This is a genomic window from Granulicatella sp. 572.rep1_STHE (genome assembly GCF_001073445.1).
GTDB lineage: Bacteria > Bacillota > Bacilli > Lactobacillales > Aerococcaceae > Granulicatella > Granulicatella adiacens.
In genome coordinates this window covers 1-57,671 of record NZ_JVBO01000013.1, presented here as the reverse complement: position 1 = coordinate 57,671, position 57,671 = coordinate 1, and the positions used below count along the sequence as shown (strand labels likewise).

The following is a 57,671-nucleotide window of genomic DNA, read 5'->3' as shown; positions in this document are numbered from 1 at the left end:
CTAGTTGTGTTAATGTACCATAAGCGACTTTTTCACCGTGAGTAAGAGAATGAATCTCTCCATGAATTGCAGTGAATCCGTTATGGATGGCATGAGCAGCTGCCAGACCAGCAGATTCAAAACCGATACCGCTGAGTAGTGTGTTGGCTTCGACAACGGCTTCTAAAGCTGGAGTAACTACTTTTGCATTTGCCGCAGCTACAGCTTGTAGACCATTTTCAAATAAAGTACTTTCGCAAACACGAGCGATGGCTTCTGCTGCAAGAGTTGGCACTTGACCGACCATGGTGCCTCCTTGGGCTTCAATAACCGCACGAGCCTCCACCCAAGTTGCAAGCGCGTCAGCAATACCTGAGATTAATAATCGAACAGGAGAGTTAGCAATGACTTTTGTATCCACTAAAACTAATTCAGGATTTTTCTTATAGAAACGATAGCGTTCGAACACGCCTTCAGCTGAATAAATAACAGACAGAGCAGAAGTTGGAGCGTCAGTCGAAGCAATCGTTGGTGAAATTGCTACCGGACAATTCGAATCATCCGCAATCGCTTTAGCTGTATCGATAGATTTACCACCACCTAAGCCGATGACAACATTCAAGTGATGTTCCTTCACGACTTCAGCAACGCGGTGAACTTCTTCGTTGGTTGCTTCACCATGGAAGATTTCACGATGAACAAATGCACCTTCTTTAAGGAGGTTTTCTTCCAGTTCTTTACCGACTAAATCATAAACAATAGGGTCGCAAAGAAGAAGATGTCGATCACCAAGGGCCAAAACGTGAGAAAGCCCAGTTTTAAAAACATCTTTCCCTTGAACATAACGAGACGGACTAGCAAATACTTTTTCCATAATTATAACTCCTTTATAGTTTGTTTATAGTTTCACTATACAATTAAAACGGTTTCTTTTGATGAAATTTTTATGTTGTTTTGTTAAAGTATTTGAGATTCAATGTATTTAACGGGGGTGAAAAAGGAAAATAAGACTAGAGATTTTATAAAACTAAGGAAAAACTATTTAGGTAATGGAAACAAAAAGGGTAAAGAAAAGTTCGCAAAAATAAAGACTTTCCTTACCAATTCTTAATGAAAGAGAGCTTGAAAACGGTTGTAAAAACAAGGGCCATGCTTTATAATAAGACTATAGAAATCAAACGAAGCAATTCCTAAGAGTGGTCCTTAGGGTATTTCTTCAAATCTGGTTTTCCAGATGAAAGGGGAGAGTATTATGTTTAAATATAATATCCGTGGAGAAAATATTGAGGTCACAGAAGCGATTCGTCAATACGCAGAAAAGAAAATTAGCAAACTTGAAAAGTATTTTACTGACGTAGCTAATGCGACTGCTTACGTTAACTTAAAAGTCTATACTGAAAAGACTGCAAAAGTTGAGGTAACAATTCCACTTCCTTATTTAGTTCTACGTGCTGAGGAAACTTCAATTGATTTATATGGAAGCATTGACTTAGTAGTAGACAAACTGGAAAGACAAGTTCGTAAACATAAAACAAAAATCAATCGTAAATCTCGTGAAAAAGGTTTCGATATTGTGTTACCAACACTTCCTGAAGCTCCTGAAGAAGAGGAAACAGGATTAGAAATCGTTCGTACAAAACGAATTAATTTAAAACCAATGGATAGCGAAGAAGCTGTTCTTCAAATGAACATGTTAGGACATAACTTCTTTATCTATCAAGATGCTGAAACGAACGAAACAAACATTGTTTACCGTCGTAAAGATGGAAAATATGGTTTGATTGAAACAAATTAATAAAAAAATCGGGTGACTTTGAAAAAAGTCACCTTTTTTTGCTTTCTTAATTAGCTAAACAATGGTAAAATGAATAAGATGCAATAGGTGTAACCACCTATTTGTAGTACTTTTATTAGATTTAAAATGTTCACCGATTTAAAAACAGTGGTGAAAATAAAAAAGGAGTTAATTAAATGGCAAATTTTTTGAGACAGTTAGTTGAAAATGATAAGCGCGAATTACGCCGTTTAGGGAAATTAGCGGATAAAGTAATTGCGTTAGAATCTCAAATGGCTGCATTAGAAGATGCTGATTTTCCAGTAAAAACTGAAGAATTTAAAGAGAGATATGCGAAAGGGGAAAGTTTAGATGCTCTTCTTCCTGAAGCTTTCGCGTTAGTACGTGAAGGAGCCAAACGTGTATTAGGTTTATTCCCATATAAAGTTCAAATCATGGGAGGAATTACACTTCATGATGGGAACATTGCGGAAATGCGTACTGGTGAAGGGAAAACTTTAACAGCGACAATGCCTGTATACTTAAATGCATTATCAGGAGACGGAGTACACGTAGTTACAGTTAACGAATACTTAGCAAGTCGTGACGCACGCGAAATGGGTGAGTTATACAACTTCCTAGGACTATCTGTAGGATTGAACTTAACAGGAATGTCTTCAGAAGAAAAACGTGCAGCTTATGCTAGTGATATCACTTATAGCACAAACAGTGAATTAGGATTTGACTACTTACGTGACAACATGGTGGTTTACAAATCACAAATGGTACAACGTCCATTGAACTACGCAGTTGTCGATGAAACAGACTCAATCTTAATCGACGAAGCGCGTACGCCATTGATCATTTCAGGACAAGCTGAAAAATCAACAGTATTATACCAACGTGCAGATATGTTTGTTAAAGGCTTAAAAGAGGAAGAAGATTACACAATCGACTTAACTTCTAAAACAATCTCATTAACAGACGAAGGGATTAACAAAGCGGAACAAACATTCCGCCTACCAAACCTTTACGATGTTGATAATGCAGCACTTGTGCACCATATCGACCAAGCTTTACGTGCAAACTACATTATGTTACGCGACATCGACTATGTAGTGGATGAAGGTAAAGTTAAAATCGTTGATGGATTTACTGGACGTATCATGGAAGGTCGTCGTTACTCAGATGGTCTTCACCAAGCGATTGAAGCTAAAGAAGGCGTTGAAGTTGAAAACGAGTCTAAGACGATGGCGACAATCACTTACCAAAACTACTTCCGTATGTATCGTAAATTGTCAGGAATGACAGGAACTGCAAAGACTGAAGAAGAAGAATTCAGAGAAATTTACAACATGAACGTTGTAGCTATTCCGACAAACCGACCAATTCAACGTGTTGACGGACAAGACTTAATCTATCCATCTCTACGTAGTAAATTTAGAGCGGTTGTTAACGATATTAAACAACGTCATGAAGTTGGACAACCGATTCTTGTGGGGACTGTTGCAGTTGAAACAAGTGAATTGATTTCGAACTTATTACGCGCAGAAGGAATTCCTCACGAAGTACTAAACGCGAAAAACCACTTTAAAGAAGCAGAAATTATCATGTCAGCAGGTCAACGTGGCGCTGTAACAATCGCGACAAACATGGCCGGACGTGGTACTGACATTAAGCTTGGTAAAGGCGTGAAAGAACTAGGTGGACTTTGCGTAATCGGAACAGAACGTCACGAAAGCCGTCGTATCGATAACCAATTACGTGGACGTAGTGGACGTCAAGGGGATCCAGGTGCAACACAATTCTACCTTTCATTAGAAGATGATTTAATGAAACGTTTCGGTGGAGAAAAGATGCAAGCTATCTGGGAACGTCTAAACTTAACAGATGAAGAAGATGATAACTTCATCCAAAGTAAGATGTTAACCAAACAAGTGGAGTCGTCACAAAAACGTGTTGAAGGAAACAACTACGATACACGTAAAAGTGTCCTAGAGTACGATGAAGTAATGCGTGAACAACGTGAAATCATCTACTCTCAACGTTTACAAATTATCAATGAAGAGAAATCTCTTGAAAATGTAACTAAAGGTATGATTCGTCGTACTATCCACCGTGTAGTGGAAAGCCATACTTTAGCGGATCAAAAAGAATGGAACTTAGAGGGAATTGTGGACTTTGCCCACAACTCAATCTGTGCTCCAGATGAACTTTCACTTAGCGATTTAGAAGGCAAAACAGCTGCTGAAATCGAAGAACTCTTATATGAAAAAGCAATGGAAATCTACAAAGAAAAACAAGAGCAATTGAATGGCGACAATCAAATGCTTGAGTTCGAAAAAGTAGTTATCTTGCGTGTGGTTGACCGTAAGTGGACAGATCACATCGATGATATGGACCAATTACGTCAAAGTGTTGGGTTACGTGGATACGCACAAATCGATCCATTAACGGAGTACCAAACTGAAGGGTACGAACGATTCCAACAAATGATTGCTGAAATCGACTATGATGTAACACGTATCTTGATGAAATCTCAAATTCGTCAAAACCTACAACGTGAACAAGTTCAAGGAGTTCGTAGTGTAGTGGCTACAGGTCACGACAGAACTTCTGATGACGATTCAGAAAAAGCTTAATAAATAAGGGAGACGGCGAAGCATTTCGCCGTTTTCTTTTAGAAAGAGGTCAATATGGAAATTAGTGAAATTAGAAATGCACTTGAAGCCATGAATGAGCAAATTATCAGCTATAGGAGGTCTCTTTGACTTAGATCGCCTAGAAGAAGATATCGCTGCTTACGAACAAGAGATGTCAGAACCATCTTTTTGGGACGATAGCGAAAAAGCGAATCAAGTCATTCAAAAGAATAATGAATTAAAGTCGATTTATGATACTTTCCATAAAATGGAATTAGCTCATGAAGAAACAAGTTTATTATTTGAAATGTATAAAGAAGAGTCAGATGAAGAAGTGCATGCGGAAATCGTTGAGGCGATTCGCTCTCTTGAGAAGGACTTGCAACAGTATGAATTGAGTATGTTACTGAACGGTCCACATGATAAAAATAGTGCGATTTTAGAAATTCATCCAGGAGCGGGTGGTACGGAATCGCAAGACTGGGGAAGTATGCTACTTCGCATGTATATGCGCTGGGCTGAAAAGCATGGCTACCGTGTGGAAACGATCGATTATCAAGACGGAGATGAAGCAGGGATTAAATCTGTAACCTTGTCGATTGAGGGGTTAAATGCATACGGGTACTTACGATCTGAAAAAGGAGTACATCGACTTGTTCGTATTTCACCGTTTGATGCGGCTGGAAAACGTCATACATCCTTCTGTTCGGTAGACGTCGTTCCGCAGATGGATGGAGATATTGATATTGAAATTAATCCAGATGACTTAAAAGTAGATGTGTACCGTGCAAGTGGTGCCGGTGGACAACATATTAATAAGACGTCTTCTGCGGTACGTATTACGCATATTCCAACTGGAATCGTGACGCAGAGTCAGGCTCAACGGTCTCAATTTAAAAACAGAGACCAAGCGATGGCGATGTTGAAGGCGAAATTATTCCAATTAGAAGAAGAGAAGAAGGCAGCAGAATTGGCAGCTATCCGTGGTGAGCAAAAAGATATTGCCTGGGGTTCTCAAATTCGAAATTATGTCTTCCATCCCTATTCAATGGTAAAAGACTTACGTTCTGGATATGAGACAGGAAATATTGGTGCGGTGATGGATGGAGACTTAGATCCGTTTATGGATGCGTACTTAAAATGGACGCTTGAGGGAACGAAAGCAACTGAAGAATAATAGTAGAAAACACCCAGTGAGAGCTGGGTGTTTTACTGTTGGAAGGCAAATTGTTTTAAGTTCGTTTTAAGTAACAGTATTATTATTGGGTGAAACTTCCGTTATAACCAAGGAGAAAAGCTTATTAATATAGACACAGTGGTTTATTGACTTTCTTTTCATCACTCGTGATTCAAGAAAGTCTAATAAACTGTGTGGAAATCGTTCTATTAGGAACGATTTGGAGTTAGATAGAGAAGAATAACCTCACACTGTGAGGTTATTCCTGGCTTCTGTCTCTCTCCCTCGTATCCTGAAGTTGAACTCGAGCTCACAGAGCCGACGTCCATTTCAACAAACATCCGCACGACTTGTTCCAAGTCCCTTGCGGTGTTTGTTTCCAATGATTCGGCTCTGAGCGTTCGCCCTCGTATCCTTAATTTAATATTTCTGTAATCTTATGTGAAGGTGTTGTAATATTAGGGTGCTATAATAGTGAAGATTAAAAAAATCGTAGGATTAGAAAGCTGGTGAGTTTATGATTGAAATGATGAATGTAACTAAGAAATATAATAAAGGCATTACTGCTATTAATAATCTATCCATTCAAATTAAAGATGGAGAATTCGTTTATGTAGTAGGACCTTCTGGTGCAGGAAAATCAACTTTCATTAAAATGATGTATCGTGAAGAAAAAGCGACAAAGGGTAGAATTCGTGTGGGAAAATATGATTTGATGAAGATTAAAGATCGTCAAATTCCATTCTTACGTCGTTATGTTGGTGTCGTATTCCAAGATTTTAAACTTTTACAACATAAAACAGTTTATGAAAACGTGGCATATGCGATGGAAGTAATTGAAAAATCTCCTCGCGAAATTAAACGCCGTGTAGACGAAGTGTTAGAATTAGTAAATTTAAAACACCGTATGAATAACTTCCCAAATGAATTATCTGGTGGGGAACAACAACGTGTAGCGATTGCTCGAGCAATTGTGAATACTCCGGGAATTTTAATTGCCGATGAGCCTACAGGAAACCTAGATCCGGATACATCTATGGAAATTATGGATATTTTAGAAAGAATTAATGAACAAGGAACTACAATTGTGATGGCGACTCATAATAGTCAAATCGTAAATGAGAAAAAACATCGTGTTTTAGCCATTGAAAGTGGACAAATTGTTCGTGACCAAGAACAGGGGGAATACGGATATGAAGATTAGAACGATGGGTCGTCATATACGTGACGCCTTCAAGAGTCTTTTCAGAAACGGATTAATGACGTTTGGTTCGGTTTCTGCGGTATCAATGATTCTTTTAATCGTTGGTGTGTTTGTTTCACTACTATTTAATGTGAACAAAATTGGATCAGATATTGAAAATGACGTTAATGTTCGTGTATATATTGATTTGGCAGCAGATCAGGAAAAGACAGATCAATTAGAAGCGAAAATTAAAGAATTAGCGGATGTAGAATCTGTAACATTCCGTTCAAAAGATGAAGAATTAGAAGATGTAACAAAGAGCTTTGCTGAAGAATTTTCATTGTTTAAAAATGATGGAAATCCACTTCGTAATGCTTTTGACGTAAAAGCAAAAGAACCTCAAAAAACAAGCGCAGTTGCTAAAGCGATTGAAGGTATGGATTACGTAGCACGTGTTCGTTATGGTGAAGCTCGTGCAGATAATTTATTCCGAATTATTGCTACAGCTCGAAACATCGGTGCTATCATTATTGTGGGGCTATTAGCGTTAGCAATGTTCTTAATCTCTAATACGATTCGCTCAACAATCTACTCAAGAAGAACTGAAATTGAGATTATGCGCTTAGTAGGAGCTACAAAGGCGTATATTCGCTGGCCTTTCTTCTTAGAAGGTGGGATGATTGGATTACTTGGTTCTATTATTCCAATCGGATTAGTATGGTCAATCTATCTATGGATTTATAAAGGTGGATCAGACTTCTTCTCTGGTTCAAGTTTTAGCTTACTTGATCCTAATCCATTCTTAATTTATGTCTCATTGGCCATGGCTGCTATCGGTATCACTATCGGAGCTTTTGGTTCTATTCTTTCAATGAGAAGATTCTTAAAGAAATAAATCTTAAACTAAAGGTGAGCAGAGATGCTCATCTTTTTTATTTTTAATATGCATAATAGTTATAACGAGTTCAAAGAAACTGATATATATAAATAACGCTTTTTGCATTGACTCCAAGATAGCTCATCGTTTATAGTAATTTCATCAGATAAAACAATGCAATGAACAGATAAGTAAATAGAGAAGAATGTGAAAGAGAATCCGGATGGTGAGAAAGGATACAGGGCACTTTATTGAAAATGGTCTGGGAGCAACAAAGGTGATCAAGCTTTTGCGTCTTGTACTCGATAAAGTACAAAAGTATCTTGCAAATGCAATGTACTTTTTAAGCAATGAACTGTGAGGTTCATTGGAACTAGAGTGGTAACGCGAAACTTCGCCTCTAAAATAGAGGAGAAGCTTTTTTTATGGCCCAAAACCAAATCAATCATGCATCCATCTGGTGGAAATCCCGACGCGCGCATGTGGGTTTCCAAAATGAATTATGGAATAATAAGGAGAGAAAAATATGAAATTATCAAAAATCTTTAAAACAGCGACTTTAGGACTTGTAGCTACAGCACTAGTAGCGTGCGGAAACAATAATTCTCAATCAGGAGAGTCAAAAACAACAACAGCAGAAAAATCAGAAGATAAAAAAATTACGGTAGTTGCTTCACCAGCACCTCATGCTGAAATTTTAGAAGCTGCAAAACCGATTTTAGCAAAAGAAGGTTATGAATTAGAAATTAATATCGTCAACGACTATGTGACTCCAAATAATATTGTTTATGGTGGAGATGCTGATGCAAACTACTTCCAACATACCCCATATCTTGAAAAATTCAATAAAGAGCACGGTCAAGACTTAGTATCAGTTGGGAATGTACACATTGAACCAATGGCAATTTATTCTAAGAAATACAAATCAATCCAAGAATTACCAGAAAATGCTGTAGTTTATGCTTCAACGAATCCTGCTGAAGTAGGACGTTTCTTAAGCTTCTTTACAAAAGCTGGTTTAATTAAATTAAAAGAGGGCGTTAACCCAGTTACTGCAGGACTAAGCGATATTGCGGAGAATCCAAAAAACATCCAAATTAAAACTGAAATTGCTCCTGAATTACTAGTTTCTACTTATGAAGCAAATGAAGGGGATGCAGTAATTATTAACTCAAACTTTGCAATTGATGCAAAACTTTCACCAGTTAAAGACTCAATTGCTTTAGAAGATCAAAGTTCTCCATATGCGAACTTAATTGCAGTAAAACCATCAGAAAAAGATAGTGCAAAAATTAAAGCATTAATTAAAGTGTTACAAAGTGACGAAATCCGTAAATTTATTAGCGAGAAATATACAGATGGTTCTGTAGTTCCTGCGAAATAATGTGATATACTATTAAACAGAAACAAGAGGAGTGGAAAGCCGTTAAGGGATGTGCCTTGGACTTTCCACTCTTTTTAACAGTTGAAGGAGTGAAGAGATGATTAAAGTGGAACACGTGTCGAAAACTTATAAAGCAAAACAAGGCACGGTTGAGGCAGTGAAAGATGTCTCTTTAGAAATTAGCCGAGGGGAAATTTTTGGGATTATTGGTTTTTCAGGTGCTGGTAAAAGTACACTCATCCGTTTGTTGAATGGGTTAGAATCAGTTACTAGTGGACAAATTTCTATCAATGGAAAAGACATTACCAAATTAAAACGAAAAGCTTTATTAAAAGAACGCCAAAAAATTGCGATGATTTTCCAACATTTTAACCTACTTTGGTCTAGAACCGTGGAAGAAAATATTGCTTTTTCTCTAGAAATTGCAGGCGTTGCTAAAGATGCCCGTAATCGTAAAGTGAAAGAATTGATTGAATTAGTGGGCTTAAGTGATCGTGAAAAAGCTTATCCTTCAGAATTATCCGGGGGACAAAAGCAACGTGTGGGAATCGCTCGTGCTCTTGCAAATGATCCGGAAGTATTACTTTGTGATGAAGCAACGAGTGCTTTGGATCCTAAAACGACCAAAGATATTCTTCAATTGCTAGTAGAAATCAATGAGAGATTAGGTTTGACGATTGTGTTGATTACACACGAAATGCATGTTGTTCGTCAAATTTGTCATCGTGTAGCCGTGATGGAAGAAGGTCGAGTGGTTGAGAGTGGGGAGGTTATTGAAGTATTCAAGAATCCTAAACAACCTATTACAAAACAATTCGTTGGGGAAGAACGAGTGGAAGACGAAATGGAAGAAGTATTTAGTCACTTAGCGACCTCTCTTCGTCCTGGTGTAGTCGTGCGTATTCAATATTTAGGAGATCGAACAGGAGATGCTGTTCTATCCGAAGCAATTCGAAAACTAGATGCGACTGTATCAATTTTACAAGCAAAAGTGAATATAACCCAAAAAGGTGTGCTGGGTAGTATGATTATTCTGATTGAAGAAAACGAAGAAAAAGCAGAAGCAGTTATTCAATACCTTCAAAAAGCAGAAATTATTGTGGAGGTGTTAGAGAATGTTTAATGTATTTTTAGCTCAAACGAGTATAGAAGAATTGTTTCAACAAATGTTTTCTTTTGAAAACGTGAATTGGAATGAAGTGATCAAGGCGACTAATGAAACATTATATATGACCTTTATTCCAACTTTTTATGTTTTTGTCATTGGTTTGCTACTAGGTATTTTGCTATTTTTAACGGGGAAAGGACGTAGTCTCCAAAATAAGTTTGTTCATTTTATTTTAGGAGGCATTATCAATGTGTTCCGCTCTATTCCGTTTATTATCTTGTTAACCTTGCTGATGCCATTTACAAAGGCGATTATGACCACTATTATTGGTCCAAAAGGGGCAATTCCAACCTTAGTGATTAGTGCAGCTCCATTCTATGCTCGACTAGTCGATATTGCTTTAAATGAAATTCCTTCTGGAGTGATTGAAGCAGCTGAGTCGATGGGGGCGAATACTCGCCAAATTATCACAAAGGTTTTAATTCCAGAATCTTTACCAGCTCTTGTCTCAGGAATTACGGTAACCGCCATTGCACTTGTAGGTTCTACTGCTGTAGCCGGTGCAATAGGAGCAGGAGGCTTAGGAAACCTTGCTTATATGATTGGATTTACTAGAAACAAACAAGATATCATTTTTGTGGCAACAGTAGCTATCCTTGTTTTAGTATTCATCATTCAAATTATTGGAGATTTAACCGTAAAAGCCATCGATAAACGATAGGATGTGAGTCTTCGCGGGTAGAAATCGACCACTGGACCAAACCAACGCAAGCATCGTTAAAAACGATGTGCGTATGAGTTGGGAAGTGGACGCCGTTTCTGCTTTTCCGAGATCAACTACATAGGATACGAGGGCGAACGCTCAGGACTGGAACACTGGACCAAACCAACGCAAGCATCGTTAAAAACGATGTGCGTATGAGTTGGGAAGTGGACGCCGTTTCTGCTTTTCCGAGATCAACTACATAGGATACGAGGGCGAACGCTCAGGACTGGAACACTGGACCAAACCAACGCAAGCATCGTTAAAAACGATGTGCGTATGAGTTGGGAAGTGGACGCCGTTTCTGCTTTTCCGAGATCAACTACATAGGATACGAGGGCGAACGCTCAGGACTGGAACACTGGACCAAACCAACGCAAGCATCGTTAAAAACGATGTGCGTATGAGTTGGGAAGTGGACGCCGTTTCTGCTTTTCCGAGTTCAACTACATAGGATACGAGACATCGCGCCCAGAAATGGAACGTTGGACCGGAATACCGAAAGCGGCTGGGACAGCCGTGCGGATATTTCGGGAAACGCACGCCATTTCTGCGATGGCGAGTTCAACTACACAGGATATGAGCCATCGCGCCCAGAAATGGCTCATAAATCTCTGCAGTATCTGTCTTTATTTGCCTAAATAAATTATGTAAAATAGCAATAGACTCTATGTCTATTGCTATTTTTTGGAGCGTGAGAAGATGTCAAAACTAACAATTAAAAAGTATCAAGAATACTTAGAAAATGTATATAAGAATAGAAACAATGATCAAGGACTTTTTATTAAATCAGTGGAAGAAATTGGTGAAGTTGCAGAACAAATTAGCATTCGAGACGGAAGAAAAGATGGGGATACAAAAACAGTGCTAGAAGAATTAGGAAAGGAACTTGCGGACGTAATTCATTATACGATTGCTATTGCAGGGGTAAACGGAATTGATTTAGAGAAAGTCATCTTAGAAAAAGACTTAAGAGCGGCAATCAAATATCAACATTCAACGAACTTAATGGAGTATATTGAGCAAACAGCAAAAAACGACTAGTTTACAGCAAGAAAACACTTGCTTTACGAGTGTGTTTAGAGTAGGATAGGATTTGGAAAAGTAAGTGAAATGATGGGTACAGAAAGTTCTGATTGCTGAGAAAGAACCCCCGCTCTTTAACTGAACCTACCAAACGAGGTGATTATGAAAATAATCCGGTGAAATCATCGTTATCAATGTTAAAGAGACATTTACAAAGTAAGTGTAATTAAGGTGGTACCGCGAGTCATTCGTCCTTTTTAGGGGAGTGGCTTTTTTTATTTCACAAAAAATGAAAAGGAGCTAAGCAGATGGCAGAAAAAACAAACTTACAAAGAGAAGATTTCTCTAAATGGTATATTCAAACCATTCAAAAAGCAGATTTAATGGATTATTCACCAGTGCGTGGATGTATGATTTTCAAACCAGACGGATATGAAATCTGGGAACATATTCAAGAGGAATTTAACCGTCGTTTTAAAGAAGAAGGCATTCGTAATGCATACTTCCCAATGTTAATTCCAGAAAGCTTCTTTACAAAAGAAGCAGACCACATCGAAGGATTCGCTCCTGAATTACCATGGGTGACAGAAGCAGCTGGCGAAAAATTAGAAGAACGTTTAGCACTACGTCCAACAAGTGAAACAATGATTGGGACAGCTTTTTCAAACTGGATTAATTCATACCGTGATCTTCCATATGAAATTAACCAATGGGCAAATGTATTCCGTTGGGAAAAGAAAACTTTACCATTCTTACGTACTTCCGAATTCTTATGGCAAGAAGGACATACAGCGCATGCAGATGAAGAAGATGCACGTCGCAGAACAATGAAGATGTTAGAAGTCTATAAAGAAGTCGTAGAAGGCGTATTAGCAGTGCCAGTTTACGAAGGTCAAAAAACTCCTTCCGAGCGTTTCGCAGGTGCAGTGGATACTTACTCAATCGAAGCGATGATGAAAGACGGGAAAGCCGTTCAAGCGGGAACTTCTCACTACATGGGGACAAAATTCGCTGAAGCCTTCGACATTAAATATTTAACAAAAGAAAACGAGCACGTATACGCACATACAACTTCATGGGGAGTATCTACTCGTTTAATCGGTTCATTAATTATGACTCATGGGGACGAACAAGGGTTAGTATTACCTCCAAAAGTGGCTCCAACACAAGTAGTCTTAATCCCTGTTGGACCATGGAAGAAAAATCCAGCTATCTTAGAAAAATTAGAAGAGCTTCAAAAAGAATTGAAAGCTGCTGGATTACGTGTGAAAATCGATGACACTGACAACTCACCAGGATTCAAATTCAATGAGTGGGAATTACGTGGTGTCCCAATGCGTATCGAATGCGGACCGCGCGACTTAGAAAACAATCAAGTGATGACAAAAATGCGTGACTTAGATGAAAAAGTAGCAGTTGGATTCGATGGTTTAGTAGATACAATTTTATCTGAATTAGATAAAATGCAAGTTCGTATGTTAGAAACAGCTCGTGCGATGCGTGCATCTAATGAATATACAAACATTGATACTTTGGATGAGTTAAAAGCTCATATCGAAGCAAAACGTGAAGCTGGAGAAGTACCAGGTTGGGTATTAGTTGGTTGGGATGGAACAGAAGAAAGTGAAGCGAAAATCAAAGAAGAAACAGGTTTCACAACTCGTAATATTCCATTTAACGCTCCAGTGAAAAAAGAAAATTGTATCGTAACAGGCAAACCAGCTGTTCATACAGTTTGGATTGCACGTGCATATTAATAGGAATGAATTTTAATTGGTAGGGGGACCAGATTATGAAAATGAATAAAGCGATTCAGGAGTTTGTAAATAGTGCGATTGAATCAGGGTATGTATCAAAAGAGGATCGTAGCTATTTATTAAATCGCGTGCTTTATTTAGTGGGAGAAGAATCTTTTGAGGCTTGTAAAGAAATCGATCAACCATCTCTATTAGAAGCAATGGCGAATGTGGTTGAGGCATCTGTTGAAGCAGGGAGAATTGCAGATGACGCTGAAGAACGAGACTGGCTTGAACAAGAGTTAATGAACCTTGTGATTCCAAAACCTTCTGAATTGAACCATCTATTCTGGAATAAATACGAAGAAGGACCTAAAGTAGCGACAGACGCGTTTTATAAAATGGCGCTCGATTTGAACTTAATTAAGGTCAATGATATCGCTAAAAACATTTCTTTTAACGGAGAAACAGAGTATGGCGATTTGGAAATCACAATTAATTTATCAAAACCAGAAAAAACGAAAGAAGAAATCATCAAAGCGGCGCAATCGAAGGATTTCAATTATCCTGCCAACCGTTTATGCTTTGAAAACGTAGGCTACCATGGTCGTATCAACTGGCCAGGTCGTGCCAACCACCGTATTGTCGGCATGGAACTTGGTGGGGAGTCTTGGGGCTACCACTATTCTCCATATGCTTACTATTCTGAGCATGCCATCTTCTTGTCTGAAAACTTAGAACCAATGAAAGTGGATGAGGGTGCGTTTAGCCGACTTCTTGAAATCGTGACACAATTCCCACATTATTTTGTAGGATCAAACGCAGGACTTCCAATTGTTGGGGGATCGATTTTAAGCCATAACCACTATCAAGGGGGACGTTACGTATTCCCGATGAACCGTGCTAAAGTCTTGGAAACTGGAATTTCTAAGAAGTTTGATACCGTTGAAATCGAACGTCTATACTGGCCACTTTCTGCGCTTCGTCTTCGCGGAAATAATCGTGAGGAAGTATTTGAAGTGGCAGTTGATATCTTAAAAGCATGGGAAAACTACGAAAATAAAGACCTTGAAATCTTACGTGAATCAAACGGCGAACCGCATAACGCAATTACTCCAATCGTGCGCCGTCAAGGAGATGCGTATGAGTTTGATTTAGTATTTCGTAACAACCGTACGACAGAAGAGTTTCCAGATGGAATTTTTCATCCACATGCGGATGTACAACATATTAAGAAAGAAAATATTGGTTTAATTGAAGTGATGGGGCTTGCGATTTTGCCGCCACGTCTTGAACGCGAGCTTCGCGAAGTGAGAGACTATCTCGTTGGAGAAGCACCTCTTGAAGCAGTCGCAGAAATTCACCAAGAATGGGCGAAAGAATTAAAAGCACAAGCACCGACAAAAGAAACTGTAGACGCATTTTTACAAAAAGCGGTGAGTGCAAAATTCTGCCGTGTGTTAGAATATGCAGGCGTCTTTAAACAAACAAAAGAAGGCCAAGAAGCGTTCAGTGCCTTCATGCATGAATTTACGAAATAGTTAGAAAGGAAGTGCCGTATGACAATCCTCGCACTAGATACATCGAATAAGACATTATCGGTCGCTGTAGAACTGACAGACGGTACCATGATTGAACAAACGATTGAGAACACGTTGCAACATAGTGTTCTACTGATGCCAACCATCGAAGCCGTTTTTGAAGAAGCAGGCATTACAGCAAAAGATTTAACGAAGGTTATTGTTGCTGAAGGACCCGGTTCTTATACAGGACTTCGAATTGGCGTTACTGTTGCTAAAACACTCGCAAAGAGTCTGGGGATTCCACTTGTTGGCATCTCCAGTCTCGATGTCTTTTTACCCGACCTTGCTTCAAAAGTAGAAGTAGGAGAAGTCGTTGTGCCTTTTTTTGATGCTAGACGTGAAAATATTTTCGCGGTAGGCTATCAAAAGACTGACGAAGGATTTAAAAAGGTGATTCCAGAGCAACATATTTCATGGGATGATTTCTTGAAAGTGTTGCCGGAATTTGCAATGGGAGTAACTTTTGTAGGACAATTACAGTCGATTACAAAAGAGGCAATCGTAGAAAAAGGAGCGAGTGAGGCGAAGTGGCTTGAAGGGCCTGACGCTATTCCTCACGCAACATCGCTCATTGAATTAGGAAGAAATAAGGAAGCTGTTGACGCGGACGTCTTTGTCCCAATGTACTTGAAACTGGCAGAAGCAGAAGAGAATTGGCAAGCTGAGCATCCTTTAGAAAAGGGGTCAGTGTATGTGGAACGAGTTTAAAGAACGCTTCATTCAGTGGTTTGAAAAAATCAAAGCACTGTTTCTAGAAAGGGTGCAACAGAAAGAACCGATTCGCAATCAATTTGAAAATTTCGAAAAAAGAGTAATTCTTGGAAATGGGGCGCAAGCCAAAATTCGAATTGGAATTCCAGAAGATGCCGCTCGTATTTTTGAAGTGGAAGAGGCAGCTTATAACGGGGAATCCCCATGGGCAAAAGATATTCTTGAAAAAGATGTTGCTTATAATCCTGATGCCATTTATATCGTACTGGAAGTGGAAAAGGAAATCGTTGGCTTTATCGGTGCAAGAACGACAGAGGGTACGGATTTACATATTACAAATGTAGCTGTGCTACACGATTATCGTTTTTTAAATGTAGCTACATTATTGTTAAAAGCAATTGAAAAAATTGCAAGAGCCCTTGATAAAAAAGAAATTACTTTGGAAGCTCGAGTATCGAATACCAAAGCGATTCGTTTATATAGAAAGAATGGTTATAGCGTTATGGGAACGAAGGAAAATTATTATACTCCTGAAAATGAGGATGCTGTAGAAATGCTCTATACATTACCACCAAAAACGCCATCTTCCTTCCATTCGTCAGAGTACTCTTTTACAAGACTTCAACCTGCTGATTTAGCGATGGCTGAGGCATTAGTTGAGTTAGTGCAAGAAAATTACGAGCATCCCAATCATTGGAGCGCAGAGAGTTTCCTTGCGGATTTGGAAAATCCAGCAAACACGTATTACGGAGTATGGATGCAACGTCAACTAGTTGGTTTCCTTGGAGTCCAAGCGGTACTTGATGAAGCGACGATAACGAATATCGTAATTGCTAAAGACTATCAAGGCAAAGGACTTGCACAACGTTTATGGCAAATGGCTTTATATGACTTGAAACAAAAGGACATTCAAGTTGTCTTTTTAGAGGTACGCCGGAGTAATAAGCGTGCTCAATATTTATATGAAATTCTTGGATTCGAAGCCTTCCATACGAGAAGAGATTATTATAGTGATCCAGTAGAAGATGCGATTGAATATCGCTTAGACATTGAACAAAGATAGGAGGAACAATATGAAAGAAACATTGATTCTAGCAATTGAAAGTAGTTGTGATGAGACAAGTGCGGCCGTGATTCAAAACGGAAATACCATCCTTTCAAATATTGTCGCCTCCCAAATTAAGAGTCATATGCGTTTTGGTGGAGTTGTGCCAGAGATTGCCAGCCGCCATCATGTAGAACAAATTACGCAGATTATCGACGAAGCTTTAGTAAAAGCTAATAAAACATTAGATGACATGGATGCTATCGCAGTGACGTATGGTCCCGGACTTGTGGGAGCCCTTCTCATTGGGATTTCTGCTGCAAAAGCCTTGGCATTAGCCAGCGGGAAACCGCTCATTGCTGTGAACCATATGGCAGGACATATTTACGCGAACCAACTTGTAGAACCTCTTCAATTTCCTTTAATGGCACTGGTGGTCAGCGGAGGGCATACAGAATTGGTGTATATGCCAGAAGACGGCGAGTTCCAGATTATCGGAGAAACTAGAGATGATGCGGCAGGGGAAGCATACGATAAGATTGGTCGTATTTTGAACTTGCCCTATCCTGGTGGAAAGAAAATGGATGAATTGGCTCATTTGGGTCAAGATACTTACGAATTTCCGCGTGCAATGATTCATGAAGACCATTATGATTTTAGTTTTAGCGGATTGAAATCAGCGGTCATCAATCGTGTCCATAACGCCAAACAAAAAGGCGAAGAGATTATCCCTGAAGATTTAGCCGCAAGTTTCCAAGCCAGTGTCGTAGAAGTTCTTGTCGAAAAAACAAGACGTGCGCTTAAAGCCTATCCTGTAAAACAATTCGTGTTAGCAGGAGGGGTAGCGGCGAACAAAGGACTTCGTACAGCGATGACAAAGATGATGGAAGAGCACTACCCAGCAGTCACATTCTCCATTCCTCCATTGGCACTTTGTGGGGATAATGCAGCGATGATTGGTGCTGCAGCCTTTACTAAATACATGCAAAAAGACTTTGCGAAAATGGATTTGAATGCTGTCCCAGGACTAGAATTAGGGGAAGAATAAAACTATTGCAAATTCAATTTGAGCATGGTATTATATTCGTGTTGCATTATGCATGCGAAAATAAATAACTCTGGATTAGCAAATAATTCAGGGCAGGAGGAATAGAAATGAAACAAGGAATTCACCCAGAATATCATCCAGTAGTGTTCATGGATACAACTACAGGATTCAAATTCTTATCAGGTTCAACAAAGACTTCAAGTGAAACTGTTGTATGGGAAGACGGTAACGAATACCCATTACTACGTGTGGAAATCACTTCTGATTCTCACCCATTCTACACAGGACGTCAAAAATTCACTCAAGCAGACGGACGTGTGGATCGTTTCAACAAAAAATACGGTCTCAAATAAGAACTTTACAAACTCTCTCACTTCGAGAGAGTTTTTTTGTGCGCTTAATTTCATTAGTAACCGCCAAGGGCGGCGATTATGGTATAAACAGGAGAAGTTTGAGAAATAGAATTCTTATTATCAGCCATTGTTTATTGAAACAAAATAGCGGGCACCCGGAGAAAGCCTTAAAGACTTTCTCCTTCGAAGCTTCAAACAAGCCGTAATGGATAAAATCCATAACGGCTTTTAATTCGCATTCGCTATGATTCCCCGCTATGGTTTCAATAAATGTCTGATAAGCGAATGCTCTTTTTAATGTTTTGTGCAGTACCATAATCGCCTTCTTGGCATAAACTCTACTCGAGGAGAGAGTTTATAAAGTTCTATTCTCTGCAAGGGGCAAGAGAGGATGTTTGTGCGGTTCATGAGGACAGAGAATTCTTATTATCAGTCATTGTTTATTGAAACAAAATAGCGGGATAGCGGAGAAAGCCTCGAAGTCTTTCTCCTTCGAAGCCTCAAATAAGCCGTAATGGATAAATCCATAACGGCTTTTAATTCGAAATCGATAGGCTTCCCCGCTATGGTTTCCATAAATGTCTGGTAAGCGAATTCTCTTTTTAGTTTTCTGGTGCAATACCATAATCGCCTATTGGGTTGAAAATTCTACTCAAGTAGAGAGGTTGTAAGTTCTATTCGTGACAAAGTGCAAGATGATTAATAAGAAAGCAAAATGTAACATATAAGTTACGTAACTTATATGTTACATTTTGCTTTTTGCAGTAGAAGAGGAAATTAACAGAACGGTTAATTTGAGGCATAAAAAAACAGCCTTGCGAGAAGCAAAGCTGTTTGAAATGTTATTTATAAGTGTCTTCAAGTTTCGCCATAAATGCACCTAACCATGTTCCGAATCCTAACATAACAACGCAGGCAAGGTATTGAACGATGTCAAATCCAGCGTAGTTGGTTGGGATGATCATTACAGTTGATGCAAGCACGATTCCGAAAATGAAGTGGAATAATTGAGGGTAAGCTTTCTTAAAGATGTAGTGTACAAGTTTTGAGAAGAGAGCTAATGTTACAAGTCCACCTAATGCGATTGGAAGAATCACACTCATATCTAATGTTTTGAAACCATCTGACATTTGTTTGTACATCCCCATATATACGATGAAGTTTGATGGGCTAAGTCCAGGAACGATAATTCCAAGAGCGATTAATCCACCGGCAATCATCCAAGTGAAGAAGTTAGCTTCAACGCTACCGCCAATTGCATTTTCACCTAAGTAAAGGAGTAAGCATCCGCCGACAAATGAAGCAATCAGAATGATAATATCGCGTGTTGAGCGACCTTCTTTTCCAGCTTCTTTCCAAAGAGCAGGGATTGTTCCTACGATACATCCGATGAAGAACCACAGGATGATTGTTTCAAAGTTTCCAAGTAAGTAACTTACGCCAAATGATAAGACAACGATACCTGCTAGAGCACCGATTCCGACTGGTAAGAAGAATAATACGTTCTTCTTGAAGTCTTTTGTCACGTTTGCGAGGAAAGCAATCATGCGTTCATATAATCCGAAGATGGCCGCAAGCGCACCTCCACTCACTCCAGGGAGGATAAATCCTGAACCGATGAACATTCCTTTGAAGAATCGTAAAAACCAGTCATTTTTCTTTTGTTTATCTAATTGATGTTGCGTAGATCTTTGTTCCATAATACCTCCAAAAAAATTACTATGTCTTCTATTATACTGCAATTTGATGGATGAGCAAGTATTGTTAAGCTTCTTTTAGAAAACTTACCATTCATTGCGCAGGTATTTATTTTTTGTTATACTTGAATGTAGGAGTTTTGAAGTTTTTTGACTTTAAAGTTCACTTAATTTCAAATGTGAAAGGAGTTGGATAGATGAAAATTGCTGTCGTTACAGATAGTACAGCTTATTTAACGAAAGAAGAATTAGCCGAGCTAAATGTATATGTGATGCCGTTGTCTGTTATTTTTGGACAAGAGACGTATCGTGAAGATATAGATATTTCATCTGAAGAATTTTATGCAAAAGTAAAATCTTCTTCAATCTTTCCAACGAGTACACAACCACCAGTAGGAGAAACTTACGAATTATTCCGCGAACTTGCAAAAGATTATGATGCTATTATTCCTATTACTATTTCTAGCGGAATTAGTGGGACTTATCAAACTTGTGTGGCTGTGGCCGATGACATGAAAGATGAAGTGCCGATTTATCCAATTGATTCAGGGATTAGTTGTGCACCTCAAGCAAGAGCTGTAAAATTAGCAGCGGTAATGGCAAAATCTGGAGAGTATTCTCCTTCAGAAATTTTAGAAACTGTTCAACGATTAGTTGATCGTACGACAGCCTACTTTATCGTTGATGATTTAAGCAATTTACAACGCGGTGGACGTTTATCTGCAGGGGCTGCATTAGTGGGTTCTATGTTGAAAATTAAGCCAATCTTGACATTTGTCGATAAAAAAATTGTTCCATTTGAAAAGATTCGCACGCAACAAAAAGCGATGAAACGTATTGAACAATTATTTGCAGATGAAACAGGAACAACGGACGGAGATGGCTATGAATTAGTCATTATTCATGCAAATGCTCCAGAAGCTGGTGAAGCTTGGAGACAAAAAATGCAAGAACAATATCCTAAATTACGAACATCATTGGCCTATTTTGGTCCAGTTGTTGGAACTCACCTTGGTGAAGGGGCTTTAGGCTTCTCATGGGATATCGTACAAGAAAAGAATTTAGAAAAATAAAGAGTGGGGAAACCCGCTCTTTTCTTCATGAAACAGAGGGATACAAATGACACTTGTTGTGAAAAAGATGTTAGCCAATATGCTAAAAGAACTAATGAATGAACGGCTATTGACGAAAATTACAGTACAAGATTTAACGAAGAAGTGCGGTATTAGTCGTCAAACGTTTTATAATCATTTCCATGATATATATGAATTAGTAGAATGGATCTATTTAAATGAGGCGCATATTACGCTTGGAGAAAATATTTCTTATGAGAATTGGCAAGATGCCCTGGAGGCACTGTTTCAATATATGGATGATAATCGCAACTTTGTTCTTAACACGTATCGCTCTGTTAGTAAAGAAAATGTCGAGCGGCTCTTACAAAGAGAAGTAGAAAGATTTTTAACGGATTTAATTTTTAATGAAATCAAAGTAAGTGGCGCAGAAGCAGAACAAGTGCAATTTTCGATCGAGTTTTATACGTATGCACTTGTTGGGGTTGGGCTTGATTGGATTAGTCGTCAAATGCCAGGCACGGCTAAAGAACTTGTTGAAAAAATCGAACAAGTTATGATTGGAACGATTGTGGCTCGCGTTTCCTAATAAATTACTTTACAATTTTATCTCAATGTCCAAAGTTTGGACATTGGGATTTTTTTGTCTATGGTACTTTTGGTAAAACGGGAGTAGAGTAATGCATGTAAAGAACAAAACCTGATTTTCAGGAACTAGGAGGAATTACTATGTATCATTCAAACGGAAATTACGAAGCATTTGCTCGCCCTAAAAAACCACAAGGCGTTGATCAAAAATCAGCTTACTTAGTTGGTTCAGGACTTGCATCCTTATCAGCAGCTGCTTTCTTAGTCAGAGACGGCCAAATGAAAGGAGAAAACATTCATATTTTAGAAGAACTTCCACTTGCAGGAGGAAGCTTAGACGGAATCTTAAACCCAACACGCGGATTCATTATTCGTGGAGGTCGTGAAATGGAAGACCACTTCGAATGTTTATGGGACTTATTCAGATCAATCCCTTCACTAGAAGTCGAAGATGCCTCTGTACTAGATGAGTTCTACTGGCTTAATAAAGAAGACCCTAACTTCTCAAAATGTCGTGTAATTGAAAACAAAGGACAACGCATTCCAGATGATGGACAATTCACTTTAAGCGATAAATCAAGCGAAGAAATGGTGAAATTATATATGATGTCTGAATCTGAATTACAAGGGTTAAAAATTACCGATGTATTCAGTGAAGAATTCTTCGAATCAAACTTCTGGACTTACTGGGCTAGCATGTTTGCTTTTGAAAAATGGCATTCAGCGATTGAAATGCGCCGTTACATTTTACGTTTCATTCACCATATCGATGGTCTACCTGACTTATCTGCATTGAAATTTACGAAATACAACCAATACGAATCACTCGTTTTACCACTCGTGAACTACTTGAAAAAACATAATGTTCAATTCGAATACGATACAGTTGTTAAAAATGTGATTGTTGAACACGTTGGAAGCGACATGATTGCTAAAGAACTTGTGTTAGAAGTAGGTGGCGTTTTAGAAACACGCAATCTTACAGAAAACGACTTAGTATTCGTGACAAACGGTAGTATTACTGCTGCAACAACATATGGGGATAACAATACTCCAGCATCAATTTCAAAAGAATTAGGTGGAGCATGGAGCCTATGGAAAAACTTAGCCAAACAAGATGAACGCTTCGGACATCCAGAAGTATTCTGTGAAAACTTGCCAGACCAAAGCTGGTTCGTTTCAGCTACAACAACTGTAAAAGACAAACGAATCGCGCAGTATATTCAAAAAATCTCAAAACGTGATCCTTATGCCGGAAAAGTGGTGACAGGAGGAATCGTAACCGTTCGCGACTCAAACTGGATGATGAGCTACACATTAAACCGTCAACCACACTTTAAAGCACAAAGTAAAGATGAATTAGTCGTTTGGATTTATGGTTTATATTCAGGAATCAAAGGAAACTATGTGGAAAAACCAATTGAAGAATGTACAGGGATTGAAATTGCCGAAGAATGGTTATACCACATGGGTGTTCCAGAAGAATTGATTCATGAATTTGCTAGCGAAGGATGCAACACGGTTCCTTGCTACATGCCTTATATCACAAGCTACTTCATGGCTCGTAAAGATGGCGACCGTCCGCTCGTCGTTCCAAATGGCTCTAAGAATATTGCCTTCATTGGTAACTTCGCTGAAACTCCTCGCGATACAGTGTTCACAACAGAATATTCTGTTCGTACAGCGATGGAAGCTGTGTATACATTGCTTGATGTCGATCGTGGGGTGCCAGAAGTGTTCGCTTCAGCTTACGATTTACGCGTTCTTACAAAATCAACAAGCCGCTTGATGGATGGTAAGAAATTAGCCGATGTGAAAGTTCCGTTCTTAGTGAAATTATTTGAAAAACGTGCTGCTAAGAAAATTAAAGGTACGATGATTGAAGAACTTCTCAAAGACGCCAACTTAATCTAATGAGTGAAACCTCTCTAAGTCTCTTAGAGAGGTTTTTTCGTATCTGTTGTTGAGGTGATGGGAATGAATATTGTTCGAACGAAATCAGGGGATTTAGTCCATGCAACCCAAATAAAGGAAGATGAGGTTTGCTTTTGTCCAGAGTGTGGGGAAGAAGTGATGAAGAAGGTTTCTAGAAATGGAGTCGTGTTCTTTGCGCATATTCCAAAGAAACACAGGCAGGAGGAAACTCAGGCACATCAAGAAGGAAAACACCTACTACTAGAGAGTTTGAAGAGTCATGGCTTTCATGCTGAGTTAGAGCCGTATGTGTCGTCTATTGAACAGATTCCAGATATCGTCGTCACAGAAGGCAAGAATGCTTGGTGCATTGAGTATCAATGTAGCGTAATTTCTCCTGAGGATATCGTAGAGCGGACGAAACATTTAAATGAAATTGGAATGTCAGTTCAGTGGATTTTAGGGGAGAATTATGAGAGTCAGCATAAATTGACAGATACCTTTAGCTTTCTAATGAAATATCACCCGCAATTAGGGAATTATTTAATTTTCTTTGTGAAGGGGGAGATGATTTTTCATACGCGAATTAAGATAAAACCTCGATCTCAGCAAATGACTTATCAAATAGTACGGGTACCGCTCTTATCGTTCTCATGGAAAAAGTGGAAGAAGCTTGTCGAAGATTCTGTTCCTGTAAAAGCACACTTAAAACCGAATAGAGAGATGAAATGGACGTCAAGGGACACAATGCTTTTTAAGAAATTAGCGTCTCCACTCACGAGGGCATTTCTCGTAAAGTTATACCGATGCCGTCAAACCATAGAAGACCTTCCCGATTCTTTCTTAACGTTCCCGATTTATACGGAGACGTTTAAGGTGCCTAATCTTGTGTGGAAGGGATATGCGTGGATATTGTTGAAACAAATGTCTTTTGGTGGAGATGTCGAAATGATGGGTTTTATTGAAAGAGTGAAAGAAATCTTGAGACCATTCTTGCGCCCGGTCTCAAATCCAGAAAGTCAGATGGAGGCTTGCATTTGGGAGTTCATAGACGAGCTATTAGCTGATAAAAAAATAAAAATTTCGTATCCAAAATCAAAAATGAACCGTTTGCAAAAAGATGGTAATTTTGGTAAAATATTCATGAGTGTAGAGGGATGAAGAGGCAAATAGAGATAATTATGGTAACTGTATATCCAATTATTTAATCCTTTCAACTATACTTGCAAAAGGCATCTATAGGCATAATTATTTGATGAAGATTTGTCATCATCCTCCTATCTGGGGCTATGGAAAAACCATGGCCCCTTCCTAGTTTGCTAGGGGAATATTGAGGCACGCATGGTGCAGGGAAGGAAGGTATTCATGAAATATTCAGAAGAGGGATTACAATATCATATCCATACACGTAAAGGGGATGTAGGTCGCTATGTGATTTTGCCAGGGGATCCAAAACGCTGTGCTAAAATTGCGGAACACTTTGAGAATGCGCAGTTAGTAGCGGACAACCGCGAATATGTTACGTATACAGGATACTTAGATGGAGAAAAAGTAAGTGTGACATCAACAGGGATTGGTGGACCGTCAGCTGCAATAGCACTTGAAGAATTAGTACGAAGTGGTGCCGATACTTTTGTCCGTGTTGGAACATGTGGCGGAATTGATATCGACGTTAAAGGTGGCGATATCGTGATTGCGACAGGTGCAATTCGTACAGAAGGGACAACACGTGAGTACGCGCCAATTGAATTCCCAGCCATTGCGAACTACGATGTCGTAACAGCGCTAATTAATGCTGGTAAAGGCTTAGGATACACAACACATGCAGGGGTTGTGCAATGTAAGGATTCATTCTACGGACAACATGAACCTCAAGTGATGCCAGTTAGCTATGACTTACAAAACAAATGGGAAGCTTGGAAACGCCTTGGCGTGAAGGCTTCTGAAATGGAATCAGCAGCGTTATTCGTTGTGGCGAGCCACTTAGGCGTTCGCGTTGGATCTACTTTCTTAGTAGTGGGGAACCAAGAACGGGAAGCATCAGGGTTATCAAATCCAATCGTACATGATACAGAAGCAGCCATTAAAGTAGCGGTTGAAGCACTTCGTAATTTAATTAAAGAAGACCGTGCAAAATAAGAAAGAGGGATTATATGGAAATCAAAGAAATCTTGAAAACAGTTGACCATACATTATTATTGCCTGCATCTACTTGGAGTGAAATCAAAGAGATTTTAGATGATGCGATGAAATACGAAACTGCTTCAGCATGTATTCCAGCTTCTTTTGTCAAACGTGCGAGCGAATATGTGAATGGGAAATTAGCTATCTGTACTGTTATCGGATTCCCGAACGGCTATAGCACAACAGCAACCAAAGTCTTCGAAACCAAAGATGCTATCCAAAATGGAGCAAGCGAAATCGATATGGTCATCAATATCGGAGACGTGAAAGATGGACGTTTTGATGTTGTAGAAGATGAAATTCGTCAAATTCATGAAGCATGTGGTGGTCATATCTTAAAAGTGATTATCGAAACGGCGCTTCTTACAGAAGACGAAATCATCAAGATGTGCGAAGTCGTAACAAAAGCGGGTGCGGAATTTATTAAAACTTCAACAGGATTCTCAACGGCGGGTGCGACATTTGAGCACGTAGCATTAATGAAGAAACACGTTGGTGAAGGCGTTCTAGTGAAGGCTGCTGGCGGAATTTCTAGCATTGAAGATGCCGAAAAATTCATCGAATTAGGAGCAAGTCGTCTTGGTACAAGTCGGATTGTGAAAATCGTGAAGAATCAATCGGTCGAAGAGGGTACTTATTAGTCCGAAAAAACCAGATAAAATCTAACTTTCCCAAGTGTCGTCAACCTTGACGGTGCTTGGGATTTTGTGTATAATAATATAACGCAATAAGTGTGGATTTTAATCGGTGTGAGGGTTGAAATATTGTCCAATTCCTTACAAATAAAGGCTTAAAACAAAAGAATTTGCATTTTTCACAAATGACCGCAAACAATTCTTTTGGTTTTTTTTTGTTTAAAAATCGACCGAAATCTTCATTTGTTACGAACTTTTAATAAATGTCATCATATTGTAACATTTATCAATACTAATTATTAGGGGTGGAAGAGTTGGCACATCATGATGTGAAATACGGTAGACACCGTGTGCGTAGAAGTTATGCACGAATCAGTGAAGTATTAGAATTACCTAATCTGATTGAAATCCAAACAGATTCTTACCAATGGTTCTTGGATGAAGGAATCCGTGAAATGTTCAAGGATATTTCGCCTATTGAAGACCATACAGGTAATTTATCATTGGAGTTCTTAGATTATGAATTACATGCTCCAAAATATAATTTACAAGAAGCTAGAAATCACGACGCAAATTACGCGGCTCCAATTTACGTAAAAATGCGTTTAGTGAACAAAGAAACTGGTGAAGTGAAAGACCAAGAAGTATTCTTTGGTGACTTCCCATTAATGACAGAAATGGGTACATTTATCATTAATGGTGCTGAACGTGTAATTGTATCTCAATTAGTTCGTTCACCAGGTGCTTATTTCCATGACAGACCTGACAAAAACGGTAAGCAATTATATGGTTCAACATTAATTCCAAACCGTGGTGCATGGTTAGAGTATGAAACAGACTCAAAAGACATTTCTTATGTGCGTATCGACCGTACTCGTAAAATTCCATTAACGGTATTAGTTCGTGCGTTAGGTTTCGGTTCAGATGAGCTTATCCAAGAAATCTTCGGAGATAGCGAAACATTACGTTTAACTCTAGATAAAGATGTTCATAAACGTATGGATGAATCTCGTACAGAAGAAGCCCTAAAAGACATTTATGACCGTCTACGTCCAGGTGAACCAAAAACAGCTGAAAGTTCGCGTAACTTATTAACAGCTCGTTTCTTTGACCCACGCCGCTATGATTTAGCAGCAGTTGGACGCTACAAAGTCAATAAAAAATTAAACCTAAAAAATCGTTTATTACACCAAACAATTGCTGAGAACTTAGTAGATCCTGAAACAGGAGAAATCGTTGTTGAAAAAGGAACAGTTCTTGAACGCGATGTAATGGAAAAAGTGGTAGAAGTCCTTGAAAAAGGTGCGAACCTATTCACTTTACATCCATCAGAAGACGGTGTTATTAAAGAGCCAGTAACGATCCAAACAGTAGAAGTTTATTCACCAGCTGACCCAGAACGCGTGATTAAAGTTATTGGGAACGGAAACGTGACTGAAGACGTGAAACACGTGACTGCAAGCGACATTATCGCTACAATCAGCTACTTCTTAAACCTTTACGAAGGAATCGGAACAACAGACGACATCGACCACTTAGGAAACCGTCGTATCCGTTCAGTAGGAGAATTATTACAAAACCAATTCCGTATTGGTTTATCTCGTATGGAACGTGTGGTTCGCGAACGTATGTCAATTCAAGACACTGCGACAGTGACACCACAACAATTAGTCAATATCCGTCCAGTCGTTGCGGCAATTAAAGAGTTCTTCGGATCTTCTCAATTGTCACAATTCATGGACCAAACAAACCCATTAGGAGAGTTAACACACAAACGCCGTCTATCAGCGTTAGGACCTGGTGGTTTGACTCGTGACCGTGCCGGATATGAAGTTCGTGACGTTCACTATTCTCACTATGGTCGTATGTGTCCTATCGAAACTCCTGAAGGACCAAACATCGGGTTGATTAACAGCTTATCAACCTATGCGAAGATTAACAAATATGGTTTCATTGAAACTCCATACCGTCGTGTAGACTGGAACACTCATAAAGTTACAGATAAAATCGACTACTTAACAGCTGACGAAGAAGATAGCTTCGTAGTAGCGCAAGCAAACTCTCCATTAAATGAAGATGGAAGCTTCGTGAATGATGTTGTTATGGCGCGTTACGTATCTGAAAACTTAGAAGTGCCAGTAGAACGCGTTGACTATATGGACGTTTCTCCAAAACAAGTAGTTGCAGTTGCGACAGCATGTATCCCGTTCTTAGAAAACGACGACTCAAACCGTGCGTTGATGGGTGCGAACATGCAACGTCAAGCTGTTCCATTGTTAAATCCAAAAGCACCATTCATCGGTACAGGTATGGAATACGTATCTGCACATGACTCAGGGGTTGCCTTGTTATGTAAACGTGATGGTGTAGTCGAATTCGTTGATGCTAAAGAAGTACGTGTACGTACAGCTGATGGCTCATTAGATACTTACCAAATCACTAAGTTCCACGGATCAAACGCGGGTATGTGTTACAACCAACGTCCAATCGTGGCACAAGGGGATAAAGTCGTTAAAGGCGAAATCCTAGCAGATGGACCTTCTATGGAAAAAGGTGAATTAGCATTAGGACAAAACGTTCTAGTAGCGTTCATGACATGGGAAGGTTACAACTACGAGGATGCGGTTATTATGAGTGAACGTCTAGTTAAAGATGATGTGTATACTTCAATCCACATCGATGACTACGATTCAGAAGCTCGTGATACAAAACTTGGACCTGAAGAAATTACTCGTGAGATTCCAAACGTTGGGGAAGACGCATTGAAGAACCTTGACGCAGACGGAATTATTCGTATCGGTGCTGAAGTTAAAGATGGTGATATCTTAGTTGGTAAAGTAACTCCTAAAGGGTTAACAGAACAATCACCAGAAGAACGTTTATTACACGCAATCTTCGGAGAAAAAGCCCGTGAAGTTCGTGACACGTCTCTACGTGTACCTCACGGCGGTGGCGGTATTGTCCGCGATGTACGTGTGTTCACACGTGCAGCAGGTGATGAATTAGCACCTGGTGTAAACAAATTAGTTCGTGTATATATTGTACAAAAACGTAAGATCAATGAAGGGGATAAGATGGCCGGACGTCACGGTAATAAAGGGGTTGTTTCCCGTATTATGCCGGAAGAAGATATGCCATTCTTACCAGATGGAACACCAGTTGACATCATGTTAAACCCATTAGGGGTACCTTCACGTATGAACATCGGACAAGTGTTAGAGTTACACTTAGGGATGGCAGCTCGTGAATTAGGTATTTACATCGCAACACCAGTATTCGATGGTGCGCAAGATGAAGACGTATGGGGAACTGTTGCAGAAGCGGGGATGGCTCGTGATGCGAAAACAATTCTATATGATGGACGTACAGGGGAACCATTCGATAACCGTGTGTCAGTAGGGGTTATGTACATGATCAAACTTGCCCACATGGTTGACGACAAACTTCACGCTCGTTCAATTGGACCATACTCACTCGTTACACAACAACCTCTTGGAGGTAAAGCGCAATTTGGTGGACAACGTTTTGGGGAAATGGAAGTATGGGCACTGGAAGCTTATGGTGCTGCTTATACATTACAAGAAATCTTAACGTACAAATCAGATGACGTTGTTGGTCGTGTGAAGACTTACGAATCAATCGTTAAAGGTCAACAAATTTCACGTCCAGGTGTACCTGAATCATTCCGCGTATTAGTAAAAGAATTACAAGCTTTAGGTCTTGATATGAAAGTACTGGACGCACAAGATGAAGAAATCAAACTTGAAGATATGGACGAAGACGAAGGAATTCGTTTCAGTGACGTTGAAAGAACAAACGAAAGACGTGCGCAATTAGATGAGTATTCTGATCGTGCAGCTGAATTATCAGCAGCAGAAGAAACTTCATCTGAAGACGTTGAAGTAGACGTTGTTGAAGATGATTTTGAAATTGACGAAGAGTAATAGAACTATTGGAATCGTAGGGCAATTCCAAAAGAAAGGGAGGTAGGCCCCTTGATAGATGTAAATAATTTTGAAAGTATGCAGATTGGTTTGGCGTCACCGGAGAAAATCCGTGAATGGTCACATGGGGAAGTTACAAAACCTGAAACAATCAACTACCGTACTTTAAAACCAGAACGCGATGGTTTATTCTGCGAGAAAATCTTTGGACCAACAAAAGACTTAGAATGTTCTTGTGGAAAATTAAAGAAAATTAATAATAAAGGTAAAGTCTGCGATCGTTGTGGCGTTGAAGTTACGCGCTCAAAAGTTCGTCGTGAACGTATGGGACACATCGAATTAGCAGCTCCAGTATCACATGTGTGGTACTTCAAAGGCATTCCAAGCCGCATGGGACTTGTGTTAGACATGAGTCCACGTGCGTTGGAAGAAGTCATTTATTTTGCAAGCTATGTTGTTATTGACGCTGGCGACACAACTTTAATGAACAAACAATTATTAACAGAACGTGAATACCGTGAAAAACGTGCTGAATTTGGAACTCGTTTCCATGCAGCAATGGGTGCGGAAGCCGTTCAAGAATTATTAAATAAAGTTGACTTAGAGGCTGAAATCGCTGAATTAAAAGAAGAGTTGAAAACAGCTCAAGGTCAAAAACGTACGCGTGCAATCCGTCGTTTAGATATTCTAGATGCCTTCAAAGAATCAGGAAACAAACCTGGTTGGATGGTAATGGATGTTATTCCAGTTATCCCACCAGATTTACGTCCAATGGTTCAATTAGAAGGTGGACGTTTTGCGACAAGTGACTTAAACGATTTATACCGTCGTGTAATTAACCGTAATAACCGTCTAAAACGTTTATTAGAACTAAATGCACCACGTATCATCGTTCAAAACGAAAAACGTATGTTACAAGAAGCGGTCGATGCTTTAATTGATAATGGTCGTCGTGGCCGTCCAGTTACTGGACCAGGTAACCGTCCATTGAAATCATTAAGCCACATGCTTAAAGGGAAACAAGGACGTTTCCGTCAAAACCTACTTGGTAAACGTGTAGACTACTCTGGACGTTCTGTAATCGTAGTAGGACCAAACTTGAAAATGTACCAATGTGGTCTTCCTAAAGAAATGGCGATTGAATTATTCAAACCTTTCGTAATGAAAGAATTAGTTGAACGAGAAATCGCTGGAAACATTAAGAGCGCTAAACGTAAAATTGAACGTTTAGATGACGATATTTGGGGAATCCTTGAAGAAGTCATTCGTGAACACCCAGTTCTATTGAACCGTGCACCTACACTTCACAGACTAGGGATTCAAGCGTTTGAACCAACTCTAGTAGAAGGTCGTGCCATCCGTCTTCACCCATTAGTGTGTGAAGCCTACAATGCCGACTTCGATGGAGACCAAATGGCGGTTCACGTGCCACTGTCTCAAGAAGCTCAAGCAGAAGCTCGCTTACTGATGTTAGCGGCTCAAAACATCCTAAACCCTAAAGATGGTAAACCAGTTGTTACTCCATCTCAAGACATGGTTTTAGGGAACTATTACTTAACAATGGAACAAGAAGGCCGTGTTGGGGAAGGTATGTTCTTCAAAGACATGGACGAAGCAGTATTAGCTTATAACAATGGTTATGTACACTTACACAGCCGTATTGCGGTTCCTGCAAGCTCACTTGCTCATAAACCATTTACAGATTGGCAAAAAGAGAGAATGATGGTCACAACTGTTGGTAAATTATTATTCAACGAAATCATGCCAAATGAATTCCCTTACTTAAATGAGCCAACAATGGAAAACTTAGAAGTAGCTACACCAGATAAATGCTTCTTAGAGCCAGGAGCAAACATCAAAGAAGAAATTGCTAAACGTGAAATCGTTTCGCCATTTAAGAAGAAAAACTTAGGTCAAATCATCGCAGAAGTGTTCAAACGATTCCATATCACTGAAACTTCAATGATGTTAGACCGTATGAAAGACTTAGGATATAAATTCTCAACTCGTGCTGGTTTAACAGTAGGGATTGCAGATATTTCAGTTGCAGATAACAAGAAAGAAATTCTTGAAGATGCACATAAACAAGTCGACAACATTTCTAAATTATTCCGTCGTGGTTTAATTACAGATGACGAACGTTATGAACGTGTTATCGAAACATGGAACAAAGCGAAAGATGATATCCAAAAAGCGTTAATTCGCACATTAGGTTCTCGTAACCCAATCTTCATGATGAGTGACTCTGGAGCCCGTGGTAACATCTCTAACTTTACTCAGCTTGCTGGTATGCGTGGACTTATGGCCGCTCCTAACGGTAAGATCATGGAATTACCGGTTACATCAAACTTCCGTGAAGGGTTAACCGTTATGGAAATGTTCTTGTCTACTCACGGTGCTCGTAAAGGGATGACCGATACGGCCTTGAAGACAGCCGACTCAGGTTACTTAACTCGTCGTTTAGTAGACGTTGCGCAAGATGTTATCATTCGTGAAACAGACTGCGGAAGCGATCGTGGTTTAACAATTACTGCGATTAAAGAGGGAAATGAAGTCATTGAAACACTTGAAGAACGTATGTTAGGACGTTACGCACAACGTTCAGTGAAACATCCTGAAACAGGTGAAGTGTTAGTAGCACGTAATGAAATCATTACTGAAGATATTGCTCGTAAGATTATTGAAGCTGGAATCGAAGAAATTACAATTCGTTCAGCCTTCACATGTGATACAAAACATGGTGTATGTAAATACTGTTACGGACGTAACTTAGCTACAGGTTCAGAAGTTGAAGTTGGGGAAGCAGTTGGTACAATTGCCGCTCAATCAATCGGGGAACCTGGTACACAGTTAACAATGCGTACGTTCCATACCGGTGGGGTTGCCGGAGACGATATTACTCAAGGTTTACCTCGTATCCAAGAAATCTTCGAAGCTCGTAATCCTAAAGGGGTTGCGACAATCAGTGAAGTAGCGGGTGAAGTCGTTTCTATCGAAGAAAATGCTGGAAGTCGTACAAAAGAAATTACGATTAAAGGCTCTACAGATACTCGTTCTTACACAGTTCCATTTACAGCTCGTCTAAAAGTGGAAGAAGGACAAATCATCGATCGTGGTGCTCCTTTAACTGAAGGTTCTATCGATCCTAAAGAATTATTACGTGTTCGTGACGTATTATCCGTTGAAAACTACTTATTACGTGAAGTACAAAAAGTATACCGTATGCAAGGGGTAGAAATCGGCGATAAACACGTTGAGGTAATGGTTCGTCAAATGTTACGTAAAGTTCGCGTAATGGATCCAGGTTCAACAGAAATCCTTCCAGGAACATTACTTGATATTGCAGACTTTACAGAACGTAACCGCTCAGCAATCATGAACGGTGAAGTACCTGCGACAGCGCGTCCTGTATTATTAGGTATTACAAAAGCTTCATTAGAAACAAACAGCTTCTTGTCTGCTGCATCATTCCAAGAAACAACTCGTGTCTTGACAGATGCTTCTATCCGCGGCAAGAAAGACCACTTACTCGGATTGAAGGAAAATGTTATCATTGGTAAGATCATCCCTGCTGGTACAGGTATGGCTCGTTACCGCAATATGGAAACAAGTACTTCAGAACCAGTATTATCAGTGGAACAAACAGAAGTTCTTGTTGGAGAACCAACTCCTTCTGAAGAAGACACAAATGAATAATCTGTGAATTCAAGCACCCTATTGATGTTTTCAATAGGGTGTTTTTTCTTAGATTATTCATAGAAGTTTCTTTGAGGTTCTAACAAAATAGTGTATAATAGCGGAAACTTAAGAATGGAGTGAAGAAATGAAAAAAACAACAAAAATCTTAAGTCTTGCAGCCGCAAGCCTATTAGCAGCCTGTTCAAATCAAGCTGCACCAGCAAAAGAAACTACGACTGCTGCTCCTGAAACAACAGTGCAACAGACAACACAAGCTCCTGCTACAACTGTGACAGCCACTACAAGTACAGCCAATACAGCTACTACTTCAAGTGCTACGACAAATTCTAGTCAGTCTATGGGAAGTCAAAATGCAATGCAGAAAGAATTGATTGACACTTTCAAAAAAGCTTTCCCTGATTTAGACATTACCACTATCGAATTTGTAAATGGGATGTATTATGAAATTGAAGCAATCAACGATACAAAAGAATATACGTATCGCTATGATAAAGCTACAAAATCATTCTCTAAATATGCTGAAGTACCAGCTGAACCAGGTGAAAGAAATGAAGAGAAAATTGACACAGCTTCATTGAAACAAGTGGATGATATGGCTGCTGTCGCTCAAAAAGAATATCCTAACGGTTCTATCCGTGAGTGGAGTGTTGACAGAGATGATGGTGAAGTCATTTGGGAATTTGACATTTATCTAGGTGCAAATGATGATGTCACTGTTAAAGTTTCGAATGCTACAGGAAAAGTAACAGAAATCGATCGTTAAGAAGTATTCCTTACCCCGTCAAGGATTGGGTTTCCAATGCTTGAGGGGGTATTTTTTTACCCAAATTAAGAAATTATCACGATTAAATAATTAAGAAAAGATTAAGTTTTCTGAAAATAGAGAAAATTGAGCGGTTAAAAAAACGAATAAATTCATGAGATAGTGGGAATTAATAGTTTATGAAGGAAATAAATCATTAAAAAACGTCAAATATATAATATTTTAAATAAAAACTAAAAACGCTATCAAAAAAATGTGAAAGGTAGTATAATAAAAATGAATAAATGAAAGATAGGGGTAGTGTATATGAGTCAAGAATTGTACCAACTGATACCGTTGCTTCTTAAGAAGGTAAAAAAGCAAACAGAACTCAAAAATGCTGCCTTTGCTTTCCAGAATAAGACGGGAGCTGTTAAGTTTTTCTTCCTAATTGAAAAAAATCAACCACAAGATCTTCGATTATTATTCTTTAAGAACGAAGAGGAACTTGTTCGATATCGACTTTCTGAAAGACTTGTTTCGATGTCAGATGAGGTTGTTGGAGAAGAAAAACCAGAAGCATTTTGGTTTCGAAAAGGCATCGAAATTCAGTTTGTAAAGCGAAGTGAATTTGATGAAGGCGAAATGGAATACTTAAAGCAAAAAGGGTATCCTGTGAAAGGAGCTAGAGAATTACCAATTATCTCGAGCTTCAATGAACCATTTGATCTTTTTGCTGATTTAAAAAAGTCTGAAATTACTTTTGTACAACGAATCACTACAGTATTACTTCAAGAAGGAAACTGGGAAGAAATTTTAAAAGCGGCGAAAGTTCTTAAACAAAAAGAAGAGGATTTTTACTCTGTTTTAGAATATAACCAAAAAACAAAACAAATTAAGTCTCTAGGAATCACTCGTAAAGAGATGAGTTTCGATACGATTGAAGAACTCAAGCCATTTTTCCAAGTGAAGCCGGAACCCATTGTGGTTAGTGATTTTTCACTTCTGAGAGCTAAAAAGATGATTCAAGGAATTCTTACAGGTAGCTGTGAAATTCAACTGACACTTTCTCCAATTGCTGCGATGGGATTCTATAAAAAAGGTGCTTTTATGCTGGCGATGGCCGATGAGAGAGAAATCATCTTTTTACAAGAAACAGATTTAGATACGAAGGCCATTCAAAATTATATTTTAGAAATCATCATGATGATGGAGGCAGTCCCACGTAGATTTATTACGAGTGGCCCTTTTGCAATGCGACTTTCGAATATGATTGATCAATTATTAAAACGCCTTGGAACAGATATCGTCATACTGGATGAACTTCCAACGATGAATCGTTATTCCAATTTAGCGAAAATGGATCTTCTATTGTCGCAAACCGATATTGATAATCTTCTCTTTTAAGGAAACGTCTGGAAACCCGTGCCCCCTCTTTACGTTTCCTCTAGTGTAGGTCAAAGGAGAGGCCAGAACTCAAACCTTTCTCAATGAGTTCCTATGGCTCCCACGCAAAGTTGATTCGGCTTAAACAAAGAATCAAAGCTTTGTTTAAGTCAATCAACTAGTGCGATCATTTTTTTGAAATTGAACTCCCTTTAAAACCTTACAAAAAGACCTATTCATTTGAATAGGTCTTTTTGATTAGATTTCGTATTCGGTATATTTTGTACCAAGACTATCAAAAGTGACTTGATTTTGTAGGAGCTCAATGATTTCTGCTTCAAAGTGTTCCACTTCTTGAACGGGCAGGCTACATGTAAATTGTACGTCGTTTAGAAAGACTTTATCCACAATTGGAATCTGTTGAGTTTGGCAATAATATTCTACTTTTCCTACATGTGCATAGTTGAAAGAAAGTGAGAGTTGTTCCTCAAGCCGACATTCTACCACTCCTATGGCTTTCAGGCCTTCACTTACTGCCCCAGAATATGCGCGAACGAGGCCCCCTGCACCTAGTTTTGTACCGCCAAAGTAACGAGTGACTACCACAGCAATGTCTTTTAATTCATTTTTCTTCAACACTTCTAGCATGGGAACACCTGCCGTTCCGCTAGGTTCGCCATCATCCATTGCTCGTTGAACTTGATCGTTTTCACCAATGAGAAAACTAGAGCAGTTATGAGTGGCTTTCCAATGTTCCTTTTTGATCGTTTGAATAAATTCCAGCGCCTCTTCTTCGTCTTTTACACGGCTAAAATGGGCGATAAACCTGGACCCTTTGATCTCAATTTCATGGACTCCATTTTCTTTAATCGTTTTATATTTTTCTAACATTCTTTTCCCTCGCTTTCTTTCAGTATAGCATAATTCTTCTTTTTTTAGTTTGAGTTTTAAAAGTAGTGGATTTTTATATGTGTTTATCGATAATTTTCATAATTGATTATTGTTTGTTGCACATAAAAAGAGTACAATGAAAACGGAAACAAAGTTATTCTTAGTGTAAAAAAATTGAAGGCAAAAGTAGGTGAAAAAAATGGTATTTTATAAAAATAAATGGTCAATGTTCTCAATCATTTTCTATTGGATACTTTCCATCGTTATGATTCTAAACTATATTCATTATCATTTGTCAACGGGACACTTTGGAGGAGCAGAAGGAGGAATACCACTGTTTTATGAAATTATATTCAGCTCCATTCAGATATTGGACGCTGTGTATGGTTTTGTGGCATTTATGATTCCACCGCTATTCTTTTCTCACGAATGTATTAGACAAAGGATAACGCATTGCGACTATTTACAATCTGTGAGATTACGACATAAAAAAACATTCTTTTCACCACTTCTATTAAGACAATTTAAAACGAACTTTATCATAATCTATTTTGTTTTCTTTGTAAAAATGGTGCTCCAAGCTATCATGGTCCATATTTTCTATTCTCCTTTTATCTTCGAGGAGAATAGTTCATATTTGACATGGTCCTTTACTATCAACTTTTCAACCAATAGTTTTGTCAATTTAATCTGTACGATAGTAATAATACCTTTAGGATATGCTATTTTCTATTCATTTGTTTTTTCAGTTGGATTGTTCCTAAAGCGATATATCATTTATTTATGCAGTGGATTGTTATTAGTGATTATATCGCTTTTATTAGCAATGGTTATAGGTGGAATTTCCCCGATTATCGGCTATTCAATTTGCGTTTTATCACTCATTCAACCAGGAATGTACACATTATTAGCAGAAACTATTTCTCATTCAGCCTGGGTTATTTTTGTATATCCTGCGATATTTTATAGTCTTTTGACGATTCTCCTATTAATTATCAGAAGAAAGATGGATTTGAAGGAGGGATATTAATGAATGAGCTCCTAAAAGGAAAAAGACAACAATGGGTGTATGGATTATCGATTGTTTCTGGAGTCTCTTTTGTTTTAAAAGGGCAAATTTTCGGTAACTTAATACTAGACTTATTGTCTTCCCATTTTACAGCATATTTCTCAGACACCTTATTATTAGTTTTACTAGGGGTTGTCATTTGGAGACGACATCAAATCCGTTACCTTCTCATTCAAAGAGTTGGGGAGAAAAACTATCAATTTTATCAATTGGGAACTGTGTTAGTTTCAGTTGTTTGTTATTTTGTTGCTCAATTCTCCTTAGCGTTACTATTCCAAATGATGAATGGACAAGCATTTTCAAAACTGATGCTGATATTTGCTCTATTAAAAAGCGTGTATTTAATTTGTTCGGGATTAATCATCTATACGATTTCTATTGGGTGTAATAGAAATATGGCTATTATTGGTTCTATCCTATTTTCATTAACATCTTATTTTACGATATTGTTTCTATTACGAGAGTGAAGGGGAGGTACTCATGTTAGAATTAAAAAATGTATCCAAAAAATTTGGCTTTCAAGTGATTTTAGAAGAGGTTGATTTCAAAATTGAACAAGGAGAGCTTATTCATATTGTAGGAGCTAATGGATGCGGAAAGTCTACTTTATTTAAGCTTTTTTGTGATATTTTGGAGCCGGATAAAGGTGAAGTTGTTTTAGATAGTAATGTACGAATTGGAGCTTTGATTGAGAATCCAGCGTTCATGGAAGAAAGTAGTTTAAAAACGAATCTTAAATTTTTAGCATCTATCAATAAAAATTACAATGAATCAAAAATTAGAGAAATAGTGAATAATTTTGATTTAGATTTTGATAGTAAAGTTCACGTGAAAAAATATTCCGTTGGAATGCGTCAGAAAATGGGGATTACTCAAGCTGTGATGGAGGATCAAAATTTAATTTTATTAGATGAGCCAACTCGAGGACTAGATAAAAAATCACTTCAACAGTTTCATCAACTAGTCCAACAGCTTCACAAAGAAGGAAAATCGATTGTGATTGCTGCTCATGATAATTTAGCCGAATTACAGTTTGATAAGGAATATTTGATGGAAGAAGGGAAGCTGATTCTTCAATGAAACAGTTATTTCCAATTCGAGAGTGGATTCTCTATCTTTTTGGTTTGTTAATAGTATGGAATTTGTTTCATCCATTACCGTCGTTTTATATCGAGGCTCACTTCAGCTTTATACCCGTTACCTTTCTTTTTGGGCATCTTTTAAGTGTTTTCTTAATGGTAATGGAAGTTCTTATTTTGATGTATTTTATTAATGAGTATGAGAGCATGCGACTTTTGATACTAGTTCGAAGCCGAAACTGCGTTTTTATAGGACGAATATTAGTGAGGATGATGTGGCCTTCTGTATTATTAATGTTCTGCATCAAGGCAGTTTTACTCTTTGAGATTGGAGGAATTCATCCTCTAATATTAGGTTCAATCCCCATTCTGTTTTTAGGGATGACTCTACTAGCAATATTCATTCAAGACTCTAAAAAAACGTTATTTTTAAGCCTGATTTTAGCCGCACTTATTAGACTAGGATGTTTTTACTTCATTGGATAAGCAGGAAGATATCTCCTGCTTTTTTTTAATGGTCAAATATGGTAGTATAGAAAGGCAGTATATGACTGGGGGAATACGTATGATTCAAGTAACATTGATGGTTAGAATGACGTTAATTATTGCTTTTATTGTACTGAGTTACTGGGCGCTTCAAGGAATTCAAATTGAAAAAATCCTGAAAAAAGGGCGCGTACAAGAAGCACGAATCCTCTTTTTACTTATCGCCATTTGGATGGGCGCAAGTATAGCAAAAGTCATATTCGATTTATCAGACTATTTAAATCAGTATATTCAAAATGTGATACAGTAATTGGATTGAGTTTTCGGAGGTTATTTCATGGAAAAGATGATCGTTCGCGGTGGCGATACACGACTTCAAGGGACAGTAAAAGTTGAAGGAGCTAAAAATGCGGTATTACCGATTTTAGCAGCAAGTATTTTGGCAGATAAAGGCGTTACTCATTTAACAAATGTACCGAACTTATCAGATGTACATATGATGTTAAACGTATTAGGAAGCCTAAACGTATTAAGCACATTTGATGAAGAAGAAAAAGCTATTACGTTGAATGCTACAAAAGATATTACAACGACTGCTGCTTTTGAATATGTGAGCAAAATGCGTGCGTCAATCGTTGTGATGGGACCACTATTAGCTCGTTTTGGACATGCGCGTGTGGCGATGCCAGGTGGTTGTGCCATCGGTAGTCGTCCTATCGACCTTCACCTAAAAGGGTTCGAAGCGATGGGAGCAACAATCGTTCAAACAGAGGGATATATTGAAGCGCATGCAGACGAACTTCATGGAGCTCGTATTTACCTAGATTTCCCATCAGTAGGTGCCACTCAAAATATTATGATGGCCGCAACATTAGCAAAAGGAACTACTCACTTAGAAAACGTAGCTCGTGAGCCAGAAATCGTAGACTTAGCTAATATTTTAAATAAAATGGGTGCTAAAATTGTAGGTGCAGGGACTGAAAATATGCGTATCGAAGGGGTGGAACGTTTAGATGGAACCATCCATTCAATTATCCCTGACCGTATTGAAGCAGGAACTTTCATGGTCGCAGCAGCGGTAACGAAAGGGAACGTATTTATTGAAGATGCAATTGCGGAGCACAATCAACCATTAATTTCTAAATTAGGGGAAATGGGTGTTCAATTTATTGAAGAGGAAGATGGCATTCGTGTGATTGGCCCAGATTCATTGAAACCTACCGATGTGAAAACATTACCTCACCCAGGATTTCCAACAGATATGCAAGCGCAAATGACGATTGCCCAATTACTAGCAACAGGAACTAGTACGATGACGGAAACAGTTTTCGAGAACCGTTTCAATCATTTAGAAGAAATGCGTCGTATGGGAGCTCAATTCCGAATTGATTCTCACACAGCTGTGATGACGGGTGCATCTGTCTTGTCTGGTGCAGAAGTAAAAGCAACGGATTTACGTGCAGCGGCGGCATTAATTATTGCGGGTATGGTCGCTAAAGGATATACAAGAGTCACAGAATTACAGTTCTTAGACCGTGGATACTTTGAATTCCATGAAAAATTGCGTGCTTTAGGAGCAACAATTGAACGTGTGAACGAACCAGAAGGCCAAGCGTTTAGTAATGAAGATTTAGAAAGACTATTTGCAGTATGACATCATAAGGACGTAAGGAAGAGATTTCCTTCGTCCTTTATTTCTTTTATGGGACATAGTAGAAAGACTGGGATGTAAAAGAAGAATCGTTTAATTTTTTGTAAAAGGTCAAAAACTTTTATGTGGATTTAAAAGTTTTTGTGGTACAGTATAATAGATTCAATTTAAAAGGAGGATTGTATGAACGAAGAATTTAATGAAAAAGATCATGTCGATCACGTGACACATGATCAAGAACAAGAAGAGACAGTCGAACATCGTCATACAGAAGAGCCTACACAACCATCGATTATAAAAAGAGTTTGGAATCATAAAATTATGTTAGCCATTCGTCGTTTTTGGAGAAAATTCCATGTGACGAAATTAATTCTTGTCCTCATTCTTACGGCTATTACGGCATTTTCAGCATTTTTAGTCTATACCGCTAAAACTACTGATGTTAGTGGTTTAAGAGCTGGGATGGTACAAGTAACAGAAGTCTATGACCGCAATAATCAAGAAGCGGGAGTTTTAAACATCAACAAAGGAGAATTTGTGACCATCGATCAAATCTCTCCAAATATGATTAATGCCCTCGTTTCTACCGAGGATAAGCGGTTCTATGATCACCATGGGTTTGATCCAATGGGGTTCTTACGTGCCACATTTGGGTTATTACTCAATCGCGGTCGTGTCACAGGTGGAGGAAGTACCATCACCCAACAGTTGGCTAAGAATGCCTTTCTAACACAAGATCAGACGTTTTTAAGAAAAGCAAAAGAACTATTTTTAAGTTTTGAGCTGGAAAAGAAATATTCGAAAGATCAAATTTTAGAGATGTATTTAAATAATGCCTACTTTGGTAACGGTGCATACGGAATTGAGAATGCGTCTTTACGTTACTTTGGTAAAAGTGCCAAAGATTTAACGATTAGTGAAGCTGCCGTATTAACCGGAAGCTTAAAGGCACCTAATGTGTATAATCCAATCGATGATATGGAAGCAACGGTGAAACGTCGTGCTACAGTGTTACAATTAATGGTGACTAATGGAAAAATTACGCAAGAGGAAGCGGATAAAGCTGGGGCGGAAGTCATTACGGTTCAAGACGCTTATGTAGCAAACTCTCGTTATAAATATCCTTATTATTTTGATGCCGTTATTAACGAAATTACTAATAATTATGGGATTAGTGAAGAAGAACTGCTAAATAAAGGGTATAAAATATATACAGGCTTAGACCAAAAGATGCAAGCAGATATGGAAGAAACCTTCTCCAATAGTTGGTTATTCCCGAAAGCTAGTGATGGAACGATTGCTCAGGCGGCTTCTGTAGCTATGGATCCACAAAATGGGGATGTCCTAGCAACGGTTGGAGGACGTACGAATGAGAAACATACCTTCCGAGGATTTAACCGTGCCACTCAACTACAAGCACAACCCGGTTCTACGTTTAAACCATTAGCTGTATATACTTCTGCTCTGGAAGAAGGATACCAACCGAATTCTGTACTCGTGGATGAGAAACGTTCTTATGGGTCAGACAAATATACTCCAGAAAACTGGAATAAACAGTATCAAGGAACTGTGACGATGACAGAAGCTTTGAACCAAAGTTGGAATGCTCCTGCAGTATGGTTATTAGATAAAATTGGTTTGAAAAAAGGAATCGAAAAAGTCCATCAATTTGGAATTGAAACCGATCCAGGAGATGAATATTTAGGAATTGCTTTAGGAGGACTTACAAAAGGGGTTTCTCCAATCCAAATGGCCTCAGCTTATACAGCCTTTGCCAATAAAGGTGTTCGTACGAAACCTCGTTTTGTTACTAAAATTGTAGATGCAAACGGGAAAGTCATTGTTGATAATACAGCGGTTAAAGACAATCGTGTAACAACTGAAGAAGTAGCTAAGAAGATGACAAGCATGCTTCTAACAGTCTATGGTCAAGAAGGGCTAGGAGCTCCATTTTCCCCTTCAGGTAAAATTATTGCCGGAAAGACAGGAACTACAGAAGCTCTTAATAATGAAAATGGTTCTAGGGACCAATGGATGATTGGATACACGCCGGATGTAGTGGTGGCAACTTGGATGGGGTATGACCAATCCGGAAACTATTCCTTATCAGCTTCTAGTAGAGAAGGGGTAGGGCCACTCTTTAAACTAGAGATGGAAGGCTTACTGCAATATACAGCCAATACGGCATTTAATGTAGAGCCTGTAAAAACCAAACAAGCAAATCAAAAAAATCAAAATAATACGCTAGATAATTTTATTCAGGACGCCCAAAAGACTGGAGAACAAATCTGGAATCAACTTCAGGAATGGGGTAGAAATATCTGGAATAAATTTAATAATCGATAGTACGAATGTACGTTCGTATTTGTAGTGTAGTAGACGACGATATGTTATAATAAAACAAAACAATCAGGAGGATGAAAGATGAGTAATATTTATGATACAGCAAACCAATTAGAACGTGATTTGCGTGATTTAGCTGAATTCAAAACTGTAAAAGAAAGCTTCGAAGCCATTGAAGCAGATGAAACAGCAAAAGCATTATTCGATGAATTCCGTCAAGTGAATATCGAATTACAACAAAAACAATATTCAGGACAAGAAATTACGGAAGAAGATATTCAAAAAGCTCAAGAATTAGGACAAAAAGTGAGCGAAAATGAATATATTAAAGCGTTGATGGAAGCGGAGCAACGTTTGAATACGATTATGCAAGACATTAACCGTATCATTACAAATCCACTTCAAGAGCTTTATAATGGTAAATAGTTCAATCAAACGGTTTTAATAAGAATCGATCCAAAGCATATTTTCTTTGAACGCACAACAGACGGTTCAGGAAAATATGCTTTTTTTGAAGAAAAGAAAGGAGTAACTAGAATGGTCAAATTGATCCATGCATCAGATGTCCATCTGGGGATTACTTATGCAGGCATTGGAAAGAATCATCGTGAGATCGCAAGGGAGTTAAAACAGGCTGCCTTTGATGCTTTTGAAACAGTTGTAAATAAAGCCATTGAAGAAGAAGTGGATGCACTTGTTTTATCAGGAGATTTATTGGATAGCCAACGGACCTTTATCAAAGAAAAGTTGTTTCTTCAACAGCAACTAAATCGGCTGGCTCCTTTTGGGATTCCTGTTATTTTAGCGCTTGGCAATCATGATGCGGGGACTCCTTATGTGTCAGGAGACCACATTTATACTTTTGGAAGTACTGTTGAAACAATTGAACTAGAAACAAAAACGGGAGAACGGGTGGCCTTTAGTGGATTTAGTTATGATATTCCTGTTATCCCTGAACGAAAAGTACAAGAGTATCCTATCAAGAGCCCACACTGTGATGTTCATGTTGGGGTTTTACATGGTGAGGTGACTTCTTCCAGTGGGCGCTATGCTCCTTTTTCAATTCCTGAATTAAGAGTTAAAAACTATGATTACTGGGCGCTAGGGCATATTCATCATTGCCAAGAAGTATCACAGAATCCATGTGCTTGGTATAGTGGAACGACACAGGGAGCTGACCGATCTGAGAGTGGAGAAAAAGGAGCGTTTTTAGTCGAAATCACTTCAGGGCGGCCTCCACAGATTCACTTTATTGAGACGAGTACAATGGATTGGATGGACGTCACAATAAGGATTACAGAAAGTGCTCGTTTGGAAACTGTTCCTTATCTCATTGTAGAGGATCTTCCAAAAGTAGAAAAACGTAGCCTCGTTACAGTCTTTTTGCAAATACAAGAGTCGCTATTTACAAGAGAAGAGTTACAGCAAATCTCACAGGTAGTGAATTCTTTATTGGAAGAAAGAGGCTCACTTGTGAGTGTAATGAGTATTAGAGAACGAATGATAGAGCCTTTACGCGGCGTCTCTGGAATCTCTTTAGTAGGGGAGAAGGATTCTACGATTTTTTCTGAAATGGAGATTGCAAAGAGCGGGTTTGCCAATCAATGGATGAGGGAGTTTCTCCATCAAGAAGATGTCCAAGAAGAGATTCACGAACGTGCGATGCGTTTATTAGAAGCTCGCTTTTTAGGAAGGGAGGAAGGTTAATGTATATTTCAAAAATCGAAATCGATCATTTTGGAAAATGGGAACATGAGACGTTTACCTTCCATCCGAACTTACAAGTCGTTCAAGGGCTGAACGAATCTGGGAAGACGACCATTCGAAGATTTATCGAACAAATGCTCTTTGATTTTAAGCAAAAGAAGAATGGGGTGTATCCTTATCAGCCACTTCATACGAATACGCGGGGCGGGCGAATGTGGATTGAAGATGAAGGACTAGGGTCTCTCATCATTGAAAGAACTGCAGTAGGTTCTCAAAAGAAATTAGTATTAAAATCGGCCGAAACGGGTCAGGCGTTACCAGAGTCTATGCTGGAGCGCATCCTTCACGAATTAACATTGAGTGAGTACCATTCTCTTTTTGGATTTAATGAGGAGGAGTTACAACAAAACGTCTTTAGTAATGAAGAAGAAATGCATCGTTTCTTATATAGTCTCAGTGTCATGGGACATAAAGGGGCATATGAACAGAGTCAAAGTCTATTGAACGATGCGAATAAACTATACCGACCTCAAGCCAAAAAACTAGAACTCAATGAGCGAATCGATCGACTCGAGGACTTAACGAATCGTTTGTCGCAAACAAAAAGCGAGAATACACTCTATGAAGGATATCTTCATGCTATTAAAGGGCTCCAACAAGAAGAAGAGGAATTGACGACAAAACTTTCCAAGATTCAAAACAGAATAGATGCTTTAGAAGAAAAGCATACCTATTTTGATGCATTGGAAGAATACCGCGCAATTGAAGGACAGTACGAGTTACCAAAAGAATATGACCATTCTAAGGCGATAGAGGCGAATCATTGCTTACGTTCGTTTGAAAAAGAAATCGAACAGACAAAAGAAGAGTTAAAACGAACAGAAGACCAAGTTCAAACTCTAGGGGAAGCTACAGAAGACACAGAGCTTGAAGCACTTTATACAAAAGCTCAAAGTGTGGCTGCTATTGAAGAACGTACCTTTGAATTGGAACGTGAGTTGAAGACTCATCCTGGAAATATCGGTGTTCAAAGAGAAGGTGTTCAACCCTTTACAGAGGCCGAACTCGCCAAATTCGATGCAATGCAAAGGGAAAATCAATCTACTACATCGATGCGAACAGAAATACTCATAGGGCTGATTGGGATTATCGTGATGATTGTTGTTGGATTTTTAACCAATCAAGTGCTAGTGAGTGTGATCATTGCTAGCGGTCTTGGGGTTGCAGGAGCTTTCTTTTTACAAAAAAACGGACAAGTCATTTCTCCAAAGAGCAAAAAAGAGAATGAACGTGTTCAACAAATTCTCTTGGATAAAGGCATTGAGGTGACCTTAGAAGATGCCAAACGCTTTATTAGCCGAAACGAAGGACGTAATGTTAATGATTTCATACAAAAGAAGGCACAGTGGAATCAGTTGGAAGAAAGACTTTCAGCATTTAAAGAAGAAATTCAAGACTTCTGGAAAAATGAACAGATCACTGCACCGGCAACTGTCCAGCAACAACTAGGAATCATTCGTGAGGCATGGATGAATTCTCAAAAAAGAGAAGCTAAAATGGAACAACTCCAAGAAAGTATCCTGAAGAAAGAGCAACATTTAGCGCAATTAGAACAAGATGCAACAGAAGTAAGAGAGGAATTGCTAAATAGCTTGCGTCCTCTTGGCATTACAACGATAGAAGCCTTTAGAAGTCACCTGGCAACTCTGGACCATCGAGTAGCCTTGTCGCAAAAAAGAGCCTATATTGAAAAGCAAGTCGCTATTTTCTCGAGTGATGAAAAAGAAAGCTTGCAACGTGAAACGCTTGAAGAAGAACTTCAAGACGAGGTTTTCACGAAGGCGCAGTTGGAAAGTAGACGTAAAGAAGTCAGAGACCAACTAGTAAGTCTCCAAACAAAGGCGGAACTATTGGAAGAAGATGAGCAGGTAGAAGATCTTCAAATGGAAGCGGACTTTGAACGATTCGAAGCTCAGGAAGCGATGAAGGATTGGGCAACTCAAGTGTATGCTGCAAAATGGATCTTAAAGCAACTAGATGAAAAGGTTCCGACGAAAGTTCCATTGATTGTAGAGGAAGCGAGTCGTATTTTTAGCCGATTAACAAGGGGACAATATACGAAGATTCATTTGAGCGATACACAGGCGAAAGTACAGCAGCAAAATGGTCAGTGGATGGAAGCTTTCTATCTTTCAAAAGGGGCATTGGACCAATTGTATATTGCGATTCGATTTGCCTTTATTTTCCAATTAGCTAAGAAAATGAAAATTCCGGTTCTGATTGACGATGGATTCGTAAACTTTGATAGAGAACGGCTATCGATTATGATAGAATTAATGGAAGAGCTATCTCGTGTAACACAAGTATTTTACTTTACTACGGAAGTTCCTACAGAAATTTCAAAAGAGAACATTCTAAAGTTGAGCTAAAGAGAAAGAGGGTCAATTTATGACAAAGAAATTATATGAATATAATGTAGATGACAGCTTTGAGATTTTCCTACTTATTAAATCTGCGGACGTACGAATGGCAAAAAATGGGAAACCTTTTATTGCGTTTACCTTCCAAGATCAGTCTGGTCAAATGGATGGAAAGTACTGGTCCGCAACCTCTGAAGATATTGAAAAATATGTTCCAGGAAAAGTGGTTCTTTTAAATGGAAAACGGGAACTATACAATAATTCTCCGCAAGTCAAAATTGTGAGTCTTCGTCTAACGGATGCGTCAAAAGGAGAGCCGACTTCTGCAAGCTACTTTGTAGAACACGCTCCGATGACGAAACAAGAAATGGAAGAAGAATTCAATCAATTAATGTTTGAGATTACAAATCCGTATTTTAGAAGAATTGTCCATAATATTCTAGGGAAATATCAAGAAGCCTTTTTTGAATATCCAGCAGCTAAACGTCATCATCACGCCTTTGTAGGAGGGCTAAGTTACCATACATTATCCATGTTGCGTTTAGCTAAATCGATTGCAGGTCAATATCCTCAAATCAATCGTTCACTATTATTTGCGGGCGTTATTATTCATGATATCGGCAAAACCATGGAACTATCAGGGGCTATTGGAACAGAGTATACCTTGAAAGGGAACTTACTCGGGCATATCGTGATTATGGACGAAGAGATTACAAAAGCTTGCGAAGAACTAGGAATTGACGAAAATCAAGAAGAAGTTCTCTTGTTGAAACATTTAGTGTTAGCACATCATGGAAAGTTAGAATACGGGTCTCCAGTTCGACCACAACTACTTGAAGCTGAGGTACTGCACCATATCGACTTATTAGATGCGACGATTACAATGATGTCGAATGCACTCGATAAAACAGAACCAGGAGCATTCTCAGAACGCGTATTTGGTTTAGATAACCGCTCATTTTATAAACCATTATCCAATGAGTAAGAAAACGTTCGATAGTATGCGTAAATAAAGAAGCAATCACTATCACTAGCAAAACTTCAACCAACATTCATTTAATCGAGGTGTGAAATGAAAATATTGGGGTCAAAAAAACTATTAAAATTGATTTTACAGTTTGCGATAGGCCTTGTATTATTAGGGCTTTTATGGATTTTGTTTAGTTTTACTCGTCCAAAATATAATGATGATGCTTTGTTTTCTTATGAAATCATCAATCAATCAAATCAGAATATAGAAGAATTGATTATCGGTGAATATTCTGAGAACGACATTAACTCTCCAGAGGATCGAGTGTATTTAAAAAATCTAGCAGCTCATTCTAGAACAAAAGGAGCAGTAGACATTTCTAAATCAGAAAGAAGTGTTTCTCCGTTCTATTTAGATTATGTATATCAAGGAAAAAGAAAAACATTGCTAAAAACGGTATCTGTTGAAACTAGGCCAAAAGGACTTCATATCACTATCACTATTAAGGATGTGGATAACGAAGGCTACATGACGGGGACTACCGAAATCAATTCATTTATTTTTGAAAAACGGGAATTTACCCCAGAAAGTATAAAAAAAGCTGAGAAAGCTATAGGGGGTAAGTAGATGTGTCTGATTTGTGATCGGATTGAATTGATCAAACAAGGAAGAAATCCGCATTTTGTTAAAGAACTTGAAACAGGTTATGTAGTGATAGGGGATGGGCAGTATTTTAAAGGGTACACCTTGTTCCTTGCTAAAAAGCATGTAACAGAATTGCATCAAATGGAACCAGAAGAAAAACTTAAATTTCTAGAAGAGATGAGTATTGTTCAAGAAGCTGTTGCAAAAGCATTTCATGCGGAAAAAATGAATATCGAATTACTGGGAAATGGAGATGCGCATGTTCATTGGCATCTATTTCCAAGAAAATCAGGGGATATGAAGGATTATGGTCATAATGGTCGAGGTCCAGTGTGGTGGGTTCCTTGGGACGAAATGTCATCTGAGGAGTATCAACCAAAAGGCGAAGCATTAGAGCAATTAGTGACCCAATTAAAATCTTTTTTATAAACGTTTATGAGGAAGGCATCTACGTCATGTAGATGCCTTTTAAATTTTTTTCAAAACTGTGAGCAGATTCTTTGGAAATTTTTGGAAAACAGTGTATACTCCAAATTGTAAAAAAAATAATTACAATTAGAAAGGTGATTTATATGACAACTTCAGTGAAAAATATTATTATCGGATTCGGTAAAGCTGGAAAGACTTTAGCCGGTTATTTAGGAAGTCAAGGAGAAGAAACAATCCTTATTGAAAAATCAAAAGCAATGTACGGAGGTACTTGTATTAATGTTGGATGTATTCCAACTAAAAAATTAGCGACAAAAGCTGCTCGTAAACAATATTCAACAGAAGAAGCAAGTACTTATTATGCAAAGAGCGTTCAAGAGAAAAAGGCTTTAATTTCTGCATTAAACCAAGCGAACTACAATAAAGTAGATTCTGTTGAAAAAACAACCATTATTGACGGAACTGCTCGTTTTGTGGATGACCATACTGTAGCTGTAGAGACTGCAGAAGGAGAAAAATTATTTAAAGCAGAACGTATTTTTATTAATACAGGTGCTACACCATTTGTTCCACCAGTAGAAGGGTTAACGATTGGAGGAAATATTCATACTAGCGAAACAATTATGGATGTGGAAGAATATCCTGAGAGCCTAGTCATCATTGGTAGTGGATTTATTGGATTAGAATTTGCGGCAACTTATGCTCAATTCGGGACAAAAGTGACCGTAGTGGATGTCTTTGATACATTCTTACCTCGTGAAGATGATGATGTATCTTCAGCTGTTAAAGAGCAATTGGAGTCATTAGGGATTTCCTTTAACTTAGGAATTCAATTAAAAAATGTTCACAAAGAAGATGGAAAAGTAATCATTCAAGCGGTAACGGGAGAAGGAACACCTTTAGCCTTTACTACAGATGCGGTTTTAGTAGCAACAGGACGTCGTGCAAATATTCAAGGATTAGATTTAGATAAAGCAGGAGTGGCTGTAAGCGAACGTGGTACGATTCAAGTAAATGAATTTTTACAAACAAATGTCCCTCATATCTTTGCAATGGGTGATGTGAACGGTGGACCACAATTCACATTCGTATCATTAGATGATTTCCGTATCGTTAAACGCTTCTTAGCAGGGGATACAAGCTATTCAACGAAACAACGTGCGAAATTCCCTACAGCAACGTTCATTAACCCACCTTTAGCAAGCGTTGGTTTAAATGAAAAACAAGCAAAAGAAGCTGGTATCGAAGTGAAAGTTGCCAAACTCCCTGCAATGGCGATTCCAAAAGCTAAAATTATTGGAAACCAAGTCGGATTCTATAAAGTGTTAGTGGACGCTTCAAATAACCAAATCGTTGGTGCAACATTATTTGCAGAAGAAGCACATGAAGTGATTAATATTATTGCAACTGCAATGAATGCAAACTTACCTTACACAGTTCTTCGCGATCAAATCTTTACACATCCAACAATGGCTGAAGCATTGAATGATGTATTCGGAATGATTCAATAGGTGATTTAATGGGAAATGACTTCGTCGTAATGATTCATTGTCTAACCTATTTAGCGATTCATCATGATAATCGTTATTCCAGTAAAGAGCTGGCTTTTAACGCTTGTAGTAATCCGGCTATTGTCAGAAAGCTCATGAGTTTAGCTGTGAAAAAAGGATGGGTGAGTACAGCTGCTGGAAAACAGGGTGGATATCAATGGATTTCAGATCCCTCTACAATAAAATTAGGAGACATCTTTATACTCGTTTCTGAAGATGCCCGCCTAGAAAAAACGTTTAAAGACGCTTCAGACCCATCTTGCCTAGTAAGTTCTCGAATGGGAAAAATTATGGGCAAACTACAAGAAGACCAAATCCAAGAACAAATTCGATTCTATAATCAAAAAACGATTCAAGATATGATTGATAAGGTACAAGAACAGTAAAAGGAAAGACCGAGAGTTTCTCGGTCTTTTTTGGTTTTATAAAGGAAGAAGTTTGCGATGCTTGTAGGACTCTTAAAAAGTTTTTTTACGAAGCAATGGAATGCTTGAAAGAGTGCTAATGCACACTAAAAGAGCATCGTGGAAAGACTTTGAAATTCGCAATATGTCTACAATTATGGTATTCTAAAAGAGCATATATGGTGGTGAAGTCCGCCTAAAAGAAATAATTGTAAATAAAAGAAAATGAGAGGTAAATCATGAGTTCAATTAAAATCATCGCACTAGGTGGCGTGAGAGAAAACGGTAAAAGTCTATATGCCGTTGAAGTTGAAGAAGACATCTTCGTGCTAGATTGCGGTTTAGTTTATCCAGAAGATGAACTACTAGGGATTGATGTTGTCATCCCAGACTTCAGTTATTTAGAAGAAAACAAAGAGAGAATTGCAGGGGTGTTTTTAACGCATGGGCATGCCGATGCGGTAGGGGCATTACCTTATTTCTTACAAAATATTGATGCACCCGTTTTTGGTTCAAAATTAACGATTGCATTAGCGAAATACTATGTTGAATCTTCGAAATTAGTGAAAGGATTTAATGACTACCACGAAGTTACTGAAAATACAGAAATTGACTTTGCAAGTGCTACGATTAAATTCTTTAAAACAACACATACGATTCCAGATTCATTGGCGATTGTGATTAAAACGAGCGAAGGAAATATCGTATATACAGGAGACTTCAAATTCGATCAAAGTGCTTCAGTGGAATATCAAACGAATTTTGGTCGTATTACAGATGTTGGGGAAGACTATGTTCTTGCTCTATTAAGCGATTCAAGTGATGCGGAAAGTCCTGTTGAAAATGTGAGTGACCGTAAAATTGCTGAAGCGATGTTAGAAACTTTCCTAAATGCGCAAGGTCGTATTGTGGTGGCTTGTGTAGCAAGTAATATTTTACGTATTCAACAAGTTATCAATGCAGCGTATGAATCTGGGCGCAAAATTTTCCTAACAGGGTCAGAACTTGAAGAAATTGTTAATATCGCATTGAGTCTGAATAAATTAACTGTTCCTGATAAAGAATTAATTATTTCTTTCAATCAAATGAAGAAATTACCAGATAATGAACTTGTTATTTTAGAAACTGGAAATGCAGGGGAGCCTATTAAAGCCCTTCAAAAGATGGCATTAGGACGTCATCGTCAGGTAAACTTGCACGAGGGAGATTTAGTGTATATTGCAACGACTCCTTCAGTTGCGATGGAAACTCAAATTGCTCGTACGAAGGATTTAATCTATCGTGCGGATGCTGAAGTGTTTGAAATGGCAAACAGTAAAAAAGCAAGTGGACATGCGACTCCTAATGATTTGAAATTAATGATTAACTTGTTACAACCAACCTTCTTCATTCCAGTTCAAGGGGAGTATCGTAGTTTATTAGCGCATGCGGAATTAGCTAATGAATTAGGAATTCCATATAAGAACATCTTTATTCCTGGAAAAGGGGATGTCGTAGAAATTGAAAATGGCCAAATGAATGCTTCTGGTCAAGTAGCAGCAGGAAATGTATTGGTCGACGGAATCGGCGTGGGCGATATTGGAAATATCGTTCTAAAAGATCGAAAAATTCTATCAGAAGACGGTGTTTTTGTTGCCGTTGTGACGATTTCTAGAAGACTAGGTAAGATTTTAAGTGGTCCTCAAATTATTTCTCGTGGATTCGTATATATGAAAACCAGTGAGGAATTACTAACGGAAGCTCAAAAAATTGTGACAGATGTTGTTGAAGAAAACTTGGCAAGTGAAGATTTCGAATGGCCAAGATTAAAACAAGAGGTTCGTGACGCTCTTAGTCGTTATCTATTCGATAAAACGAAACGTCGCCCAGTCATTTTACCAATGATTATGGAAGCCTCTAACTATAAAAAATAACGATTTTGAAGGAGATTAGAATGAATTCAAAAGCAGTAAAAATCTTACTTGAAGTATTAGGAGCTGTTGTGGTTTCAGTAGCTCTATCCTATATCCCACAAGAAAGCCTACCTTTCTTTGTGGATTTAGCGATTCTTCCATTAATTTTTGTGTCTCTAAGACAAGGATTAATTTGGGGAACGATTGCGAGTGTCCTCTTTGGATTACTCCATGTATTCTTACATCCAACAGGAGCAGGATTCCTCGTTGTTTCTCTACATGATTCCTTCATGGCCTATGGTTTTGTAGGTCTTTCAGGATTCTTTGCTAGAAACACGGTTCGTACAGCGTTTAATGCGCGTACATCATCTACTACATTAAATGTTGTAACAGCAAGTTTAATTGCGACTATTGTAAGTTATGGATTCCATGTGATTGCTACAGGAATTGGAGCTCCAACAGTGTTTTCTGCAGAAAAAGTTAGTTTAGCTCAAGGTATTTTCGAATTTGGGACGAACTTTTTAGTGACGCTTGCTGTGACTTTACTCATCTTTGTAACACTTATTTACGTAAAAAGAGATGTTTATATTCCAAAAGGAACTCGTTTCTTGTCACGTAGAGAACAATCTCATTTATTAAACGATTAATTAAAAATAAAAAGACCTTGATTCGTCGTGGTCTTTTTTATTTAAAAAAGAAAGGAGAGCGTATGGAATTTATTAGTTCATTCCTTTACCTCATCATTCTTGCGAATACGATTGGGGCAGTCATCACAGTTTTTAGGGAGCCTAGAGAAATTGCGGCTACTTGGGGCTGGCTTATTGTGCTCATCATGCTGCCGATTATTGGATTTATCATCTACTTCTTTTTTGGAAGAAGAATTCGGAAAAAACGGATTTTTAATATGAAATCTCAAGAAACAGTTGGCCTTCAAGAATTGGTCGAACAGCAACAAAGAGATTTAGAAAGAACCAAAGAAAAAATAGGTGCTCCCAAGTTTCGTTTTAAAAATGAATATCAAGAAGATTTAGCTTTCTTCTTTTTAGAAACCGATGATGCCATTATTACAGAAAACAATGAAGTGACTCTGTACGTGTCAGGAGAAGATAAATTTGCTCAGTTAAAGGCAGATATTGAGCAGGCCCAACATCATATTCACCTCCAATATTATATTTTTAATGATGATACGATTGGGCATGAAATTATGGATCTTCTAATTGAAAAAGCACGAGAAGGAATTGAAGTGCTCGTCATTTATGACGCCCTAGGAGCTCGTACGACTAGACAAGGATTTTGGAAAAAACTGCATGATGCAGGAGGACATACGGTTGCCTTCTTTGGTTATTCGTTAGGCTTTATTAACTGGCGTATCAATTACCGAAACCACCGTAAAATTGTTGTGATTGATGGAAAAATCGGGTATGTTGGTGGGTTTAATATCGGAGATGAATATCTAGGAAAAGGAAAACTTGGGTACTGGAGAGATACGCACTTACGAATTGTGGGAGATGCGGTATATTCGCTACAATCACGATTTTTCATCGACTGGAATGCTGCCGTATATGAAGACAAACGAAGAGAGTTCATTCCTGAATATTTCCCTGTGGTAGAGTCAATGGGGCAAAATACGATTCAAGTCGTCTCAACAGGTCCAGATGCTAGTTTACAAAAGATCAAACTAGGACTTATTAAGATGATTTCCATGGCAAAAAAATCTGTGTGGATTCAAACCCCTTACTTCATTCCAGATGAAAGCGTTCAGGAAGCTTTATCGATTGCAGCCTTGTCTGGAGTGGATGTTCGCATTATGATTCCAAGTAAACCAGATCATCCAATTGTTTACCGGGCAACAGAATTTTATGCTTCTCAAATTATTCAATCCGGAGTAAAGGTCTATGTATACCAAAATGGATTTTTACATGCCAAAACAATGATTGTAGACGGCGAACTAGTGACAGTTGGAACTTCTAATTTTGATATGAGAAGTTTCCGATTGAATTTTGAAGTCAATGCGTTTATTTATAATGAAGAAGTCGCTAGACAAGTAGAAACAGACTTTCTAAAAGACTTACATAATTGTACAATTGCGACTAAAGACTATTTTGATAAACAATCCCGATGGGAAAAATTCAAACAAAAATTTGCTCGCTTATTCGCCCCAATTTTATAAAAGGATACGAGAAAAAGCGTTTAGAAACGGAACACTGGACCGAAGCGACGTAAGGAACGTGAAACGTTCAGCGTACGGTTTGGGAAGTGGACGTCAGTCCTGTGAGCCCGAGTTCAACTAAAGGATATGAGACATCGCGCTCAGAAATGGACCGTTGGAAAATCCTTCACAGTGCGAAGGATTTGGGGGTAAACAGTGCTCTTTAAATAATAATCCATTCTAAAAAATGATATAAAACTCTGATTTAGCGGTATTATTTTTTCCATTAAAAGCTTTGCAATATCGAATAAAAAAGGAACTCACAGTGTTGATATGTACCCCCTTTACTGGACAAACCAGTAAAGGGGGTATTTATTATGCGTTACTCATTCGAATTCAAAATGAAATGTGTCGAATTATATCGACAAGGAATATGGGCTGAGACACCTGAAAAAGTTATGAAGAGGAGTTTTCAAAGAAAAATATTGAATTGGGATAAAATTGAAAGGATTCATGGTCCTAAAGGATTGGAGCGTGTTAAAAAACAAAGAAATTGGACGGTAGAAGAAAAATTGACATTTGTTTTACAGGTTTTAAATGGAAAAGCTCTAACAGAGGTTGCTTTTTCAGCGGGAATAAGTGAAGGATTATTAGGTTCTTGGGTTCACAAGTATAAAACTTATGGATATAATGGTTTAAAGAATAAGAAAAGAGGACGACCATTATCTAAGGAGCCTATTATGAATAAAAAAACTGTGCCTGATAACCTTTCAGAATCCGAACGAGAAGAATTAGTTCGATTACGTGAACGAAATGCATATTTAGAAGCTGAAATTGCTGTTATAAAAAAACTGAGAGCCTTGAGAAAAGAACAGGAAGCTGCGCTTCTCAAGGCGAGAAAGCAGCGATCATCAAGGAGTTACGAGAAGTAGGATACCAACTAAAACATCTTCTTAAAGCGATGAAAATGGCTAAATCTACTTACTATTTCGAATTGAATAAAATTGATGCTGTGGCTGAGAAGAATGGTGTTTTATTATCAGAAATCAAAAAAATATTTCATGAAAATAAAGGTAGATATGGCGTTAGAAGAATTTACCAAGAACTTTGCCGTAGAGGTCACGTTGTGAATCATAAAAGAGTTCAACGTCTTATGCATGTAAATGGATTGTTTGGAAAACGACCTAAAGAAAAATACCATTCTTATCAAGGTAATGTTGGAAAAGTTGCTGATAATATTATTAACAGAGATTTCACGACCGATAGGCCACTTCAAAAATGGAGTACAGATGTATCTCAATTCACTTTCCCTTGGGGAAAATGTTTCTTTTCTCCAATTTTAGATATGTCTTCTAATGAAATAATCTCCTATGATCTTTCTTTAAGTCCCAACTTAGAACAGGTTCAAAGGATGTTAAATAGAGCTTTCAAAAAATTCCCTGATGTTAATGGATTGATTCTCCATTCTGATCAAGGTTGGCAATATCAACACGCATTTTATCAACAGTCATTAAAAGAACGAGGAATTATTCAATCAATGTCTCGAAAAGGAAATTGTTATGATAATTGCATTATAGAAACGTTTTTCGCCAGAATGAAGAACGAAATGTTCTATGGTTTGGAAAAGGAATATTCTACCTTTAAGGAATTTCAAACGGCAGTTAAAGATTATATAGATTATTACAATAACAAAAGAATTCAAGAAAAAACAAAATGGATGTCCCCTGTTCAA

The 57,671-nt window shown here is 38.3% G+C and carries 45 protein-coding genes, 1 pseudogene and 1 other annotated feature (1 of these 47 running past the window's edge); of the genes and pseudogenes, 43 read left to right on the top strand and 3 right to left on the bottom strand.

The genetic code is table 11. The features are described 5' to 3' along the window. Nucleotides 1-853 carry the 5' portion of a glycerol dehydrogenase gene (locus ADH99_RS02530; RefSeq protein ID WP_049555844.1) on the bottom strand. Its footprint begins 242 nt before the window's first position, so the window shows 853 of its 1,095 coding nt (coding positions 1-853); it begins with the start codon at nt 851-853; its stop codon lies off the left edge, out of view. A 378-nt stretch (nt 854-1,231) separates the two neighbouring features. Between ADH99_RS02530 and hpf the strand changes: the two genes are divergently transcribed. The 15 genes from hpf (at nt 1,232) to ADH99_RS02455 (ending at nt 18,392) form a co-directional block, all read left to right on the top strand. Beyond that, a complete protein-coding gene (gene hpf, locus ADH99_RS02525) occupies nt 1,232-1,774 on the top strand; it encodes a ribosome hibernation-promoting factor, HPF/YfiA family (protein ID WP_049555843.1) in 543 nt (180 codons plus the stop codon). Nucleotides 1,775-1,950: 176 nt separating this feature from the next. Further along, a complete protein-coding gene (secA, locus tag ADH99_RS02520; RefSeq protein ID WP_049555842.1) occupies nt 1,951-4,395 on the top strand; it encodes a preprotein translocase subunit SecA in 2,445 nt (814 codons plus the stop codon). Nucleotides 4,396-4,449: 54 nt separating this feature from the next. Next, nucleotides 4,450-5,572 (top strand): peptide chain release factor 2 gene (prfB, locus tag ADH99_RS02515; RefSeq protein ID WP_179944362.1). Its coding sequence is split into 2 segments (ribosomal slippage): nt 4,450-4,521 and nt 4,523-5,572, totalling 1,122 coding nucleotides; the frame shifts between segments, so codons are not numbered across the junction. A 517-nt stretch (nt 5,573-6,089) separates the two neighbouring features. Continuing rightward, nucleotides 6,090-6,776, top strand: coding sequence for a cell division ATP-binding protein FtsE (gene ftsE, locus ADH99_RS02510; RefSeq protein WP_049555840.1), 687 nt, complete (start codon nt 6,090-6,092; stop codon nt 6,774-6,776). Continuing rightward, on the top strand, nt 6,766-7,653 hold the full coding sequence (gene ftsX, locus ADH99_RS02505) for a permease-like cell division protein FtsX (RefSeq protein ID WP_049555839.1): 888 nt from the start codon (nt 6,766-6,768) through the stop codon (nt 7,651-7,653). The genes ftsE and ftsX overlap by 11 nt, the downstream gene beginning before the upstream one ends. Before the next feature lie 508 nt (nt 7,654-8,161). Further along, nucleotides 8,162-9,019: a MetQ/NlpA family ABC transporter substrate-binding protein gene (locus tag ADH99_RS02500; RefSeq protein WP_049555838.1), complete on the top strand. Its 858-nt coding sequence runs from the start codon at nt 8,162-8,164 to the stop codon at nt 9,017-9,019. Between the two features lie 97 nt (nt 9,020-9,116). Next, entirely contained in the window at nt 9,117-10,142 is a 1,026-nt protein-coding gene (locus tag ADH99_RS02495) for a methionine ABC transporter ATP-binding protein (RefSeq protein WP_049555837.1), read from the top strand. Beyond that, complete coding sequence (locus ADH99_RS02490) at nt 10,135-10,848, top strand: methionine ABC transporter permease (protein WP_005604939.1); 714 nt, start codon at nt 10,135-10,137, stop codon at nt 10,846-10,848. Before ADH99_RS02495 ends, ADH99_RS02490 begins: the two co-directional genes overlap by 8 nt. Nucleotides 10,849-11,592: 744 nt before the next feature. Beyond that, nucleotides 11,593-11,934, top strand: a complete 342-nt coding sequence (locus ADH99_RS02485; RefSeq protein WP_049555836.1) for a MazG nucleotide pyrophosphohydrolase domain-containing protein — start codon at nt 11,593-11,595, stop codon at nt 11,932-11,934. A 39-nt stretch (nt 11,935-11,973) separates the two neighbouring features. Further along, nucleotides 11,974-12,175, top strand: a binding site (T-box leader). A gap of 49 nt (nt 12,176-12,224) precedes the next feature. After that, entirely contained in the window at nt 12,225-13,673 is a 1,449-nt protein-coding gene (proS, locus tag ADH99_RS02480; protein ID WP_049555835.1) for a proline--tRNA ligase, read from the top strand. 35 nt (nt 13,674-13,708) lie between these two features. Next, nucleotides 13,709-15,193 (top strand): UDP-glucose--hexose-1-phosphate uridylyltransferase, encoded by a 1,485-nt coding sequence (locus ADH99_RS02475; protein ID WP_049555834.1) that lies wholly within the window; start codon nt 13,709-13,711, stop codon nt 15,191-15,193. 18 nt (nt 15,194-15,211) lie between these two features. Further along, a complete protein-coding gene (gene tsaB, locus ADH99_RS02470) occupies nt 15,212-15,943 on the top strand; it encodes a tRNA (adenosine(37)-N6)-threonylcarbamoyltransferase complex dimerization subunit type 1 TsaB (RefSeq protein ID WP_049555833.1) in 732 nt (243 codons plus the stop codon). After that, nucleotides 15,927-17,009, top strand: a complete 1,083-nt coding sequence (gene rimI / locus ADH99_RS10220; protein ID WP_049555832.1) for a ribosomal protein S18-alanine N-acetyltransferase — start codon at nt 15,927-15,929, stop codon at nt 17,007-17,009. Before tsaB ends, rimI begins: the two co-directional genes overlap by 17 nt. A 10-nt stretch (nt 17,010-17,019) precedes the next feature. Beyond that, nucleotides 17,020-18,039, top strand: coding sequence for a tRNA (adenosine(37)-N6)-threonylcarbamoyltransferase complex transferase subunit TsaD (gene tsaD, locus ADH99_RS02460; protein WP_049555831.1), 1,020 nt, complete (start codon nt 17,020-17,022; stop codon nt 18,037-18,039). A gap of 107 nt (nt 18,040-18,146) precedes the next feature. Beyond that, nucleotides 18,147-18,392 carry a type B 50S ribosomal protein L31 gene (locus ADH99_RS02455; protein WP_049555830.1) on the top strand — a complete coding sequence of 82 codons (246 nt, stop codon included), beginning with the start codon at nt 18,147-18,149 and terminating at the stop codon, nt 18,390-18,392. Between the two features lie 842 nt (nt 18,393-19,234). Here ADH99_RS02455 and ADH99_RS02445 read toward each other — a convergent pair. Beyond that, nucleotides 19,235-20,092: a DUF368 domain-containing protein gene (locus ADH99_RS02445; protein ID WP_049555828.1), complete on the bottom strand. Its 858-nt coding sequence runs from the start codon at nt 20,090-20,092 to the stop codon at nt 19,235-19,237. Between the two features lie 194 nt (nt 20,093-20,286). Here ADH99_RS02445 and ADH99_RS02440 point away from each other — a divergent pair, with 194 nt between their 5' ends. The 10 genes and pseudogenes from ADH99_RS02440 (at nt 20,287) to ADH99_RS02395 (ending at nt 36,275) form a co-directional block, all read left to right on the top strand. Continuing rightward, nucleotides 20,287-21,162 (top strand): DegV family protein, encoded by an 876-nt coding sequence (locus tag ADH99_RS02440; RefSeq protein ID WP_049555827.1) that lies wholly within the window; start codon nt 20,287-20,289, stop codon nt 21,160-21,162. Between the two features lie 46 nt (nt 21,163-21,208). Next, the gene (locus ADH99_RS02435; RefSeq protein WP_049555826.1) at nt 21,209-21,751 is read left to right on the top strand and encodes a TetR/AcrR family transcriptional regulator C-terminal domain-containing protein; all 543 of its coding nucleotides are present in this window, start codon (nt 21,209-21,211) and stop codon (nt 21,749-21,751) included. A 140-nt stretch (nt 21,752-21,891) separates the two neighbouring features. Further along, a complete protein-coding gene (locus ADH99_RS02430; protein WP_049555825.1) occupies nt 21,892-23,664 on the top strand; it encodes an oleate hydratase in 1,773 nt (590 codons plus the stop codon). 63 nt (nt 23,665-23,727) lie between these two features. Further along, nucleotides 23,728-24,825, top strand: coding sequence for a competence protein CoiA (locus ADH99_RS02425; RefSeq protein WP_049555824.1), 1,098 nt, complete (start codon nt 23,728-23,730; stop codon nt 24,823-24,825). Between the two features lie 204 nt (nt 24,826-25,029). After that, entirely contained in the window at nt 25,030-25,803 is a 774-nt protein-coding gene (gene udp / locus ADH99_RS02420; RefSeq protein ID WP_049555823.1) for a uridine phosphorylase, read from the top strand. A gap of 14 nt (nt 25,804-25,817) precedes the next feature. Next, complete coding sequence (gene deoC, locus ADH99_RS02415) at nt 25,818-26,489, top strand: deoxyribose-phosphate aldolase (protein WP_049555822.1); 672 nt, start codon at nt 25,818-25,820, stop codon at nt 26,487-26,489. A gap of 299 nt (nt 26,490-26,788) precedes the next feature. Beyond that, nucleotides 26,789-30,263 (top strand): annotated as a pseudogene (rpoB, locus tag ADH99_RS02410) (DNA-directed RNA polymerase subunit beta); the annotation flags it as partial. A gap of 215 nt (nt 30,264-30,478) precedes the next feature. After that, on the top strand, nt 30,479-34,123 hold the full coding sequence (gene rpoC, locus ADH99_RS02405; RefSeq protein WP_049555820.1) for a DNA-directed RNA polymerase subunit beta': 3,645 nt from the start codon (nt 30,479-30,481) through the stop codon (nt 34,121-34,123). 127 nt (nt 34,124-34,250) lie between these two features. Then, complete coding sequence (locus ADH99_RS02400; RefSeq protein ID WP_049555819.1) at nt 34,251-34,889, top strand: PepSY domain-containing protein; 639 nt, start codon at nt 34,251-34,253, stop codon at nt 34,887-34,889. A 306-nt stretch (nt 34,890-35,195) separates the two neighbouring features. Continuing rightward, a complete protein-coding gene (locus ADH99_RS02395; protein WP_049555818.1) occupies nt 35,196-36,275 on the top strand; it encodes a hypothetical protein in 1,080 nt (359 codons plus the stop codon). Between the two features lie 237 nt (nt 36,276-36,512). Here the strand turns inward: ADH99_RS02395 and ADH99_RS02390 are convergent, their stop codons facing one another. Continuing rightward, nucleotides 36,513-37,145: a YigZ family protein gene (locus ADH99_RS02390; RefSeq protein WP_049555817.1), complete on the bottom strand. Its 633-nt coding sequence runs from the start codon at nt 37,143-37,145 to the stop codon at nt 36,513-36,515. Nucleotides 37,146-38,174: 1,029 nt separating this feature from the next. On the opposite strand from ADH99_RS02390, the gene ADH99_RS02380 reads away from it, so the two are divergent. From ADH99_RS02380 to ADH99_RS02290, 18 genes are all read left to right on the top strand, one after another. Next, the gene (locus tag ADH99_RS02380) at nt 38,175-38,681 is read left to right on the top strand and encodes a hypothetical protein (RefSeq protein ID WP_049555815.1); all 507 of its coding nucleotides are present in this window, start codon (nt 38,175-38,177) and stop codon (nt 38,679-38,681) included. Between the two features lie 13 nt (nt 38,682-38,694). Beyond that, nucleotides 38,695-39,294 (top strand): ATP-binding cassette domain-containing protein, encoded by a 600-nt coding sequence (locus tag ADH99_RS02375; protein WP_049555814.1) that lies wholly within the window; start codon nt 38,695-38,697, stop codon nt 39,292-39,294. A 564-nt stretch (nt 39,295-39,858) separates the two neighbouring features. Continuing rightward, nucleotides 39,859-40,089 carry a DUF1146 family protein gene (locus tag ADH99_RS02365; protein ID WP_049555919.1) on the top strand — a complete coding sequence of 77 codons (231 nt, stop codon included), beginning with the start codon at nt 39,859-39,861 and terminating at the stop codon, nt 40,087-40,089. Nucleotides 40,090-40,116: 27 nt separating this feature from the next. After that, a complete protein-coding gene (murA, locus tag ADH99_RS02360; protein ID WP_005604981.1) occupies nt 40,117-41,433 on the top strand; it encodes a UDP-N-acetylglucosamine 1-carboxyvinyltransferase in 1,317 nt (438 codons plus the stop codon). A gap of 180 nt (nt 41,434-41,613) precedes the next feature. Beyond that, nucleotides 41,614-43,776 carry a transglycosylase domain-containing protein gene (locus ADH99_RS02355; RefSeq protein WP_053091369.1) on the top strand — a complete coding sequence of 721 codons (2,163 nt, stop codon included), beginning with the start codon at nt 41,614-41,616 and terminating at the stop codon, nt 43,774-43,776. Nucleotides 43,777-43,854: 78 nt separating this feature from the next. Then, entirely contained in the window at nt 43,855-44,199 is a 345-nt protein-coding gene (locus ADH99_RS02350) for a YlbF family regulator (RefSeq protein ID WP_005604985.1), read from the top strand. A 111-nt stretch (nt 44,200-44,310) separates the two neighbouring features. After that, nucleotides 44,311-45,480 (top strand): metallophosphoesterase family protein, encoded by a 1,170-nt coding sequence (locus ADH99_RS02345; protein ID WP_049555811.1) that lies wholly within the window; start codon nt 44,311-44,313, stop codon nt 45,478-45,480. Then, the gene (locus tag ADH99_RS02340; RefSeq protein ID WP_049555810.1) at nt 45,480-47,909 is read left to right on the top strand and encodes an ATP-binding protein; all 2,430 of its coding nucleotides are present in this window, start codon (nt 45,480-45,482) and stop codon (nt 47,907-47,909) included. Before ADH99_RS02345 ends, ADH99_RS02340 begins: the two co-directional genes overlap by 1 nt. Before the next feature lie 19 nt (nt 47,910-47,928). After that, a complete protein-coding gene (locus tag ADH99_RS02335; protein ID WP_049555809.1) occupies nt 47,929-48,885 on the top strand; it encodes a 3'-5' exoribonuclease YhaM family protein in 957 nt (318 codons plus the stop codon). A gap of 87 nt (nt 48,886-48,972) precedes the next feature. Continuing rightward, nucleotides 48,973-49,497 (top strand): hypothetical protein, encoded by a 525-nt coding sequence (locus tag ADH99_RS02330; protein ID WP_049555808.1) that lies wholly within the window; start codon nt 48,973-48,975, stop codon nt 49,495-49,497. Continuing rightward, nucleotides 49,498-49,944 carry an HIT family protein gene (locus ADH99_RS02325; protein WP_049555807.1) on the top strand — a complete coding sequence of 149 codons (447 nt, stop codon included), beginning with the start codon at nt 49,498-49,500 and terminating at the stop codon, nt 49,942-49,944. A 143-nt stretch (nt 49,945-50,087) separates the two neighbouring features. Further along, nucleotides 50,088-51,455 carry an FAD-dependent oxidoreductase gene (locus ADH99_RS02320; protein WP_049555806.1) on the top strand — a complete coding sequence of 456 codons (1,368 nt, stop codon included), beginning with the start codon at nt 50,088-50,090 and terminating at the stop codon, nt 51,453-51,455. A gap of 8 nt (nt 51,456-51,463) precedes the next feature. Next, nucleotides 51,464-51,880, top strand: a complete 417-nt coding sequence (locus ADH99_RS02315) for an RrF2 family transcriptional regulator (protein ID WP_049555805.1) — start codon at nt 51,464-51,466, stop codon at nt 51,878-51,880. Nucleotides 51,881-52,137: 257 nt separating this feature from the next. Further along, nucleotides 52,138-53,811, top strand: a complete 1,674-nt coding sequence (locus ADH99_RS02310; RefSeq protein ID WP_049555804.1) for a ribonuclease J — start codon at nt 52,138-52,140, stop codon at nt 53,809-53,811. A gap of 20 nt (nt 53,812-53,831) precedes the next feature. After that, on the top strand, nt 53,832-54,437 hold the full coding sequence (locus ADH99_RS02305; RefSeq protein WP_049555803.1) for an energy-coupled thiamine transporter ThiT: 606 nt from the start codon (nt 53,832-53,834) through the stop codon (nt 54,435-54,437). Nucleotides 54,438-54,499: 62 nt separating this feature from the next. Beyond that, nucleotides 54,500-55,960, top strand: a complete 1,461-nt coding sequence (gene cls / locus ADH99_RS02300) for a cardiolipin synthase (protein WP_082160305.1) — start codon at nt 54,500-54,502, stop codon at nt 55,958-55,960. Nucleotides 55,961-56,316: 356 nt separating this feature from the next. After that, entirely contained in the window at nt 56,317-56,871 is a 555-nt protein-coding gene (locus ADH99_RS02295) for a transposase (protein ID WP_049555802.1), read from the top strand. Then, nucleotides 56,847-57,671 (top strand): IS3 family transposase (locus ADH99_RS02290; protein ID WP_343214157.1); only part of this gene is annotated, 825 nt, incomplete at its 3' end. The genes ADH99_RS02295 and ADH99_RS02290, both read left to right, overlap by 25 nt.

Excerpts from the sequence above, each read along its gene's own strand:
- hpf (WP_049555843.1), top strand. The coding sequence starts at position 1,232 with ATGTTTAAATATAATATCCGTGGAGAAAATATTGAGGTCACAGAAGCG.
- secA (WP_049555842.1), top strand. The coding sequence starts at position 1,951 with ATGGCAAATTTTTTGAGACAGTTAGTTGAAAATGATAAGCGCGAATTA.
- ftsE (WP_049555840.1), top strand. The coding sequence starts at position 6,090 with ATGATTGAAATGATGAATGTAACTAAGAAATATAATAAAGGCATTACT.
- ftsX (WP_049555839.1), top strand. The coding sequence starts at position 6,766 with ATGAAGATTAGAACGATGGGTCGTCATATACGTGACGCCTTCAAGAGT.
- ADH99_RS02500 (WP_049555838.1), top strand. The coding sequence starts at position 8,162 with ATGAAATTATCAAAAATCTTTAAAACAGCGACTTTAGGACTTGTAGCT.
- ADH99_RS02495 (WP_049555837.1), top strand. The coding sequence starts at position 9,117 with ATGATTAAAGTGGAACACGTGTCGAAAACTTATAAAGCAAAACAAGGC.
- ADH99_RS02490 (WP_005604939.1), top strand. The coding sequence starts at position 10,135 with ATGTTTAATGTATTTTTAGCTCAAACGAGTATAGAAGAATTGTTTCAA.
- ADH99_RS02485 (WP_049555836.1), top strand. The coding sequence starts at position 11,593 with ATGTCAAAACTAACAATTAAAAAGTATCAAGAATACTTAGAAAATGTA.
- proS (WP_049555835.1), top strand. The coding sequence starts at position 12,225 with ATGGCAGAAAAAACAAACTTACAAAGAGAAGATTTCTCTAAATGGTAT.
- ADH99_RS02475 (WP_049555834.1), top strand. The coding sequence starts at position 13,709 with ATGAAAATGAATAAAGCGATTCAGGAGTTTGTAAATAGTGCGATTGAA.
- tsaB (WP_049555833.1), top strand. The coding sequence starts at position 15,212 with ATGACAATCCTCGCACTAGATACATCGAATAAGACATTATCGGTCGCT.
- rimI (WP_049555832.1), top strand. The coding sequence starts at position 15,927 with ATGTGGAACGAGTTTAAAGAACGCTTCATTCAGTGGTTTGAAAAAATC.
- tsaD (WP_049555831.1), top strand. The coding sequence starts at position 17,020 with ATGAAAGAAACATTGATTCTAGCAATTGAAAGTAGTTGTGATGAGACA.
- ADH99_RS02455 (WP_049555830.1), top strand. The coding sequence starts at position 18,147 with ATGAAACAAGGAATTCACCCAGAATATCATCCAGTAGTGTTCATGGAT.
- ADH99_RS02445 (WP_049555828.1), bottom strand. The coding sequence starts at position 20,092 with ATGGAACAAAGATCTACGCAACATCAATTAGATAAACAAAAGAAAAAT.
- ADH99_RS02440 (WP_049555827.1), top strand. The coding sequence starts at position 20,287 with ATGAAAATTGCTGTCGTTACAGATAGTACAGCTTATTTAACGAAAGAA.
- ADH99_RS02435 (WP_049555826.1), top strand. The coding sequence starts at position 21,209 with ATGACACTTGTTGTGAAAAAGATGTTAGCCAATATGCTAAAAGAACTA.
- ADH99_RS02430 (WP_049555825.1), top strand. The coding sequence starts at position 21,892 with ATGTATCATTCAAACGGAAATTACGAAGCATTTGCTCGCCCTAAAAAA.
- ADH99_RS02425 (WP_049555824.1), top strand. The coding sequence starts at position 23,728 with ATGAATATTGTTCGAACGAAATCAGGGGATTTAGTCCATGCAACCCAA.
- udp (WP_049555823.1), top strand. The coding sequence starts at position 25,030 with ATGAAATATTCAGAAGAGGGATTACAATATCATATCCATACACGTAAA.
- deoC (WP_049555822.1), top strand. The coding sequence starts at position 25,818 with ATGGAAATCAAAGAAATCTTGAAAACAGTTGACCATACATTATTATTG.
- ADH99_RS02400 (WP_049555819.1), top strand. The coding sequence starts at position 34,251 with ATGAAAAAAACAACAAAAATCTTAAGTCTTGCAGCCGCAAGCCTATTA.
- ADH99_RS02395 (WP_049555818.1), top strand. The coding sequence starts at position 35,196 with ATGAGTCAAGAATTGTACCAACTGATACCGTTGCTTCTTAAGAAGGTA.
- ADH99_RS02390 (WP_049555817.1), bottom strand. The coding sequence starts at position 37,145 with ATGTTAGAAAAATATAAAACGATTAAAGAAAATGGAGTCCATGAAATT.
- ADH99_RS02380 (WP_049555815.1), top strand. The coding sequence starts at position 38,175 with ATGAATGAGCTCCTAAAAGGAAAAAGACAACAATGGGTGTATGGATTA.
- ADH99_RS02375 (WP_049555814.1), top strand. The coding sequence starts at position 38,695 with ATGTTAGAATTAAAAAATGTATCCAAAAAATTTGGCTTTCAAGTGATT.
- ADH99_RS02365 (WP_049555919.1), top strand. The coding sequence starts at position 39,859 with ATGATTCAAGTAACATTGATGGTTAGAATGACGTTAATTATTGCTTTT.
- murA (WP_005604981.1), top strand. The coding sequence starts at position 40,117 with ATGGAAAAGATGATCGTTCGCGGTGGCGATACACGACTTCAAGGGACA.
- ADH99_RS02355 (WP_053091369.1), top strand. The coding sequence starts at position 41,614 with ATGAACGAAGAATTTAATGAAAAAGATCATGTCGATCACGTGACACAT.
- ADH99_RS02350 (WP_005604985.1), top strand. The coding sequence starts at position 43,855 with ATGAGTAATATTTATGATACAGCAAACCAATTAGAACGTGATTTGCGT.
- ADH99_RS02345 (WP_049555811.1), top strand. The coding sequence starts at position 44,311 with ATGGTCAAATTGATCCATGCATCAGATGTCCATCTGGGGATTACTTAT.
- ADH99_RS02340 (WP_049555810.1), top strand. The coding sequence starts at position 45,480 with ATGTATATTTCAAAAATCGAAATCGATCATTTTGGAAAATGGGAACAT.
- ADH99_RS02335 (WP_049555809.1), top strand. The coding sequence starts at position 47,929 with ATGACAAAGAAATTATATGAATATAATGTAGATGACAGCTTTGAGATT.
- ADH99_RS02330 (WP_049555808.1), top strand. The coding sequence starts at position 48,973 with ATGAAAATATTGGGGTCAAAAAAACTATTAAAATTGATTTTACAGTTT.
- ADH99_RS02325 (WP_049555807.1), top strand. The coding sequence starts at position 49,498 with ATGTGTCTGATTTGTGATCGGATTGAATTGATCAAACAAGGAAGAAAT.
- ADH99_RS02320 (WP_049555806.1), top strand. The coding sequence starts at position 50,088 with ATGACAACTTCAGTGAAAAATATTATTATCGGATTCGGTAAAGCTGGA.
- ADH99_RS02315 (WP_049555805.1), top strand. The coding sequence starts at position 51,464 with ATGGGAAATGACTTCGTCGTAATGATTCATTGTCTAACCTATTTAGCG.
- ADH99_RS02310 (WP_049555804.1), top strand. The coding sequence starts at position 52,138 with ATGAGTTCAATTAAAATCATCGCACTAGGTGGCGTGAGAGAAAACGGT.
- ADH99_RS02305 (WP_049555803.1), top strand. The coding sequence starts at position 53,832 with ATGAATTCAAAAGCAGTAAAAATCTTACTTGAAGTATTAGGAGCTGTT.
- cls (WP_082160305.1), top strand. The coding sequence starts at position 54,500 with ATGGAATTTATTAGTTCATTCCTTTACCTCATCATTCTTGCGAATACG.
- ADH99_RS02295 (WP_049555802.1), top strand. The coding sequence starts at position 56,317 with ATGCGTTACTCATTCGAATTCAAAATGAAATGTGTCGAATTATATCGA.